Below are 56,811 nucleotides of genomic sequence, written 5' to 3' on the forward strand. Positions count from 1 at the left end.
CGCTTCCTTCGTACTCACCCTCTCGGGCTTTCCTCCGGGCGTTTTCCCTTCGGTGTCTCCGACTCTATCAGATCTTTCCGATCCGATGTCCTCGGCGCTTTCCAGGTTCCCGCTCTCGCGTTTCCCTTTCCGGCGTTTCTGACTCTATCAGATCTCTTTCGAGCTGATCCCCGGTCAGCGGGGTTCGTCCTCGCGGCCTTCGGGCCGTTCCGACGTCGTGAGACTTTAGCGGATTCCCTGCTCCCGAGCGAATCGGGGGCTGCGTTTCGCAAACGCGGATTCCGGCTCATTCCGTGAATGCACACGCCGACGACAGGCCGACAGAACGACTGCGGTCGTGTGGAGGGTGGTGCTCACGGAGTGGCTGTCCGGGGACCGACTGAGTCGGCTCTCACGCCGGACAACTCGGAGCACTTTACGGATGCCGTCGACGTGTGTCAACTCATGGTGCCGGGGGTGTTCCGCACACCCGTTTCCCGGGCGTAGGGTGTCGGGCATGACGACGCGTACGTGCACCCAGCTGTGGTGGCCCGCCTGACGGCGGCCGCCTTTCACACGTACGCAGACGACGGCCGCCGCCCCGGCGGCCGTTTCTCGTCTCTGCTCCTCCTGACGCGGTGGCCGGCCGGGCGGCGGCACAGGAAAGGAGCGAGATGACACGGGTCTTCAGCGGGGTCAAGCCGACCGGGCACCTGACGCTCGGGAACTATCTGGGTGCCCTGCGGCAGTGGGCCGAGGTCGACCAGCACCGGGCGGACGCGCTGTTCTGCGTGGTGGACCTGCACGCGCTGACCGTGCACCACGATCCGGCGCGGGTGCGCAGGCTCACCCGGCAGGCGGCCACGCTGCTGCTGGCCTCCGGCCTCGACCCCGCGCTGTGCACGGTGTTCGTGCAGAGCCATGTGGACGAGCACACCCGGCTGTCCTACCTGCTGGAGTGCGTGGCCACGGACGGCGAGATGCGGCGGATGATCCAGTACAAGGAGAAGGCGCCGCGCGAGCGGGCGCGGGGCGGCAGCGTGCGGCTGTCCTTGCTGACGTATCCGGTGCTGATGGCCGCCGACATCCTGGTCTACGGCACGGACGAGGTGCCGGTGGGCGACGACCAGACGCAGCACGTCGAGCTGGCGCGGGATCTGGCGGTGCGGTTCAACCACCGGTACGGGCACACGTTCACGGTGCCGAAGGCGACGGCGCCGAGGGTCGCGGCGCGGGTGATGAACCTGCAGGACCCGACGTCGAAGATGGGCAAGTCCGAGGACTCGGGACCGGGCATCGTCCATCTGCTCGACGAGCCCGACGTGATCCGGAAGAAGATCATGCGGGCGGTGACCGACAGCGAGGGGGACGTCGTCTACGACCGACAGACACGTCCGGGCGTGGCGAACCTGCTGGAGATCCTGGCCGCCTGTCAGGGCGGGGAGCCCGAGGCGCTGAGCGGTGCGTACGACTCGTACGGCGCGTTGAAGAAGGACACCACGGAGGCCGTGATCGAGATGCTCAGGCCGGTGCGGCAGCGGCACAGGGAGCTGTGCGCGGATCCGGGTCAGGTGGACGCCGTGCTGCGCCAGGGCGCGGAACGGGCCCGGCGGATCGCCCGGCCGAGGGTGGACGCGGCGTACCGCGCGATCGGGCTGCTGCCTGTGTGAAGAGACCGGCCCGGCCGACGCGCCGCTCCTGGCGCGGGGCGGCCGCCGGGCGGAGGGGTGTGGCGTCAGTTGCTGCCGGAGGCCAGCTCGCGGCTGCGGTCGCGGGCGGCCTCCAGGGCGGCGATGAGGGCGGCCCGGACGCCGTGGTTCTCCAGTTCGCGGATGGCGCTGATCGTGGTGCCGGCGGGCGAGGTGACGTTCTCGCGGAGTTTCACCGGGTGCTCACCGCTGTCGCGGAGCATGACGGCGGCGCCGATCGCGGACTGCACGATGAGATCGTGAGCCTTGTCGCGGGGCAGACCGAGGAGGATCCCGGCGTCGGTCATGGCCTCGACCAGGTAGAAGAAGTACGCCGGGCCGGAGCCGGACAGTGCGGTGCAGGCGTCCTGCTGGCTCTCGGGGACGCGGAGGGTCTTGCCGACGGCGCCGAAGATCTCCTCGGCGTGGGCGAGATGGTCGTCGGTGGCGTGGGTGCCGCCGGAGATGACGGACATGGCCTCGTCGACGAGGGCGGGGGTGTTCGTCATGACGCGGACGACCGGGGTGCCCGGGGCCAGGCGCTCCTCGAAGTAGGAGGTCGGGATGCCCGCCGCACCGCTGATGATGAGGCGGTCGGCGGGGACGTGCGGGGCGAGTTCGCCGAGCAGGGTGCCCATGTCCTGGGGTTTGACCGTGAGGATCAGGGTGTCGGCGGTCTTCGCCGCCTCCGCGTTGCTGACCGGGGTCACTCCATGGCGCGCGCGGAGCTCCTCGGCCCGCTCGGGACGGCGGGCGGTGACCAGGAGGTCGGAGGGCGCCCAGCCGGCCCGGATCATCCCGCTGAGCAGGGCTTCGCCGATCTTGCCGGTGCCGAGGACTGCGACTTTCTGGCTCATGGGTTCATCCTTGCACCGGGGGCGCTGCCGGCGGCCGGTTGTCCGGCAGGCGGACGCGTCGCGGTGTCGTACGCCCCGTCGGGCCCCTTCCGCGCCGCTGCCGCCTGCCGGTCGTGTCCTCGCCGGGGTTGTTCCGCCGTTGCGCCGGGGTTGTTCCGCCGTTGCGCTCAGGGCCTGGGGGCGACGAGCAGGAGGACGTCGTAGGTCTCCTCGACGACGCCGTCGGGGAACACCTTCAGCAGGTGGTCGCGCTCCTGGGCGAGGAAGGCGGCGCTGCGGTCCTCGGGGGCGGTCAGCAGCAGCGAGTGGCTGGCGAGGTTGGCGAGGTGGGTGTCCAGGGAGACCCGGCGGCTCCAGCGGACCGTGCGGCGGGTGAAGGCGAGGCGGCCGGACGGATCGGCCCGTTTTACGCGGGCCTCCCACTTCTGCTCGACGGGGGCGTCGACGCCGAAGAAGCGGGCGGTGCGGCGCCGGGACTCGGCGATCCACTCGATGTCGAAGGCGTCGGTGTTCCACCACAGGGCGATCGCCCCGCCGGGACGGACGACGCGCAGGGCCTCCGGCACCGAGCGGGCGGTGTCGGTCCAGTGCCAGGCCTGGGCGTAGGTGAGCAGGTCGGCGCCGGCGTCGGCGAGGGGCAGGGCGTTGCCGTTGCCGCGGACCAGGGGGATGTCCGGGTGGGTGCGGCGGAACTGGGCGGCCATGCCGGGGCCGGGTTCCACGGCCAGCACGCGGGCGCCGCGTTCGCGCAGGAGCGCGGTGGCGATGCCGGTGCCGGCACCGGCGTCCACGACACGGGCACCGGCCAGCGGACGGCCGGACAGCTCCTCGATGGTGTCGAAGAGGGCGGGCGGGTAGGAGGGGCGGTTGGCGGCGTACTGGGCGGCGGCGGCGTTGAAGGAGTGCGCTCGTGCACGCACGTTCTCCGACTCCTCGGCGGGCGGGAGGGGCGCGGTCATGCTGCCCATCATCACGCACGGCCGTGCGGGTGTGCCGGGCCGTCCGCGGCCGCATCGGCCGGCCCGTCGCCGGGTCAGCGGCGGCGCTTCTTCGTGGGGTTGCCGGAGCGGCGGGTGGTCCGGCGCTCGTGCTGCTCGGCGGCCCGCCGGTACTCCTCGCGGTGCAGGCTCTCGCCGGGGGCCTCGGTAAGGGAGCGGACGAAGTAGGCGAGGAGGGAGCCGACGAAGCCGATGGCGAGCAGGCCGCGCAGGGAGGCTTGGCGGTCGGGGTCGGGGCGCCGGGAGAAGCTCTCCCAGGTGTGCCGGAAGGCCAGCACGCTGCACACCGCGAACATGACGACGACCAGGCCGGTGACGAAGGGGCCCGAGTCCGCGATCTGGAGGCCCTGGTAGGCGAAGCCGAGCACGAAGCAGGCGGCCGCGGCGGCGAGGAGCGAGCCGACGGCCACGCCGATGCGGCGGGCCGCGTAGCCGTGGTCGTGGTGCACCCAGGTCGTGCCGAAGAAGCGCAGCGGCTCGGGCCGGGGTCCGGCGGAGCCCGCGCGGGTGTCCGGGGTGCCGTTGTCGTCGCTCACCCGACGATTATCGCTCCCCGGGGCGCGCGGGCTCCGGCGGGCTCAGCTGCAGCGGGGAGCGACGTAGCCGTCGCTGCCGGTGTACACGTACGCGTCGGAGACGTACTCGCCGTTGCCGATGCAGTCCCAGATGCTGGAGGTGCCGTAGTAGCCGGAGACCGTGGTGCCGGGGGCCTGGCAGGTGATCGGGACGTGGATCCCCTCGGGCAGGACCCGGACGATGGAGTAGCCGGTGCCGGGGCCGCTGCGGACGTTGAGCCGGACTCCGGGCGCCACCGGGTAGGTGCGTGCGGCGGCGTTCGCGGACTCTGTGGTGGCGGCCGGCTCCTGGCCGGCGTCGTTTCCGGTGGTGCCGGCGTGATCGGTGGTCATGGTGCGTGTTCCTCCCCGTTCCGGTGCGAGCAGCGGGGCTCGCACGTACGTGTGTGAGCGACGCCGCACGCTAGCAAGCCTCCTCGGGGCCCATCGAGTCGTCGATTAGGCTCCGTGCGTCGCGCGCGCGGACGAACAGCACGGGGGTGGTCCCATGACGCCACAGCGCAACGCCGGCCCGGGCGCGGAAGCGGAACTTCCGGAGTACGCCGGGCACTACCGCTTGGAAGCCTGTCTCGGCTCGGGTGGCATGGGCGTTGTGCACCTGGCCCGCAGCACGTCGGGGCTCAGGCTCGCGGTGAAGGTGGTGCATGCCGAGTTCGCGCGAGATCCCGAGTTCAGGGGCAGGTTCCGGCAGGAGGTGGCGGCCGCGCGGCGGGTCAGCGGGGCGTTCACCGCGCCGGTCGTGGACGCCGATCCGGATGCCGACCGGCCCTGGATGGCCACGCTGTTCATTCCCGGTCCGACCCTGTCGGAGCAGGTCAAGCGGAACGGTCCGCTGGCCCCGGCGCAGCTGCGCCGGCTGATGGCGGGACTCGCCGAGGCGCTGCGCGACATTCACCGGGTGGGTGTGGTCCACCGCGATCTGAAGCCGAGCAACGTGCTCCTCGCCGAGGACGGGCCCAAGGTCATCGACTTCGGCATCTCCCGGCCGAAGGACAGCGAACTGCGCACCGAGACCGGCAAGTTGATCGGTACGCCGCCGTTCATGGCGCCGGAGCAGTTCCGGCGGCCGCGGGAGGTCGGGCCGGCCGCCGACATCTTCGCGCTGGGCTCGGTGCTGGTGCACGCGGCGACCGGGCGGGGGCCGTTCGACTCCGACAGCCCGTATCTCGTCGCCTACCAGGTCGTGCACGACGAGCCGGATCTGACCGGGGTGCCTCAGGACCTGGCGCCGCTGGTGCAGCGGTGCCTGGCCAAGGAGCCCGAGGACCGGCCGACGCCGGACGAGCTGATGCGCGAACTGCGGTCGACGGCGGCCACGTACGACACGCAGGCCTTCATACCGGCACAGCGGACGCGGGATCTGCCCCTGCCCGCCTCCGGTGCCCGGGAGATCACCGGGCACGGGCACGGGCATGCGGACGGATCCGGCGCCCGGGAGGACGGCGGACCTGGGGCCCTGGACCGGTGGAGAACCGCGGACACGCCGGGGGCCTCGGAGCCGGTGGAGGCCCCGGACGAGCCGGACGTCGTGGAGCCGGTGGCGGCCCTGGACCCGGCAACGGTGGCCAGGAACCTGGCGCAGGCCCGGGCCGGGGACCGTGCGGCGGGCGTGACGCGGGACGGGGACGCGGACGAGGACGGGGACGGGGACGCGGACCGGGACCGGGGCGAACGCCGGGCGGAGAAGGAGGCGGCGGCGCGGCGGTCCGGGGCCGCACCGGGCGAGCGGGGGCAGGCGTTCGCGAGGCGGTTTCGGCTGCGCGCCGGGCTGGTGGCCGGGGCGGTCGGTGTGCTGGTGGCCGGTGGGTTCGGGGCGGTGCAGTGGGCGGGGCGTCCCGGGGCGTCGAGGGACGGTGCGCACACCGCTGCCGCCGCGTTCGACACGTGGGCGGTCGAGCCGGTGCCCGGCTCGGCGGCGGTGCCGCAGTGCTCCTACGGCGGTTCCTCCGGCCGCGCGGGCGGCAGCGCCCCGGGCGCGGGGCTGTTCTGTGCGCAGTCCGGCCAGGTCGTCGCGCTCGACCCGGCCGACGGTTCCGTGCGGTGGCGGCGTGCGGTGGCCGGGGCGGGCCACGAGGCCCCCGTGGTCTCGGGCGGCCTGGTGTACGTGCCCACCGCGGACGGCCGGCGTCTTCAGGCGCTGGACGCGGCCTCGGGGCGCCCCCAGCCGGGACTCGAACTGCCCGCGCAGGGCGGGTGGCACATCGTGGGCGGCACGCTGGTGGTCGCCGGGGCCGACGGCACGGTCACCGGCGTGGACGGCGCATCGGGCCGGACGCGGTGGAGCCGGCGGATCGCCGGGTACAGCCTGCCGGCTCTCGCCTCGTTCCCCGGGAACGGCCTGGCCTGGGTGAGCAGTTCCTCCGCCGACGGGGAGCACACCCGGATCACCGCCGTGGACCCGGAGACGGGAGCGGTCCGCCAGGACGCCACGCTGCCGGGATACCTCCGGCTCGTCGGTGTGCGGGACGGCGACGTCTTCCTGCTGGGCCTCGACCCGGTCTACGGCGACGCCACGTCGGTGATCCGCTACACCGGCGGCTCCCGGGCGGTGCACAGGGTGGCCCTGCCGGCGCGGCTGCAGAGCCCGCAGGCCGTGGTGCGCGGCGCGGTCGTCCACCTGCTGGGCGCGGGCGGGACCCTGCAGGCCGTCGACATGACCGCGGGCCGGCCGCTGTGGCAGCTGGAGACGGCCGTGAGCAAGGCGTCGGCGCCGGCGTGCGACGGCCGGTACGTGTACCTGGCCGCCGCGGACGGCCGGCTGCTGGCGGTGGACGCGCGGACGGGCCGGCTCGCCGGCCAGACCCGGCCGCGGCTCGGCGGCAGGCCGGGCACGCTGGCCGCGCCCGTGCCGGCCGACGGCCACGTCTTCGCGGGCGCGCCCGACGGCACCGTCTTCGCCGTGGACGCGCGGGACCCGTCGGTGTGGTGACATGCCGAAGGGCCGCCCCTCGGCAGCGGCCCTTCGGTGCTCTCGGCCGGGCGGTGGACCCGCCGGGGTCCGGCCCGGTTCAGCTCAGCTTCGTCACGTCCCGCACCGCGCCCTTGTCGGCGCTGGTGGCCATCGCCGCGTAGGCGCGCAGGGCCAGGGAGACCTCGCGATCGCGGTTCTTCGGGGCCCAGGTGCCGTTCAGCGCCTGCTCGCGGCGGGCCAGTTCCGCCTCGTCCACCAGCAGTTCGATGGAGCGGTTGGGGATGTCGATGCGGATGCGGTCGCCGTCCTCGACGAGCGCGATGGTGCCGCCGGAGGCCGCCTCCGGGGAGATGTGGCCGATGGACAGGCCGGACGTGCCGCCGGAGAAGCGGCCGTCGGTGATCAGGGCGCAGGCCTTGCCCAGGCCGCGGCCCTTGAGGTACGAGGTCGGGTACAGCATCTCCTGCATGCCGGGGCCGCCCTTGGGGCCCTCGTAGCGGATGACGACGACGTCGCCCTCCTTGACCTGCTGGGTCAGGATCTTCTCGACGGCCTCCTCCTGGGACTCGCAGACGACCGCGGGGCCCTCGAAGGTCCAGATGGACTCGTCGACACCGGCGGTCTTCACCACGCAGCCGTCCACGGCCAGGTTGCCCTTGAGCACCGCCAGGCCGCCGTCGGTGGAGTAGGCGTGCGCGACGCTGCGGATGCAGCCGTTCTCCGCGTCGGTGTCCAGGGCCTCCCAGCGCTCGGACTGGGAGAAGGCCTCGGCGGAGCGGACGCAGCCGGGGGCGGCGTGCCACAGTTCGACGGCCTCGGGGGACGGGGAGCCGCCGCGCACGTCCCAGGTCTTGAGCCAGTCGGCGAGGGACGGGCTGTGCACGGCGTGGACGTCCTCGTTGAGCAGCCCGGCCCGGTGCAGCTCGCCGAGCAGGGCGGGGATGCCGCCGGCGCGGTGCACGTCCTCCATGTAGTAGGTGCGGTCCTTGGCGACGTTCGGCGCGACCTTCGCCAGGCAGGGGACGCGGCGGGAGAGCCGGTCGATCTGCTCCAGACCGAAGGGCACGCCGGCCTCCTGGGCGGCGGCCAGCAGGTGCAGGATCGTGTTGGTGGAGCCGCCCATCGCGATGTCCAGGGCCATCGCATTCTCGAACGCCTGGAAGGTGGCGATGCTGCGGGGCAGGACGGAGTCGTCGTCCTGCTCGTAGTAGCGGCGGGTGAGGTCCATGACCGTGCGGGCCGCGGTCACGTACAGGGCGCGGCGGGCGGTGTGGGTGGCCAGGACGGAGCCGTTGCCGGGCAGGGCCAGGCCGATCGCCTCGGTCAGGCAGTTCATCGAGTTGGCGGTGAACATGCCGGAGCACGAGCCGCAGGTCGGGCAGGCGTTCTCCTCGATGCGGAGGATGTCCTCGTCGGAGACGGAGCTGTTGGCGGCCTCCGACATGGCGTCGATCAGGTCCAGGGTGCGGACCGTGCCGTCGACCAGGGTGGCGCGGCCGGCCTCCATGGGACCACCGGAGACGAAGATGGTCGGGATGTTCAGGCGCAGTGCGGCCATGAGCATGCCCGGGGTGATCTTGTCGCAGTTGGAGATGCAGATCAGCGCGTCGGCCCGGTGGGCCTGCACCATGTACTCGACGCTGTCCGCGATCAGGTCGCGGGAGGGCAGCGAGTAGAGCATGCCGCCGTGGCCCATGGCGATGCCGTCGTCGACGGCGATGGTGTTGAACTCGCGCGGGATGCCGCCCGCCTCGCGCACCGCGTCGCCGACGATCCGGCCCACCGGCTGCAGGTGGGTGTGGCCGGGGACGAACTCGGTGAAGCTGTTGGCGATCGCGACGATCGGCTTCCGGCCGATGTCCGCACCGGGTACACCGGAGGCACGCATGAGGGCGCGGGCGCCCGCCATGTTGCGGCCGTGGGTGACTGTGCGGGACCTCAGCTCGGGCATCGTCGCTCGCTCCTTCGGAGAGTTCTGACGCCTTGAGCGTACGCCGGTCATCCAGGAGGCGGGACGGCTTGTCCGCGATGCGGGACGGGTGTCCGGGGCCCCACGTGGGGGAAGGACGGCGGCCGGCCCGGGTCAGCCGCCGGGGATCTCGGCCGGGGCGGCCAGGTGGAGGCGGGCGAAGGCCAGGGCCTCGGCGAGGTCGGCCTCGCGCTCGGCGCCGGACATGGCGCGGCGGGTGTTCACCTCGACGACGATGTGGCCGTCGTAGCCGGAGGCGGCGAGCCGTTCGAGGACCTCCGCGCAGGGCTGGGCACCGCGGCCGGGCACCAGGTGCTCGTCCTTCGCCGAGCCCTTGCCGTCCGCGAGGTGGACGTGTCCGAGGCGGTCGCCCATGCGGTCGAGCATCCGCAGCGCGTCGGTGCGGGCGGTGGCGGCGTGGCTGAGGTCGATGGTGAAGTGCCGGTAGTCGTCGTTGGTGACGTCCCAGTCGGGGGCGTAGGCGAGCATCTCGCGGTCGCGGTAGCGCCACGGGTACATGTTCTCCACGGCGAAGCGCACGTCGGTCTCGTCGGCCATCCGGTGGATGCCGGCGACGAAGTCCCTGGCGTACTGGCGCTGCCAGCGGAAGGGCGGGTGGACGACGACCGTGCTCGCGCCGAGCTTCTCCGCGGCCGTGCGGGCGCGCTGCAGCTTGGTCCAGGGGTCGGTGGTCCACACCCGCTGGGTGATCAGCAGGCAGGGGGCGTGCACGGCGAGTACCGGTATGCCGTGGTAGTCGCTGAGCCTGCGCAGCGCGTCGATGTCCTGGCTGACCGGGTCGGTCCACACCATGACCTCGACCCCGTCGTAGCCGAGGCGCGCGGCGATCTCGAAGGCCGCCGCCGTCGACTCCGGATACACCGAGGCCGTGGACAGGGCGACCTTCGCTTCCGGGACTCGCACGACGGGTTGCACCACGAGGACAGGTTACGAGGTGCCACGGGCGGCTGTGGGGCGTGTCCCGCCAGGTGTGGTGTTCGTCATGACGGCGGGGCGCGCGGGAGTCCGGGGAGGGTGCGGGCGCGGGCGGCCGGGGCCGGGCGCCGGCGTGCGGGCTCGCGCGGGTGCCGCGCACGACCGGCGCGGGGCCGTCCGCGGGCGGCTCCGGGCGGTCCCGGCCGGATCGGCGGGCGTCTTACCCTGGACGCGTGCCAAAGACGAAAAAGGCGAATGTCAACATCACCGGCAATTCCGGCGCACCTGGCGGCTCCGCCGGGGCCGTGCCGGCCGTGACGCCGTCCCCGGGGCCGCAGCGGGCTTCGCAGGCCGAGGAGCCCGACGAGCAGGGCCTCGACTTTCCGCGCGCGTGGGTGGAGTTCGTGGACCCGGCGGACGAGGAGCAGGTCTTCCGCTGCGACCTGACCTGGCTGACCTCCCGCTGGAACTGCGTCTTCGGCAGCGGGTGCCAGGGCATCCAGGCCGGCCGTGCGACCGACGGCTGCTGCACGCTGGGCGCCCATTTCTCCGACGAGGACGACGAGCGGCGGGTCGCCGAGCACGTGACCAGGCTCACCCCGGACATCTGGGAGAACCACGCCGAGGGCACCGCGAACGGCTGGGTGACCGAGGACGAGGAGGGATCCCGGCAGACCCGCCCGTACAAGGGCTCGTGCATCTTCCAGAACCGGCCCGGCTTCCCCGGCGGCATGGGCTGCTCGCTGCACATCCTGGCGCTCAAGGAGGGCCGGGAGCCGCTGGAGACCAAGCCGGACGTGTGCTGGCAGCTGCCGATCCGGCGCACCTTCGAGTGGATCGACCGGCCCGACGACACCCGGGTGCTGCAGGTGTCGATCGGCGAGTACGACCGGCGCGGCTGGGGCCCGGGCGGCCACGACCTGCACTGGTGGTGCACCTCGGCGAAGTCGGCGCACGGCGCGGGCGAGCCGGTGTACGTCTCCTACCGGGCCGAACTGACCGAGCTGATGGGCAAGGCCGGCTACGACCGCCTGGTCGAGCTGTGCGAGGAGCGGCTGGCCGCACAGCCGCTGCTGGCACCGCACCCGGCGGACCCGGCCTGATACGGACCCGACTTCGAAGGTGACCGGGGCCTGCTCCCGGCGTGATCCGGACCTGACGGGAGTCCGGTCCGGCCTTGTCCCGGCGTGGTTAGGACCCGACCGGAATCCGGTCCGGCCTGCTCCCGGCGTGATCCGGACCCGACCGGAGTCCGTCCGGCCTGGTCCCGGCTCGGTCCGCGTCCGGTCCGGCCTGATCCTCACCCGACCGGGACCCGATCCGGACACCGGGCGCCGTTCCGCCGTCGCGCCGGGGCCCGGCACCACGGCCCGGCGTCCGGCACCGGTCAGGGACCGGCCGTGGCACCCGGGCCTGCGCCGTCGTCGCCCGGCGGCCCGGAGGTGCCGGAGCCGGACGGCGGTGTGGGGTCCGGCGGCGGCGTGGTGCCGTCACCGGGTGCGCCGCCGCCCGGCGGGTCGGCGCGGGTGTGCGTGGGCAGCGGGGACACCGAGGGGTGCGGGCGGGTGCCGGCGGGCGGGGTCACCCGGTGCGTCGGTGCGGAGGGGCCGGGTACCGGGCCGTGGCCGCTGATGGTGATCACGGCGCCCACCGGTCCGACGGTCACCTGGGCGCGCCAGCGGCCGGAGGGTTCGCGCAGCGGGTCCACATGGATGCGGACCGTCACCGAGGCGCCCGGCTGGAGGGTTCCCCACGAGCGGTTCGGGTACAGCCATGCGGCACCGGTGGTCACCGACCAGTGGACGGGGTCCGGCCCGGAGGCGGTCAGGGTGACGAGCGTGGCGTCGCCGCTGCCGGTGGCGGTGACGGTGAGCCGTCCGTCGCCCCGGCCTGCCTCCGCGGCCCCGCTGACCCGCACGGACACCTCGTCGTCGGCGCCCGGCCCGCTGTCCGCCACGGCATGCCCGGCGCCGCTGCCGGTGCCGCGGCCGGCCTTCCGGTGGCCCTCGGCGCCGTCCCCGGTCAGTACACCGGAGCCGGGCGACTCGCGGGCGGTCGCCGACGGGCCGCCCTGGTCCTGGCCGGCCGGGTCGGGGCGGTGGGCGGCCCACAGGGCGAGCGCGGGGGCGGTGACCACGGTGGCGAGAACGGCCGTGGTGAGGGCACGGGTGCGCAGCCGTGCGCGGCGCGCGGCCCGGTGTCCGGGGTTCATCGGGAAGCCGCGCCCGTCGAAGCGCGGGCCGCCCGTCCACGGCCGCGGGTGGCGGGCCAGAGCGGCGCGCAGGGCCGCGCGGGGCGCGCGGAGCACGGGCAGTTCGGCCGGGGTGACCGAGGCGCCGGGCCAGCGGCCGGGCACGGCGCGCTCCGCGCGGCGGCGGCAGCGCGGGCAGTCGTCGACGTGGCGGACGAGTTCGTGCCGCAGGGCGGGGGTGAGCACGAGGCGGCGGTCACCGGTGAGCGCGGTGGTGCCCGGGCAGCCGCCGGCCTCGGCGACGACGAGCGCGGCACGGGTGCGTTCCACCTCGCAGGCCGCGGAGGCGAGCAGCTCCCGGGCGGCCGCGGGATGCCGGCCGAGGACGGCGGCGACCTCCGAGGCGGTGAGCCCGTGGCGGACGGCGAGTTCGAGCGCCTCGCGCTGCTCGGGGCTGGTGCCCGCGGCCTCCGGCCAGGCGAGCCGGGCCAGTTCGCGCTGCCGCTCCTGCCGGACCTCCTCGGGCACGGGCGCGGGGCGGTCACCCGGGCGGGCGGCCCGGTCCCCGCCGTGCCGGCCCAGGGGGTGCGCGGCCCCGCGTGCGCGCCGGTGGCCGGCCAGGATGCGCAGGCAGGACCAGCGGGCCAGCGCGTACAGCCAGGCGCGCCGGCCTGTCGCGCCCGGTCCGGGGCGGCGCCGGCCGCGCCGCTCGGCGATGACCAGGGCGTCCGCCAGGGCGGTGACGGCCTCGTCGTGGTCGCACAGCACGGACAGGCAGTAGGTGAACAGGCCGTCGAGGTACGGCTCACAGGGCAGCGGCGGGCACGCGGCAGCACGGTCGCGCGCCTCGCGGTGCGCCCGGCGTGCACCGGTCGTGCGGGTCGAGGTCTCCGGACTGCTGGTCGTCATCCGTGTGACCGTAGGGGTGGGGGATCGCCGCTTCTCACCCGTTCGGGCAATTTAATCCGTACGGGTGAAACGATCCCTCAGAGGGAAGTGAGCGCCTTCTGCCGGGGAACGGACAGCATCCGAACAAGTGGATGACCACGTTCCGCAGCCGGCGGACCGGCACCCGGCCGGACGGACGGCGAGGCCCCGCGCGCACCGGCGGCCGACGGCGGCGGTGTCGGTGCCGGGGGCTACGGTTTCCCCCATGGCTGCCCGCACCAAGACCTCCAAGGACCGGCCGTCCTACCGCTGCACCGAGTGCGGCTGGCAGACGGCCAAGTGGCTCGGCCGCTGCCCCGAGTGCCAGGCCTGGGGCACGGTCGAGGAGTACGGTGCGCCCGCGGTCCGCACCACGGCGCCCGGCCGGGTCACCACCTCCGCGCTGCCCATCGGACAGGTCGACGGCCGCCAGGCCACCGCCCGCTCCACCGGCGTGCCCGAGCTGGACCGGGTGCTCGGCGGCGGGCTGGTCCCCGGCGCCGTGGTCCTCGTCGCGGGCGAGCCGGGCGTCGGCAAGTCCACGCTGCTGCTCGACGTCGCCGCGAAGGCCGCCGACGCCGAGCACCGCACGCTGTACGTCACCGGCGAGGAGTCCGCGAGCCAGGTCCGGCTGCGCGCCGACCGCATCGGCGCCATCGACGACCACCTCTATCTCGCCGCCGAGACCGACCTGTCCGCCGTCCTCGGTCATCTGGACGCGGTCAAGCCCGCGCTGCTGATCCTGGACTCGGTGCAGACGGTGGCCTCCCCGGAGATCGACGGCGCGCCCGGCGGCATGGCGCAGGTGCGGGAGGTGGCGGGTGCCCTCATCCGCGCCTCCAAGGAGCGCGGCATGTCCACGCTGCTGGTGGGCCACGTCACCAAGGACGGCGCGATCGCGGGCCCGCGCCTGCTGGAGCACCTGGTGGACGTGGTGCTCCACTTCGAGGGCGACCGGCATGCGCGGCTGCGCCTGGTCCGCGGCGTGAAGAACCGCTACGGCGCCACCGACGAGGTGGGCTGCTTCGAGCTGCACGACGAGGGCATCACGGGCCTGGCCGACCCCAGCGGGCTGTTCCTCACCCGCCGGGACGAGCCCGTGCCCGGCACCTGTCTGACGGTCACCCTGGAGGGCCGCCGTCCGCTGGTCGCCGAGGTCCAGGCGCTCACCGTGGACTCGCAGATCCCCTCCCCGCGCCGTACGACGTCCGGTCTGGAGACCTCACGGGTGTCGATGATGCTGGCGGTGCTGGAGCAGCGGGGCCGCATCAGCGCGCTGGGCAAGCGGGACATCTACTCGGCGACGGTCGGCGGGGTGAAGCTGTCCGAGCCGGCCGCCGATCTCGCGGTCGCTCTCGCGCTGGCGTCCGCGGCCAGTGACACCCCGCTGCCGAAGAATCTCGTCGCGATCGGCGAGGTGGGTCTGGCGGGCGAGGTCCGGCGGGTCACGGGAGTGCAGCGCCGCCTCGCGGAGGCCCACCGGCTGGGCTTCACGCACGCCCTGGTGCCGGGTGACCCGGGGAAGATTCCGCCCGGGATGAAGGTTCTGGAAGTGGCCGACATCGGGGAGGCGCTGCGGGTCCTGCCGCGTTCCCGGCGTCCACAGGCCCCGCGGGAGCAGGAGGAGCGCCGGTAGACTTTGCCCTGGTCTCGCCCGTCCGCATGACCGAGTGTGCGAAAAGGGAGCGCCAGGAGAGCACGGTCGGCCTCGCGACACCGGCTTGGAGCGCCCCGGAGGCGAACGAGCATCCAAAGCGGAGGAGTGCAGTGGCAGCCAACGACCGGGCAGCGACTCCCGGAAAGTACGGCGGGAGTTCCGGCGCCGACAGCCTGATGCGCGCCTCACTGAGCGCCGTGGCGCCCGGCACCCCGCTGCGGGACGGCCTGGAGCGGGTTCTGCGCGGCAACACCGGCGGGCTGATCGTGCTCGGCTCGGACAAGACCGTGGAAGCGATGTGCACGGGCGGCTTCGTCCTGGACGTGGAGTTCACGGCGACGCGGCTGCGGGAGCTGTGCAAGCTGGACGGCGGCATCGTGCTCTCCTCGGACCTGTCGAAGATCCTGCGGGCGGGCGTGCAGCTCGTCCCGGACCCGACGATCCCCACCGAGGAGACCGGCACCCGGCACCGCACGGCGGACCGCGTGAGCAAGCAGGTCGGCTTCCCGGTGGTCTCCGTCTCGCAGTCGATGCGTCTGATCGCCCTGTACGTCGACGGCCAGCGCCGGGTGCTGGAGGACTCGGCGGCGATCCTCTCCCGCGCCAACCAGGCCCTGGCCACCCTGGAGCGCTACAAGCTGCGCCTGGACGAGGTCGCGGGCACGCTGTCGGCGCTGGAGATCGAGGACCTGGTCACGGTCCGGGACGTCGCGGCGGTCGCGCAGCGCCTGGAGATGGTGCGCCGCATCGCCACCGAGATCGCCGAGTACGTCGTGGAGCTGGGCACCGACGGCCGGCTGCTGGCGCTGCAGCTGGACGAGCTGATCGCCGGCGTCGAGCCCGAGCGGGAGCTGGTCGTGCGGGACTACGTCCCCGAGCCCACGGCCAAGCGCTCCCGCACGGTCGAGGAGGCCCTCGCCGAGCTGGACAGGCTCACCCACGCCGAGCTGCTGGAGCTGACCACCGTCGCCCGTGCACTGGGCTACACCGGCTCCCCCGAGGCGCTGGACACGGCGGTGTCCCCGCGCGGCTTCCGGCTGCTGGCCAAGGTGCCGCGGCTGCCCGGCGCGATCATCGACCGTCTGGTCGAGCACTTCGGCGGGCTGCAGAAGCTGCTCGCCGCGGGCGTGGACGACCTGCAGACGGTGGACGGCGTGGGCGAGGCCCGGGCCCGCAGCGTCCGCGAGGGCCTGTCGCGGCTGGCGGAGTCGTCGATCCTGGAGCGGTACGTCTGACGGATCCCGGACGGTACGTCCGACGGATCCTGGCGCGGTACGTCCGGCGGATCCCGGCGCGGTACGTCCGACGGATCCCGGCGCGGTACGTCCGACGGATCCCGGCGCGGTACGTCCGACGGATCCCGGCGCGGTACGTCCGACGCCGTCGGTTCACCGGCACGCGGCCGCGCCGGTGGCCGCGTGCCCCGTCCGCCCGTGCCGGGCGGGCACCAGGGTCAGTCCTGGGACAGCACGAACGACGTGGGCAGCTTGTCGTAGCCCGGAACCTTCCACTCCACCAGGTAGGTGCCGGCGCCGGCCGAACCGTGCGGCGGCGTCGCGCACTGCGGTGCGCTCGGCTTGCGGTCCCAGCGCACCGTGTGGGTGATGCTGCTGCCGCCCGGCACTCGGTACCACTGGCTCGCGGCCGTCTTCGGGCAGTCCGCGGACGACCAGTACGGGGTGGTGCTCCCCGCCTTGCTGATCGTCAGCACCGCGGTCTTCGGCCCGAGGTCGATCTTGCAGTCGTGGGCGGAGGTGTTCTTCGCGACCAGCCGGATGGCCGGGGTCTCGGTGGGGGCGTAGGTGTTGTGCACGCTGTTGACGGCCAGCGTGACCGTACCGGCGGTGCAGTCGGGCAGCGTGGAACCGGCCGGCAGCGCCGCGCCGGCGGTGTCGCCGCCCTCGGCGCCGGTGCCCGCTCCCCCGGCGGAGGGCGAGGAACCGGCGGCGGTGCCGCTGTCGTCCGTGCCGGAAGAGGAGTCGTCGTCGCCCGAGGGGGATCCGGAAGCGCCGGACTCGTCACGGCCGCCGGGGTGTTCGCTGATCGCGGGCCCCGACTCGGACGGGCCCGGGGTGATGGTGGACGGAGTGGGATGCTTGCCGTCGGAGGGACCGGCGGTGTTCTTGTGGCCGCCGCCACCGCCGAGCGAGGTGACCACCCAGACGATCAGCAGGGCCACCAGAGCGATCACGGACAGCACGACGATCCTCCGTCGCCAGTAGATGGACGACGGAAGCGGCCCGACCGGATTGCGCAGAGATCCCACGCCCAAACTTTACGAGAGACCGGCGCCTTCACCCTCCCCACCCGCCGCTCGGAGCACAACTTTTCCGGATCATCATTCCGGCAACCCCCGCTTTCTGGGCGGGTGTTGTGAGCGGGGTGAGCGGGCGGACACGCTCGGCGACGACACCGCCCCGCGCCGGATCACACGGGCGCCGACTCCCGCATGGCAGGATCGGAAACGCCATGACTGCGCCCACACTGCCCCCGCACAGCGGCACCACCGCCCCCGACGCTCCCGGCACCCCGCTCGCCGAGACCCTGCACAGCCTGGTCATCAACTGGTTCGACGACAACGCCCGCGACCTGCCCTGGCGGCGCCCCGACGCGGGCGCCTGGGGCGTGATGGTCAGCGAGTTCATGCTCCAGCAGACCCCGGTCAGCCGCGTTCTGCCCGTCTACGAACAGTGGCTCAAGCGCTGGCCCCGCCCCGCCGACCTCGCCAAGGAGGCGCCCGGCGAGGCCGTACGCGCCTGGGGCCGGCTCGGCTACCCGCGCCGCGCCCTGCGCCTGCACGGCGCCGCGGTCGCCATAACGGAACGGCACGGCGGTGATGTGCCCACCGAGCACGCGCAGCTGCTCGCGCTGCCCGGCATCGGCGAGTACACCGCCGCCGCGGTCGCGTCGTTCGCCTACGGGCAGCGGCACGCCGTGCTGGACACCAACGTCCGCCGCGTCCTGGCCCGCGCGGTCACCGGTGTGCAGTACCCGCCGAACGCCACCACCGCCGCCGAACGCCGCCTGGCGCGGACCCTGCTGCCCGAGGACGCGCCGACCGCGGCCCGCTGGGCCGCCGCCTCCATGGAGCTGGGCGCACTGGTGTGCACGGCGAAGAACGAGGCCTGCCACCGCTGCCCGATCGCCGAGCACTGCGCCTGGCGGCTGGCGGGCAAGCCGGAGCACGACGGGCCGCCGCGCCGGGGACAGACGTACGCCGGCACCGACCGTCAGGTGCGCGGCAAGCTGCTCGCCGTGCTGCGGAAGGCGCACGCACCGGTGCCGCAGGCGGTGCTGGACCGGGTGTGGCACGAACCGGTGCAGCGCGCACGGGCGTTGGACGGGCTCGTCGCGGACGGCCTGGTGGAGCCGCTGCCCGGCGGGATGTACCGGCTGCCGCTGACCTGACATTCCTTCACCTGACGCAGTTTCGCATCACCGTCGGCGGTGGCCGCGGAAGGTGACACGCCTGTGTCACACCTGCCGGGCCGCCGCCGACCGGACATGCCCCCCCGGAACGGGACGACTTCGAGCGCCCTTCTGTCCGTTTTCTTCCTTCGTTACACAACCGACGGACAGCCGCGCGCCGACCGCAGGCCGGCTCGGACAACCCCGTGACAACCGCTCCGTACCGTCGATCACGTGCTTCGCCGAAGGCGGCACCGGGCGGCTGCCGACCACAGCCCGCCCGTACGTGAGGCAGGACCCGGCACGGCGGGCCGGGCCACGGGGACGGAGGCGGTCGATCATGGCGCAGGACGAGGTGCTCGAGTTCGAGGAGTACGTGCGCACCCGGCAGGACGCCCTGCTGCGCAGCGCACGCCGGCTGGTGCCGGACCCGGTCGACGCCCAGGATCTGCTGCAGACCGCGCTGGTGCGCACCTACGGCCGCTGGGAGGGCATCGCGGACAAGCGGCTCGCCGACGCCTATCTGCGCCGCGTCATGATCAACACGCGGACCGAGTGGTGGCGGGCCCGCAAGCTGGAGGAGGTGCCCACCGAGCAGCTGCCGGACGCCCGCGTGGAGGACGCCGCCGAGCAGCACGCCGACCGGGCTCTGCTGATGGACGTCCTGAAAGTTCTCGCTCCCAAGCAGCGCAGTGTCGTGGTGCTGCGACACTGGGAGCAGATGTCAACGGAAGAGACGGCCGCGGCCCTGGGCATGTCCACGGGCACGGTCAAGAGCACGCTGCACCGGGCGCTCGCCCGGCTCCGCGAGGAGCTTCAGGCCCGCGATCTGGACGCACGCGCGCTGGAGCGTGAGGAGCGGGAGCGTTGCGCGGCCTGAGCGGCAGGGCCGGATCCGGCCCGAAGACCCCGTCACGGGGACTCTTGACGGCGGTGATCACGGCGACGGCCGTGCTCGCCGCCGCAGGCCTGTTGCTGTCGGGCTGCGGCACCGGCGGCACCGGAGCCCGCGACGAGGGGCCGGCCGACGCCAGTTCGGTGGCGGTGCCGCCCGCCGCCTCCATCCCCAGTACCGGCGAGAGCCCGCAGCCGGCGGTGAACGCGGTCCAGCTGGTCAAGAACGATCCCAACGTGTCGGCCTCGGTCAAACAGGGCCTCAAGCCGTGCGCGGGCGACCAGTACCCGGTCGACGTCTCCTACGGCAAGCTGACCGGCGGTTCCGTCGACGACGTCGTGATCAACGTGCTGACCTGCGACGACGCGGTCGGGATGGGGTCGTATGTGTACCGTGAGCACGGTGGCCGGTACGAGAACGTCTTCCGTGCCGAGGAACCACCGGTCTACGCCGAGATCGACCGCGGCGATCTCGTGGTGACCAAGCAGGTGTACGAGAAGGGCGACCCCGTCTCGAACCCGTCCGGCGACGACGTGATCACCTACCGGTGGTCCGGCAACGCGTTCGTCAAGGTCTTCAGCACCCACAACGAGTACAGCAAGGCCGTCGGCGGGAGCCCCACCGTGGCCCCGGCACCGGTCGGCTGAGCCGACGGCCGCCGCCCCGCCGCGTCCCGCGCCCGCCGCTCCGCCCGCCGCCCCGGCGGGCGGCACCCCGCCGTCACACGCAGCACCGAAGCAGACGAGGACTGAGAACACCGGGATGGCAGAGCAGACCCATGTCCTGTTCGTCGAGGACGACGACGTCATCCGCGAGGCCACACAGCTCACCCTGGAGCGCGACGGCTTCGCGGTCACGGCCATGCCCGACGGGCTGTCGGGCCTGGAGGCGTTCCGGGCCAGACGGCCGGACATCGCGCTGCTGGACGTGATGGTGCCCGGCCTGGACGGCGTCAGCCTGTGCCGCCGGATCCGCGACGAGTCGACGGTGCCGGTGATCATGCTGTCGGCGCGCGCCGACTCCATCGACGTCGTCCTGGGGCTGGAGGCGGGCGCCGACGACTATGTGACCAAGCCGTTCGACAGCGCCGTCCTGGTCGCCCGCATCCGCGCGGTACTGCGCCGTTTCGGGCACGCCGCGGGTGCCCGGGGCGAGGCCGGCCCCGGGTCGGCGGCCGGCGGGGTGCTCACCTTCGGGGACCTCCAGGTGGACACCGACGGCATGGAGGTGCGCCGGGCCGGGCAGCCGGTGGCGCTCACCCCGACGGAGATGCGGCTGCTGCTGGAGTTCTCCGCCGCACCGGGCACCGTGCTGTCCCGGGACAAGCTCCTGGAGAGGGTGTGGGACTACGGCTGGGGCGGCGACACCCGCGTCGTCGACGTCCATGTGCAGCGGCTGCGGCAGAAGATCGGCCAGGAACGGATCGAGACGGTCCGCGGCTTCGGCTACAAACTGAAGGCCTGACGGGGCGCCGCGATGCGAGGCACCTCACGACCGCTGTCCGGGCGCCTGGAGCGCATGCGGATGCACACCGGGCTGCGGTGGAAGCTCAGCGCGGCCATCGCCCTGGTCGGCGCACTGGTCGCGGTCTCCCTGAGCCTGGTGGTGCACAACGCCGCCCGGGTGTCGATGCTGGACAACGCGCGTGACCTCGCCGACCAGCGGCTGCAGTTCGCGCAGGCGCTCTACGACCGCCCCGGCCGGCGACCGGCCAACGGCACCTACAAGATCGACGACCCGGCGCTGCCCGCCGCGCTGCGCGACAAGGTGGAGCAGGGCCGGCGGGCCACCTATGTCACGGACCGCCCGGAAGGCGTGCCGGACATCTGGGCCGCCATGCCGATCCGGGGCGGGCATGTGCTGTCCCTGCACACGCATGTCACCGACCGCAGCACCGACGTGCTGCGGGACCTCGACCAGGCGCTGGTCATCGGGTCCATCGCGGTGGTCCTGGGCGGCAGCGCGCTCGGCGTGCTCATCGGCGGCCAGCTCTCGCGCCGGCTGCGCAAGGCCGCCGCGGCCGCGAACCAGCTCGCCAAGGGCGAGGCGGACGTGCGGGTGCGGGACGCCATCGGCGGCGTCGTACGGGACGAGACCGACGACCTGGCGCGCGCGGTGGACGCGATGGCGGACGCGCTGCAGGAGCGCCTGGAGGCGGAGCGGCGGGTCACCGCGGACATCGCGCACGAGCTGCGCACCCCCGTGACCGGGCTGCTCACGGCCGCCGAACTGCTGCCGCCGGGCCGGCCCACGGAGCTGGTGCTGGACCGGGCCAAGGCGATGCGCACGCTGGTCGAGGACGTGCTGGAGGTCGCCCGGCTCGACGGCGCCTCGGAACGGGCCGAGCTGCAGGACATCATGCTGGGCGAGTTCGTCACCCGGCGGGTGGCCGCGAAGGACCCCGGCGTCGAGGTGCGGGTGGTGCACGAGTCGGAGGTCACCACCGATCCGCGGCGCCTGGAGCGCGTGCTGTTCAACCTGCTCACCAACGCCGCCCGGCACGGCAGGCCGCCCGTCGAGGTGACCGTGGAGGGCCGGGTCGTACGGGTGCGGGACCACGGCCCGGGCTTCCCCGAGGACCTGCTGGCCGAGGGCCCGAGACGGTTCCGTACCGGCAGCGCGGACCGGGCCGGCCGCGGCCACGGCCTGGGCCTGACCATCGCCGTCGGCCAGGCCCGGGTGCTCGGGGCCCGGCTGACCTTCCGCAATGTCCGGCCCCCGGGCGCGCCGGAGCACGTACCGGCCGAGGGCGCGGTCGCGGTCCTGTGGCTGCCCGAGCACGCGCCGACGAACACCGGCAGCTACCCGGTGCTGCCCAGCCAGGACGACGGCACCGCCGGGAAGCCCGCGAGGCGGGCGAGGTGGTGGCGCTGAGTCCGTGAGAGCCCGTGAGCGCAGGCGCTGAGTCCGGTGCGGGTCCGCGGGCTGCGGGCCGCGCGGCGGGGAGGCGACAAGGCCCGGCACCGAGGGTGCCGGGCCTTGTCCGGTGCGGGCGCCGGGTCCGTGGCCCGGAGCTTCGGACCGCGCGCCACACGGGCCGTGCCGGAGCGGACGTCTGCTCGCAGCGCCCGGACGGTCCGCCCGGATCGCTCAGACCGTCTCCTCGCGGACCGCCGCGTCGCTCTCCGGGCTCTGCGCCGCCGGGGCCGGACCCGTGCCGCGCAGCGGGACCTCCTTGACGAACAGCGCCGCCACGAGCACGATCACCGCCACCGCCGAGCCCAGCAGGAACGCCGCGTGGGTTCCGGCCGACACCGCGTGCTGGTAGGCCTCGCGGACCACGGCCGGCAGCTGCTGCAGGCTCTTGGCGTCCAACTGCGCCGACTGCTCGGTGATCTTCGAGCCCAGGGCGCCGGCCCGCTGGGCCATCACGTCCTGCACCCGGTGGTTGAACAGCGCGCCCATGACCGAGACGCCGAAGGAGGAGCCGAGCGTACGGGCGAGGGTGGTGGTCGAGGAGGCCACACCGATGTCCTTCAGCTCGACGCTGTTCTGCGCGACCAGCATGGTGATCTGCATCAGGCAGCCCATGCCCGCACCGAGGACCGCCATGTACAGCCCCGAGGTGAGGCGGGTGGTGCCGGTGTCCATCAGGGACAGCAGATACAGGCCGGCGACGATCAGGACGCCCCCGGCCAGGGGGAAGATCTTGTACCGGCCGCTGGTGGTGGTGACCCGGCCGGCGATCAGCGACACGACCATCGTCGCGCCCAGCATCGGCAGGAGCAGCAGACCGGAGTTGGTCGCGGAGGCCCCCTGCACCGCCTGCTGGTACAGCGGCAGGAACAGCACCGCGCCGAACATCACGAAGCCGGTGATGAAGCCGATCAGCGACATCAGGGAGAAGTTCCGGCTGCGGAAGATGTGCAGCGGCACGATCGGCTCGGCGGCCCTGGTCTCCCACAGGAGGAACCCGGCCAGCGCGACCACGCCGATCGCGATCAGCTCCATGATCCGCGCGGAGGTCCAGGCGTACTCGGTGCCGCCCCAGGTGGTGACGAGCACGATGGCGCAGATGCCGAGGGTCAGCAGCGCGGCGCCCAGGTAGTCGACCCGTGCCCGGGCGCGCTTCTTCGGCAGGTGCAGCACGATGCTGATCGCGGCGAGCGCCACCGCGCCGAGCGGCAGGTTGATGTAGAAGGCCCAGCGCCAGCCCCAGTGGTCGGTGATGGTGCCGCCGACGAGCGGGCCGCCGATCATGGCGAGCGCCATGACGCCCGCCATCATGCCCTGGTACCGGCCCCGCTCGCGCGGCGGGACGAGGTCGCCGATGATCGCCATGACGCCGACCATCAGGCCGCCCGCGCCCAGGCCCTGCACGGCCCGGAAGCCGATCAGCTCGCCCATGTTCTGCGCCATGCCGCTGAGCGCCGACCCGGCCAGGAAGATCACGATCGAGGTGAGGAAGGTGCCCTTGCGCCCGTACATGTCCCCGAGCTTGCCCCACAGCGGGGTGGCCGCGGCGGTGGCCAGGGTGTAGGCGGTCACCACCCAGGACAGGTGTTCCAGGCCGCCGAGTTCGCCGACGATCGTGGGCATCGCCGTGCCCACGATCATGTTGTCGAGCATCGCGAGCAACATCGCGATCATCAGGGCGAGCAGGACGACCCGCACGCTCCTGGGTTGCTTGCCGGCCGAGCCGGTCCGAGTCGTGTCTATGACTGCTTGCGCCATTCTCGTGCCTCCCCCTACGGAACAGATGAGTTGAGCCCCCGCGCTTACTTGCCGACCGGCAAGTTGCCGTCTAGAAGGTAGGCGCTAACTAGCCGGTCGTCAAGTAAGTTTGCTGACCGGTCGGCCGGTCAGGTTTAAGGTGAGGTCAAGGAGGACGAGGATGGGCGTCACGATGGACGGCACCAAGCAGCAGCGCCGCGGGAACACCCGCCAGCGCATCCAGGATGTGGCGCTCGCGCTCTTCGCCGAGCAGGGCTACGAGAAGACCTCACTGCGGGAGATCGCCGAGCGCCTGGGCGTCACGAAGGCGGCCCTGTACTACCACTTCAAGAGCAAGGAAGAGATCATCGTCAGTCTCTTCGAGGACCTGACCCGGCCGCTCGGCGAGCTGGTCGAGTGGGGACGGCAGCAGCCGCCCACCCTGGAGACCAAGCAGGAGATCATCCGCCGCTACAGCGCCGCCCTGGCCGCCGCCGCACCGCTGTTCCGCTTCATGCAGGAGAACCAGGCCACGGTGCGGGAGCTGCGCATCGGCGACACCTTCAAGCAGCGGATGATGGGCCTGCGCAGCATCATCGTCGACCCGGACGCGCGCCTGGCCGACCAGGTCCGCAGCGTCAGCGCCCTGTTCACGCTGAACGCCGGCATGTTCGTCCTGCAGGACATCGAGAGCGATCCCGACAAGCGGCGCGAGGCCGTTCTGGAGGTCGCGATCGACCTGATCACCCAGGCGCACCAGGGCACTCGCGACGGGGAGTGAAGGCTCCGGCTCTCCGCCGGCCGCCCCCTGCCGGAAGCACGACGCACCGCCGCCCGCTGCACGGGCGGCGGGCGGCGGGCGGCGGTGCGGGAAAGACACCGGCGGACGGCCTCCGGGCGGCGTCCCTCACGGGGCGGACGTCCCGGCCGGGCGGCTGTTCGCTCAGACCTTCACGCCGTGAGCGCGGAGGAAGGCGACCGGGTTGACGGCCGAGCCGTAGTTGGGGGTCGTACGGACCTCGAAGTGCAGGTGCGGGCCGGTGCTGTTGCCGGTGTTGCCGGACCGGGCGATGTGCTGGCCGGTGGTGACGACCTGGCCGACCTTCACGTCCACGCGGGACAGGTGGGCGTACTGGGTGTACAGCCCGTTGCCGTGCTTGATGACGATGGCGTTGCCGTAGGCGGGGCCGTCACCGGCGCCGTTCGGGCCGGCCTTGACGACGGTGCCGCCGTGGGCGGCGACGACGTTCGTGCCGATCGGCACGGCGAAGTCCTGACCGCTGTGCCTGTGCGCCCAGTGGCTGCCGCCCTGGTTGAAGGACGCGGACAGCGTGTAGTGCTGCACCGGGTCGACCCAGGTGGCGGCCGTCTTGGCGGCGGCGGCGGTGGGAGCCGCCGTGGTCTCGGCGGCGTTCGCTGCTCCCGCGCCCACCGCGGCCGAGACTCCGAGGCCGGCGGCGAGAAGGGCGGCACGGACACGAAGCTTGGTCGCCCGGGCGGAACGGGACGTGGCGCGCTGGAACATCGAAACCTCTGCGTGTGGGGGGCATGGGGACCACCCGGGCGCTGTACGCTCGCCGGGCGGCCGAACCTTGGTAACCCGGCCGGTCATCGCCCCTCAAACACCCCTCCTACGACCCAACGTCGTAACAGGGGTCAGTGACGCAGATCTCTTGACAGCGCGCTCATTCAGAACAAAGCACCTGTTCAACGCCGAATTTCCGACATTGTGCACGGTGAAATGTCGGGCTTATCGGGCTATGTCCGTCACTAAGGCGCTTAGTACCCGCCGGAACGCCTGTGCTGCATGTCACCGACGCAGCCCCTTCGGGTGGGGTGACGTGTGACCGGGCTCATGTGGCCCCCGTCTCAGCGCAGTCGGCCCCGGCGGCACCCCGGGCCTGCCGCACCCCTGGGTGTCAGAGCGCTCCGGTGCGAGGCAGGGGGCCGGCCGACGCGACAGGCATGCGCACATCAATCGGCGCCAGGACGGCCGGGGTGGCCCTGGGCCGTGCCCGGCAAGTCCCGTCCGGACCGGCTCCGCTGCGAGTGCTCACAGCCCCGCCCGTGGCGGTGCGGGCCCGTTCCATGCCCTCACGGCCACCGCGCATCGCCGGAGCGTCCCGGTGACGGCCCACAGGCGGTCTCAGACGGCCTCAAGCGGCCCCGGAACGCCCAGACCAGCCCAGGCGGCCTCGGGCGGCCTCAGGCGGGCCCGGACGGCCTCGCACAACGGCTCAGACCCACCCGCGCACGGCTCAGGTCGCCCACGCACGGTGCCGCCTCGCCGACAGGTGCCGGCCGCCGCCACGGCGTCCTGCCGCCCCACGGACGGGGCGCGAGGCGTGCGGACAGGCCGAAGGGGCCGGTGCTCGAAGCACCGGCCCCTTCGGGTGCGCGCTGGGCGCTCAGGCGTCCTTGCTCAGGTTCGGACCGGCTCCGCCGGCCGCCTGCTCGATCGGCGGGACGTCCGGCAGGGCCGACTTCTCCTCGCCGCGGAAGGTGAAGGTCCGCTCCTCGCCCTCGCCCTCCGTGTCGACGACCACGATGTGGCCCGGACGCAGCTCGCCGAAGAGGATCTTCTCCGAGAGCGTGTCCTCGATCTCGCGCTGGATGGTCCGGCGCAGCGGCCGGGCGCCCAGCACGGGGTCGTAGCCCTTCTTGGCCAGCAGCTCCTTGGCGGACTGGGACAGCTCGATGCCCATGTCCCGGTCCTTCAGGCGCTCGTCCACCTTGCTGATCATCAGGTCGACGATCCGCAGGATGTCCTCCTGCGTCAGCTGCGGGAAGACCACCACGTCGTCGACACGGTTGAGGAACTCGGGCCGGAAGTGCTGCTTCAGCTCGTCCTGGACCTTGTTCTTCATCCGCTCGTAGTTGGTCTTCGTGTCGCCCTGCGCCGCGAAGCCCAGGTTGAAGCCCTTGGAGATGTCCCGGGTGCCGAGGTTGGTGGTCATGATGATGACCGTGTTCTTGAAGTCCACGACCCGGCCCTGGGAGTCGGTCAGGCGACCGTCCTCCAGGATCTGCAGCAGCGAGTTGAAGATGTCCGGGTGGGCCTTCTCGACCTCGTCGAAGAGGACCACGGAGAACGGCTTGCGCCGCACCTTCTCCGTCAGCTGGCCGCCCTCCTCGTAGCCCACGTAACCGGGGGGCGAACCGAAGAGACGGGAGACCGTGTGCTTCTCGCTGAACTCCGACATGTCGAGGGAGATCAGCGCGTCCTCGTCACCGAACAGGAACTCCGCCAGCGCCTTGGACAGCTCGGTCTTACCCACACCGGACGGGCCGGCGAAGATGAACGAGCCACCCGGACGCTTGGGGTCCTTCAGACCCGCACGGGTACGGCGGATCGCCTTGGACAGCGCCTTGACGGCGTCGTCCTGGCCGATGACCCGCTTGTGCAGCTCCTCCTCCATGCGGAGCAGGCGGCTGGACTCCTCCTCGGTGAGCTTGAAGACCGGGATGCCGGTGGCCGTGGCGAGGACCTCGGCGATCAGCTCGCCGTCGACCTCGGCGACGACGTCCATGTCGCCGGACTTCCACTCCTTCTCCCGCTTGGCCTTGGCGGCCAGGAGCTGCTTCTCCTTGTCGCGCAGGGAGGCGGCCTTCTCGAAGTCCTGCGAGTCGATCGCGGACTCCTTGTCCCGGCGCACCGCGGCGATCTTCTCGTCGAACTCGCGCAGGTCCGGCGGCGCGGTCATCCGGCGGATCCGCATCCGGGAGCCGGCCTCGTCGATCAGGTCGATCGCCTTGTCCGGCAGGAAGCGGTCCGAGATGTACCGGTCGGCCAGGGTGGCGGCCTGGACCAGGGCCTCGTCGGTGATGGAGACGCGGTGGTGCGCCTCGTACCGGTCGCGCAGGCCCTTGAGGATCTCGATGGTGTGCGGCAGGGACGGCTCGGCGACCTGGATGGGCTGGAAGCGGCGCTCCAGGGCCGCGTCCTTCTCCAGGTGCTTGCGGTACTCGTCCAGGGTGGTGGCACCGATGGTCTGCAGCTCGCCGCGGGCCAGCATCGGCTTGAGGATGGAGGCCGCGTCGATGGCGCCCTCGGCGGCGCCCGCGCCGACCAGCGTGTGCAGCTCGTCGATGAACAGGATGATGTCGCCGCGCGTGCGGATCTCCTTGAGCACCTTCTTCAGGCGCTCCTCGAAGTCACCGCGGTAGCGGGAGCCGGCCACCAGGGCGCCGAGGTCCAGGGTGTAGAGGTGCTTGTCCTTGAGGGTCTCGGGCACCTCGCCCTTGACGATGGCCTGCGCGAGGCCCTCGACGACGGCGGTCTTGCCGACACCGGGTTCACCGATCAGGACCGGGTTGTTCTTGGTACGGCGGGACAGCACCTGCATGACCCGCTCGATCTCCTTCTCGCGCCCGATGACCGGGTCGAGCTTGGACTCGCGGGCCGCCTGGGTGAGGTTCCGGCCGAACTGGTCGAGGACCAGGGACGTCGAGGGGGTGCCCTCGGCAGGCCCGCCGGCGGTGGCGGTCTCCTTGCCCTGGTAACCGGAGAGCAGCTGGATCACCTGCTGCCGCACGCGGTTGAGATCAGCGCCCAGCTTGACCAGGACCTGGGCGGCCACGCCCTCGCCCTCGCGGATCAGGCCGAGCAGGATGTGCTCCGTGCCGATGTAGTTGTGGCCCAGCTGGAGTGCCTCGCGGAGCGAGAGCTCCAGGACCTTCTTGGCACGGGGAGTGAAGGGGATGTGACCGGACGGCGCCTGCTGGCCCTGGCCGATGATCTCCTCCACCTGCTGGCGGACCGCCTCGAGCGAAATCCCGAGGCTCTCAAGGGCCTTGGCGGCGACACCCTCACCCTCGTGGATCAGGCCCAGGAGGATGTGCTCGGTGCCGATGTAGTTGTGGTTGAGCATCCGGGCTTCTTCCTGAGCCAGGACGACAACCCGCCGCGCGCGGTCGGTGAACCTCTCGAACATCGTTAATCGCTCCTCAGAGCGGTCAGGCAGTAAGGGGAACTTCCCCTCCCTGTCCTTCCGCAGCTTAGTCCCGCAAGCGGGGACCGCTCATTCCAACTGCCGACACCGTCGATGGCCTCCTGACCCCGAACGCCGACATATGCTCCAACCCGATGGTGCGAGACGATGTTCCCGCAGGCCAGGCAGTTACCCCAGTCGCCAGTACGCCGATGGCGAACGTGGGGCTCCGCCGCCCGGGTGCGGCCTGCGCGTCAACCCCTCCCACTAGGGATGTCTTACCCGCCGGCACCGACACTCCATGCGGCGCGCACCGCATCCCTCCGCTATGGGCGAACAACCTTGCGCCCCTCGCAGTCTTCGGACGGCACCGTTTTCGGCACTCTGCGTATCGGAGACGGCACTCGCAGTAACCGCACTCCGTCCTCGTCCGTTGCACCGGTCATGGTCGGCAGCCTCTCCACGCTCCCTCTCCCGGTCCCCGCGCCGCGCCGGCCGAGCGGCCCGGAGCGGTGGATCCGGAACTGGTACGAGAACGAACTGGGCTGGGCGACGGTGCCCGGATGGCCGGTGCGCCTCGTCGTGGGCCGCCGCTTCGACGTCCTGGACGTCCCGGCCGAGGCCGGGCGGGCGGCGCTGCGCCACCTGCGGCCTGGCTCCCCGGTGGCCGCCCAGGACGGCCGGATGCGGCTGCTGGTGGCCGCGGGCAGCGCTCAGGAGCTGCCGGGGCTGCTGCGCTGGCTGGAGTGGGACGGGGTAGGCCTGGACCTGGTGGCGCTGGGCGAGGGCACGCTCATGGACGCGCCGCCGCCCGGTGCCGGGGCGGCCGCGGCACGGCCGCCCGCCCGGGACCGTTCCGTCTCTCAGGGGGCCGCCGTATGGGTGCGGCCCCCTGGGCCAGGATGCGAGGTCGAGGCCTCGCTGCCGACGCTGTCGGCCTTGGGGGGCACGGGTGGCTCCCCCGATCTCGCACGAGTCGTGGACACGGTGGCAGCTCAGTGCCACCGGCTCCGGCTGCGGCGCGTGTGCGGCCGCCGGCCGGATCGCTCGTAGCCTTGCGCCGTCCGCCTGCCGTCGGCCGGGCGGCGGCCGTCGGTCGTCACCGGACCTCGCGTCAGGCGTTGGCCTTCTCGTAGGCCTCGCGGATGCTGGCCGGCACCCGGCCGCGGTCGTTCACCTCGTAGCCGTTGGCCTTCGCCCAGGCGCGAATCTGCGCGGTGTCCTGGCTGCCGCTGGACGAGGAGCGGCCCCTGCCGCGGCCGCCGGAAGCGCGGCCGCCGGTACGGCGTCCGTTCTTGACGTACGGCTCGAGAAGGCCGCGGAGCTTCTCCGCGTTGGCGGTGGTGAGATCGATCTCGTACGTCTTGCCGTCCAGCGCGAACGTCACGGTCTCGTCCGCCTCGCCGCCGTCGAGGTCGTCGACAAGAAGGACCTGAACCTTCTGTGCCACCGGATTTCCTTTCATCGATAACGTGAGGGCCGGGGTCGGGCGGCTTCCGCCGTTTCGCGGCCCCCTGTTATATGCAGTACTGCAGTACGTCGGAAAGCAAACCGCTTTTGCCGGAAAAACACAAACCCTTGGCCGCACCCGGGCCCTCGCCACCCGCCCGGAAACATCGCGTTTCGGACATAGGGTTCCCTCTGGCGCCCGGTCGGTCACAGATGCAGAAGCATCCGGCTGTTGCCCAGGGTGTTCGGTTTCACTCGTTCGAGGCCCAGGAACTCCGCGACACCCTCGTCATAGGAACGCAGCAGCTCGGCGTAGACGTCGGTGTCGACGGGCGTCTCGCCGATCTCCACGAAGCCGTGCTTGCTGAAGAACTCCACTTCGAAGGTCAGGCAGAATACGCGGCGAACGCCCAGCCAGCGCGCGGTCTGCAGCAGCTTCTCCAGCAACCGGTGGCCGACGCCGGCGCCCTTCAGGCCCGGCTTCACGGCGAGGGTGCGCACTTCCGCCAGGTCTTCCCACATCACGTGCAGCGCGCCGCAGCCGACGACCTCGGCGTTGTCGTCGCGTTCGGCGACCCAGAACTCCTGGATGTCCTCGTAAAGCGTCACCGTCGGTTTGTCGAGCAGGATGCGCTCGCTGGCATAGGTGTCCAGCAGCCGGCGCACGGCCCGGACATCGCTGGTCCGGGCCCGTCGGACGGTGACGGCTTTTGCGGTGACTTCGGGATGCTCTGCGGACATGAGCGGACGCTATCGCCCACGGCCGCCCGGTGCCGAGCCGGGGTTCTGCTCGCCGGTTTCGGCAGCGCCGGCGGTTTCACCGGCCGGGGCTCCGCCGGGCCTATCGGGGACTTCACCGGCGTCTTCGCGCCCGTCCTCGCCCGGATTGACCGCGTGGCCTTCCCGGCCGCGTTCCCCGCGGCCTTCCCCGGCGTCTTGTGCGGTGCCTAGTGCGGCGGGTTCGGCCGGACCTGTGGAGGGTTCGCGGGCGGGTTCGGCGGCGGCGTCTCGGGCGGTGCGTGCGCCGGTGCCTTCGGTGCCGGATCCGTGTGTGCCTTCGACGATGCGCACGGCATCACGCAGGGCCTGCCGCTGTTCCTCGCTCATCATTCCGAAGAAGGCCACGAGAGCGGCGGCGGCGTTGTCGCTCTGCGACCAGGCGTCGTTCATCAGCGCGGCGGCATAGGCGGCGCGTGTGGAGACCGCTTCATAACGATAGGCGCGGCCCTCGGCCTCGCGGCGCACCCACCCCTTCTGGTGGAGGTTGTCCAAAACCGTCATCACCGTGGTGTAGGCGATGGACCGCTCCCGCTGGAGGTCTTCCAGGACTTCCCGGACGGTCACCGGGCGGTTCCACTTCCACACCCGCGTCATGACCGCGTCTTCGAGTTCTCCCAGAGGGCGAGGCACAACTCAGACAATAGTGGGAAATGCCGCTCTTGGCGTGCCGACGTGACCCGCGTCAACGGAGGGGCGTACGGGGCGGCCCGGACGCGCCGCATCCAGGACGCGCGGCGGCCCGGCCTCGTCCGCGGCCCGCGCGGGACGTGGCACGCGCGCGACGCGGTGGCCGGGCGGGGAGTGCTCAGGAGGCGTCGGTGGACGCGCCGCCCGAGGTGCTCTGCCCGCTGTGCGCACGCGTCATGGCGTCCACGGCGGCGTCCTCCTTCGCCTTGGCCGCGCCGCCCTGGGTCTTCACGATCACCCTGACCAGAGCGATGAAAAAGGCCGCCATCACGACGGGCGGAACGAGTGCGGAGACGTAGTCCATGCGACCAGAGTAGCCACGGAGGCGGGACAAACAGGGGCGGGGTGGCGCGTCGCACCGCCGTACGAGGGACGGCACCACGCGCCGCACGAGGGGGCGCCGCCGCGCGCCGCGCTACACCGCGAGCCGCTGCTGCCGGTGCGGGTCGCCCGCCGGCGGGGTGGGCCGGCGGCGCGGGAACACCTCGCCGGGGGTGGGGATCGGCCGGCGGCCCGGCTTGGGGGCCGGGCGGGGCTGGGCGGGGGCCGGACGCTCGGCGGGCTTGGGCGCGGGCTTCCCGGCGGGCTTCTCGGCGGGCTTCTCGGTCTCGTCGCCCTCCTGGGCGCCCCGGGCACCGGGCAGACCGCACCGCGGGCCTGTCAGGCCCCGCAGGCCCTCCTGGGGCGCCCTGACGGCGTACAGAGGACTGCGGGAGGCCGGCACGACGGGCACGGCGGCGGCCGCGACGTCAGCCGCGGTGCGGGGCGCGGGCGGAGCGGGCGCGGCGAGGGCGGACGCCGGCGGCTCCTTTGGGACGCCCAAGCGGCGCAGCAGGGCGGCGGCGGCCGGGTTGCCGCGCAGGGCCCGCAGTGCCGCGAGGTCGTCGGCCACCGGCTGGTACCCGTCGTCCAGGGCCTGCCGCAGCAGGGTGCAGTAGCCGACGGCCGTGCCAGGCAGGGCCGCGCGGTAGCGGGCGAGATCGGCCACCAGGAACGCGCGCAACCGGTCGCCTTCGCGCATGGCCTCGTCGAGCGCCTCGGCGAGGCGGAGGCAGTCCTGCACGTCCTTCGCGCTGGCGGGACGGTCATGAAGGGCAACGGCGAGGGCGCGGCGGAGCACGCGCAGCTCCTGTGCGCCGAACACCATGGCGCCGCGGGTTCCGTATGGCGTGGGCATGGCCCGACGATACGCGCTAATCGGACAAATTCGACACATGACGCGGCCTTGTGGCGCGCCGTGCCGCGCGGACGCAGGAACCGGCAGGGGTCTCCGGGTGCGGTGTGGCGGGGCCGCCGCCTCGGCCGGGGCGGCGGCCCCGCGCGGTCACAGCCGGGAGACGTTGCGCTCGTAGACCAGGCGCAGGCCGATCAGGGTCAGCCAGGGCTCGTGCTCGTCGATCACGGAGGACTCGCCGAGCACCATCGGCGCCAGGCCGCCGGTGGCGATGACCGTCACCTCGTCGGGGTCGTCGGACAGCTCGCGGGCCATCCGGTCGACCACCCCGTCGACCTGGCCGGCGAACCCGTAGACGACGCCGGCCTGCATCGCCTCGACGGTGTTCTTGCCGATCACGCTGCGCGGCCGGGCCACCTCGATCTTGCGCAGCTGGGCGGCCCGCATGCCGAGGGCCTCCACGGAGATCTCGATGCCGGGCGCGATGACCCCGCCGACGTACTCGCCGCGCGCGGAGATCGCGTCGAACGTCGTCGCGGTGCCGAAGTCGACGACGATCGCCGGGCCGCCGTACAGCTCGTTGGCGGCGACCGCGTTGATGATGCGGTCGGCGCCGACCTCCTTGGGGTTGTCGAACAGGATCGGCACACCCGTCTTGACGCCGGGCTCGACCAGCACGGCCGGCACGTCGCCGTAGTACCGCCGGGTGACCTCGCGCAGCTCGTGCAGCACGGAGGGCACGGTCGCGCAGATCGCGATGCCGTCGATGCCGTCGCCCAGCTCGTCGCCGAGCAGCGGGTGCATGCCCATCAGGCCCTGCATCAGCACGGCCAGCTCGTCCGCGGTGCGGCGCGCGTCGGTGGAGATGCGCCAGTGCTCGACGATGTCCTCACCGTCGAACAGGCCGAGGACGGTGTGCGTGTTGCCTACGTCGATCGTCAGCAGCATCGGCGGTTCCTACTCCCCCGGTTCGCGCAGGTCGAGCCCGATGTCCAGGATGGGCGAGGAGTGTGTGAGGGCGCCCACGGCCAGGAAGTCCACCCCGGTCTCCGCGTAGGCGCGTGCGGTGGCGAGCGTGAGCCCGCCGGAGGCCTCCAGCAGCGCCCGGCCGCCGGTGATCGCGACGGCCTCCTCGCACTCGCCGGGCGTGAAGTTGTCCAGCAGGATCAGGTCGGCGCCCGCGTCCACGACCTCGCGCAGCTGGTGCAGGGTGTCGACCTCGACCTCGATCGGCACGTCCGGGAAGGTTTTCCGCACGGCCTGGAAGGCCGCGGCGACACCGCCGGCGGCCACCACGTGGTTGTCCTTGACCAGGGCGGCGTCCGACAGGGACATGCGGTGGTTGACGCCGCCGCCGCAGCGCACGGCGTACTTCTCCAGACTCCTCAGGCCGGGCGTGGTCTTGCGGGTGTCGCGGACCTCGGCCTTGGTGCCCTCCAGGGCGTCCGCCCACGCGCGGGTGGCGGTGGCGATGCCGGACAGATGGCACAGCAGGTTCAGCGCGCTGCGCTCGGCGGTCAGCAGGTCGCGGGTGCGGGTGGTGACCGACAGCAGCTTCTGCCCGGCCTCGACCCGGTCGCCGTCCAGCACGTGCCGCTCGACCTCGAACGCGTCGGTGCACACGACCGACAGCACCGCCTCGGCGATGTGCAGACCGGCCACCACGCCGGCCGTGCGCGCGGTGAAGTCGCCGGTGGCCACGGCGTCCTCGGGGATGGTCGCCACGGTCGTCACGTCCACGCCGCCGGCCAGGTCCTCCTGGACGGTGAGGTGGGCGACGTCCTCGACTTCCACCGGGTCGAGGCCGGCGTCGGCCAGCAGCTGGGCGAGCGCGGGATCGAGCCCGCACTCCACGTACTCGTCGTCGCCCTCCGCGCCGCAGGCGCAGCCGTCGCCGCAGCCTCCGGTCGGGGCGAGGGGAAGATCGTCGGTGCTCACGGGTGTCACTGCTCCTGACGGGGGCGGGGCGCGGGGGCCTTAGGGCGGGTCGGGGGGAAGCCCGCGCTGTCCGTGGTGTGCACGGCCAGGCTGCGGTCCGGGTTCAGGCGTACCACGATGTGGCGGCGCCAGCGGGCGTCGTCCCGGTCGGCGTGGTCCTCGCGCCAGTGGCAGCCGCGGGTCTCGGTGCGCATCCGGGCTGCGGCGACCAGGACGCGGGCGACGCACAGCAGGTTGGTGGCCTCCCAGGTGTCCACCCCGGGCTCGGCGGTCTTGCCGTCCTCCTCCAGGGCGCCGAGGGCCTCGGCGTGCAGGCGCTCCAGCCGGTCGGCGGCGGTGGCGAGCGAGGCGTCGGAGCGGAGCACGCCCGCCCCCTCGGTCATGATCCGCTGGATCGCGAACCGGGTCTCGGGCGCGAGCAGCGGCTCGGCGGGCCGGCCGGTGTGCGGCAGCGGCCGCGGCACGCGCGGGGCGAGGGTGCCGTCGGCGCGTTCCCGGACGATGTCGGCGGCGATCCGCTCGGCGTAGACCAGGCCCTCCAGCAGGGAGTTGGAGGCGAGGCGGTTGGCGCCGTGCACGCCGGTGCAGGCGACCTCGCCGCAGGCGTACAGGCCGGGCACGGTGGTGCGCCCGCGGGAGTCGGTGCGGACGCCGCCGGAGGCGTAGTGGGCGGCCGGCGCGACCGGGACGGGCTCGGTGACCGGGTCGATGCCGTGGGCGCGGCAGGCGGCCAGGATGGTCGGGAAGCGCTGTTCCCACATCGCGGCGCCGAAGTGCCGGGCGTCGAGGTACATGTGCTCGGCGTCCTGCTCCAGCATGCGCCGCAGGATGCCCTTGGCGACCACGTCGCGGGGCGCCAGCTCGGCCAGTTCGTGCCGGCCGGCCATGAAGCGCACGCCGTCGGCGTCGACCAGGTGGGCGCCCTCGCCGCGCACCGCCTCGGACACCAGCGGCTGCTGGCCCTCGGCGTCCGCGCCCAGGAAGAGCACCGTCGGGTGGAACTGCACGAACTCCAGGTCGGCAACCTCCGCGCCCGCGCGCAGGGCGAGCGCCACCCCGTCGCCGGTGGACACGGACGGGTTGGTGGTCGCGGAAAAGACCTGGCCCATGCCGCCGGTGGCCAGCACCACGGCGGGCGCGTGCACGGCGCCCACCCCGTCGTGCCGGCCCTCGCCCATGACGTGCAGGGTGACGCCGGCGGCGTGCCCCTCGGCGTCGGTGAGCAGGTCCAGGACGAGCGCGTGCTCGATGGTGCGCACCCCGCGGGCGCGGACCGCCTCCACCAGCGCCCGGGAGATCTCCGCGCCGGTCGCGTCGCCGCCGGCGTGCGCGATGCGGCGGCGGTGGTGACCTCCCTCGCGGGTGAGGTGGATGCCGCCCGCGTCGTCGGTGTCGAACCGCGCGCCGGTGTCCATCAGCCGCCGCACCGCGGCGGGGCCCTCGGTGACGAGGATCCGTACGGCCTCCTCGTCGCACAGGCCGGCGCCGGCGACCAGGGTGTCGTCCAGGTGCTGTGCGGGGGTGTCGCCCTCGCCGAGGGCCGCGGCGATGCCGCCCTGCGCCCAGCGGGTGGAGCCGTCGTCGAGCCGCGCCTTGGTGACGACGACCGTGCTCAGCCCGGCGTCCTGGCAGCGCAGCGCGGCGGTCAGGCCGGCCACGCCGGAGCCGACGATCACCACGTCGGCGTCGACGGACCAGCCGGGGGCGGGGGCGTGCAGCCGTATCCCGGTGCCGGTCACGAGACGGCTCCGGAAGCCTCGCCCGCTGCCTGGTCGGAGAGCAAGGAGCCGGGCTGCCCGGCGGCGTCCGGGGTGCCGGGGGCTCCGAAGGTCAGCGGCAGGTTGTCGATCAGCCGGGTGGTGCCCACCCGTGCGGCCACGGCGAGGACCGCCTCGCCGGTGAAGTCGTCGTCGATCTCGGTGAAGTCGGCCGGGTCCACCAGGGCGAGGTAGTCCAGCTCCAGCGGCGGGTCGAGCCGGGCGGCCTCGTCCAGGACCAGCCGGGCCGCGGCACGGACGGCCTCGGCGACCCCGGGGGACGCCTTGGCCACCGCGGCGGCGTCGGCGGCCGCGCGGGACTCCCCCAGGGCGCTGAGGGCCTCGGCCCGTGCCTGCGAGGACGGCACCTCACGGGCCCGGGCGCACAGCGCCTCCTGGGCGGCGAGCCGGTCCCGGCCCGCGAACAGGGCGCGGGACAGGGCGAGCGCGGTGCGCCGCTCCTGCGGGGACAGGTAGCGGTTGCGGCTGGACAGGGCCAGGCCGTCGTCCTCGCGCACGGTGGGCACGGCGACGATCTGCACGCCGAAGTTCAGGTCGCGCACCATGCGGCGGATCAGCGCGAGCTGCTGGGCGTCCTTCTGGCCGTACAGGGCGACGTCGGGGCGGGTGAGGTGGAGCAGCTTGGCGACGACGGTGAGCATGCCGTCGAAGTGCCCGGGGCGGGAGGCGCCCTCCAGGCGCTGCCCCATGGGGCCCGCGCTGATGCGGACCTCGGGCTCGCCGCCCGGGTAGACCTCCTCGACCGAGGGCGCGAAGACGACGTCGGCGCCGGAGATGCCGGCGAGCTTGACGTCCGCGTCCAGGGTCCGCGGGTAGCGGTCGAGGTCCTCGCCCTTGCCGAACTGCAGCGGGTTGACGAAGACCGTGACGACGACCTCGCCCTCGGGGCCGGCGATCTCGCGTGCGGTGCGGATCAGGGTGGCGTGCCCCTCGTGCAGCGCGCCCATGGTCATCACGACGGCCCGGGGGCCGGTGCGCGCGCGGGCGTGCAGTTCGGCGGCGGTGTGCAGGACAGTGGTGGTCATCGGGCGTCTCCCTCGGCGCCGTCGGTCCCGTTGGCGAGTACCCCGAGGAGGTCCTCGGCGAGTTCCGGTTTCAGCAGCCCGTGGGCGAGCGCGCGGTCGGCGGTCGCGCGGGCCATCGCCACGTACCCGGCGACGCTGTGCGGGGCGTGCCGGCGCAGCTCCGCGATGTGCGCGGCGACCGTGCCCGCGTCCCCGCGCGCGACGGGACCCGTCAGGGCGGCGTCACCGGAGCGCAGCGCGTTGTCGAGGGCGGCACCGAGCAGCGGGCCGAGCATCCGGTCGGGGGCGGCGACGCCCGCCGAGCGCAGCAGCTCCATGGACTGGGCGACCAGGGTGACCAGGTGGTTGGCGCCGAGCGCGAGGGCCGCGTGGTACAGCGGGCGCATCTCCTCGGCGATCCACTCCGGTTCGCCGCCCATCTCGATGACGAGGGCCTCCGCGGCCAGCCGCAGCTCCTCGGGGGCGGTGACGCCGAAGGAACACCCGGCCAGGCGCTGGACGTCGACGGACGTGCCGGTGAAGGTCATCGCCGGGTGCAGGGCCAGCGGCAGCGCGCCCGCGCGCAGGGCGGGGTCGAGCACCTTCGTGCCGTACCGCCCGGAGGTGTGCACGAGCAGCCGGCCCGGGCACACCGCCCCGGTGTCGGCGAGCCCTTGGACCAGGCCGGGCAGGGTGTCGTCGGGGACGGTCAGCAGCACCAGTTCGGCGCGCCGCAGCACCTCCGCGGGCGGCACCACGGGCACGCCGGGCAGCAGCTGCGCGGCCCGCCTGCGGGAGGCGTCGGAGACCGCGGAGACCGCGACCGGGCGGTGCCCGGCGAGCTGCAGTGACGCGGCCAGGGCGGGGCCCACGCGTCCGGCGCCCACGACGCCGACGGTGAGCCGCGCGGGACGGTCCTGGGGATCTGGCTGTTGGCTTGTACTCACGCGACGGCGGCCTTCCCGTTCCAGTCCGCTTCGGGTACCGGACGATTTCTCGTCATGCTAACGCGAATCGCCGGGAAGCGATCCGGCCGTCCACGGGCTGTGCGTCGTGGCACAGCGCCGGACCGCCCCTCGCGCGGCAGGCCCGGCGCGCGCCGGGCCGTGAGGCGGCCCGGCGTGCTGTCCCGGTTCCCTGCGGCCGGCGGGGCCGGGCGGCGCGCTCACACCAGCCGCCGGCCCTCCTCCAGGTAGCGCAGGACGGCGGCGACCCTGCGGTCCACGCGGTCGGTGGGGGCGAGGTCGAGCTTGGCGAAGATGTTGCGGATGTGCTTGTGCACGGCGCCCTCGGTGACGACGAGGCGCTCGGCGATGGCCGCGTTGCCCAGGCCCTCCGCCATCAGTTCGAGCACGTCGCGCTCGCGCGGGCTGAGCCGGTCCAGGCGGGAGTCCTGCCGGGTACGGGTCAGCAGCTGGGCCACGACCTCCGGGTCGATCGCGGTGCCGCCGTCCGCCACGCGCCGCAGCGCGGTCAGGAACTCCTCGACCCGGCCGACGCGCTCCTTGAGCAGGTAGCCGAGTCCGTCGACCCCGTCGCCGAGCAGGTCGGTGGCGAAGCTCTGCTCGACGTACGCGGACAGCACGAGCACGGGAAGCCCGGGGCGCCGCCGCCTGGCCTCGACGGCCGCGCGGATGCCTTCGTCGGTGTGGGTCGGGGGCATCCGTACGTCGAGGATGGCGACGTCCGGCCGGTGTTCCTCGATGGCGGCGAGCACCCCGTCGGGGGTGTCCGCGGTGGCCGCCACTTCCATGCCTTCGGCCCGCAGCAGCAGGGCGAGACCCTCGCGCAGCAACGGGTCGTCCTCAGCGATCACGATCCGCATGGAAGTTCCACCTGAAGGGTTGTCGGGCCGCCCGGCGGGCTGGTCAGGGAGAGAGTACCGTCGTGCGCGGCGACCCTGCGGCGCATTCCGGTCAGTCCCGAGCCGCCGTTCTCGTCGGCGCCGCCGCGGCCGTCGTCCTGCACCCGCAGCCGCAGCCGGCCGCCCGCACTGCGCACGGTGACGGTGGCCAGGCTCGCCCCGCTGTGCTTGGCGATGTTGGTCAGTGCCTCCGCCACGACGAAGTACGCGGTCGCCTCGACCGAGGCCGCGCACCGCTGGGGTACGTCGACGTCGATCCGGCACGGCACCGCGCAGTTGGCGGCGAGCGCGGACAGGGCGCCCTCCAGACCGCGGTCGTCCAGGACCGGCGGCAGGATGCTGCGGGAGACCGACCGCAGCTCCGCGAGGGCCTGTTCGGCGGCGGACTGGGCGCGCTCCAGCAGTTCCTCGGCGCCGGCCGGGTCGCGGGCCAGCATGCGGCGGGCCGCGCCGAGCAGCACGGTGACGCTGACGATGCGGTTCTGTGTGCCGTCGTGCAACGCCCGCTCGATGCGGCGCAGTTCGACCGCGTGGGCGTCGAGCGCGGCCGCCCGGGTCGCGGTCAGCTCCGCCACCCGCCGCGACAGGTCGACCTCCGGCCCGGCGACCAGCAGCCGGCGTCCGGGCCGCGCCTGCACGCGGGCCATGCCGGGGGTGAGCCCGAGCGAGATGAGGACCCAGCTCACCCCGAGCAGCGACACGGACAGCGCGTCCGGCCAGGAGTGCGCGGTGCCCAGGCCGATCGACGTCGCGGTGGCGTCGTCGGGCGCGAGACGCCAGTACAGCGGGAAGGTGATGTCGCGGACGGCGGCCGCCGGCAGCAGGGCGCCGAGCAGGCCCAGCAGCAGGCCCAGGGTGGCGTGCCGGACCAGCCAGCGCAGTTCCCGCCGGGTGGTGAGGTCGGCGAGCGCGGTCCGCACGTCGGTGGGCGGCGGGTCGGGGGCGATGACCTCCTCGCCCCAGCGGCCGAGCCGGGCGCGCTCCCGGCCGGCCAGGGCGTGCAGCGCGCGCAGCACGGCCGGTGCCATCAGCAGGCCGATCCCGGCCAGGCTCGTCACGGCGGTCACGGCCGCCCACAGCAGCACCAGGAGCGCCGGCAGCCCGGTGGACAGCCCGGAGGTGAGCTGCGCGATCCCGGCGCCGGCGCGCTGCATGGTCCGTACGACGCCGTCCTTGAGCCCGGCGCTCTCGCCGGCCGGCGGGGCGTCCTGCCGGGTGGTCATCGGTCTCCTCCCGTGGGTTCGCATGTCGGGGCGCCGGCGCCGGGTGCCGGGCCCGCCGTGCAGGGGCGCGCCGTGCAGGCGCGGGGCGGCCGTCCGTCTGCGGCGCCCGTGCCGACCCTAGGCCGCGCTCCCGCCCCCGGTCAGGGCCGAAGGGGCAGAAGTACAGCCTGCTGTACCTGAGCCGGGCGGCCTGCGGGATCGGAACGGAGCCCCGCGCGATCTAGCGTCGAAGACGTCACAAGACACCGCTCGGTTCGACAACGGAGGCTCTGATGACCGCGACCGACCCGTACCGCATCGCCGACCCCGCCGTCTCCTGCGCCGGCACCCGCCCGAGCGCCGACGCCCCGGCCCGGACCGACGTGCTGCGCCTGGTGCTGTGGACCCTGGTCGTCGTCAGCGCGGCCGGCAACATGGCGGCCTCGATCCTGAACGCCGCCATGTGGACGCACCTGCTCAGCGGCGTCGTCACCCTCGTCTGCGGCGGGACGCTCGTGACGCGAAGCGTGCAAGGACGCCGGTGACCTGGGCGTACAGCTCGCCGAGATCCGCCTCCCCCGCCGAACGGCGGGGTTTTTTCGTGCTCGGCCGGAACGCGCCCGCCGCGCGGCTCCTCCCGCCGCACCCGACCACGTGGACCGAGACGGACTGACCTCCTCGGCACGGTCGCGCGGGCAGCGGCCCGCGGCGCTGCCCGAGCGAAGCACCGCCGCCACCGCCCGCACAACGTGCGCCCCCCTGCCCCAACGGTCCCGGACGGCCGGGGCAACGGCCCCCGGACAGCCGGGAGAACGACCCCGGACAGCCGGGAGAACGACCACAGCGCCGGCCGGTCGGCGTATCCGTCCGACCGGCCGGCGCGAGCAAGCAGACAGCGCGACGCCCGCGGGGAAGGGGGAGCGGCCGCGTTCCCCCCTCCCCGCGGGCGCGTTGCGGGGTCATCCCCTCGGGCGCGTCGCGGGGGTCACCGCGAAGGCGTCGTGCGGCTCGTGCCCAGGCGGCCCCGGGTGGCCACGAGGATGATCAGCGCCGCCGCGAAGGAGCTGACCAGGAAGGCGTGGGAGCCGTAGGCGGCGTCGGCGTTCGGGAACATGTCCGACCAGGCCGTGGAGATGAAGTTGTTGACGCTGGTGTGGGTCAGCATGACCAGCGGCATGCTCTCGCCGGTGCGGTTGAACACCCACGTCATGACGAAGCTGAAGGCGAGGGTGGTCGCCATGAACTCGGCCACCGGCGTGATGTCGTGCGCCGGGCCGCCCCAGTCGGTCAGGAACAGGGGCAGGTGCCAGGCGCCCCACAGGACGCCGACGACGACGGTGGCGAGCAGGGGACCGTAGCGGCGCTGCATCCGGGGCATCGCGAACTCGCGCCAGCCGGGCTCCTCGGCCAGACCCGTCGTGATCATCTGCAGCACCAGGCCGGGCAGGAAGGCGGCGAGGACGGCCGCGGACGGCATGGCGGGCGACTGGTCGGTCAGGGCGGTGGTGGCCAGGGTCAGCGCGGCGGGCACCGAGACGATGACCAGGAGGTACCAGAACCAGCCGACCCTGAACCGGGTCATGCGCCGGCGCCAGGTGCGCAACCCCTCACGGCCCTCGCAGGCCACGGTCACCGTGAGCGCCGAGGCGATGGGTCCGAGGTAGGCGCCCGGCAGCACACCGAGCAGCTGACTGCCCAGGTCACCGCCGGGGAACGTGAAGTCCCAGGCGCCGACGCCGTTGTGGGACAGGATGTACGGCGTCCAGGCCAGCCAGCTGAGCGCGAAGGCCAGCACGAAGAAGGAGACCAGCGGGGCCCGGCGGAGCAGGGCTCCCGGCCCGCGCCCCGGCTCCTTCTGCCCAGGGTGCGGGTGCGGGTTCTGCCCAGGGTGCGGGTGCGGGTTCTGCCCGGGGTGCGGGTGCGGGGCGAGCGGACGGGCGGCCTCGGCAACGGTGCTCTGCGGGTTCACCGGAACTCCTTCGGGACGTCTCAACTGACGTTCAACTGACGGAAAAAGCACACCAGTTGAGCCACTCGAAGTCGCTGCCGCGCACACCCCGATTCCAGGTACAGCAGGCTGTACGCCGGCCCTCCCGCCCTCGGGAATCTCCAGGTGGACCATGGCCCGCGCCGGGCCGGGAAGGCATGATCCACGTCATGAGCGACGGCACGGAACAGAGCGGCACGGCAGAACGAAACGGCACGAACAGGGCGGCGGAGCCGGACGGGCAGGCGCCCGGAGACACGCCGCCGAGCGACACGGAGCGGCGCATACGGCTGGGCAAGCGGCGCAAGGCCGCGCACCGCGAGGCGCGGCGGGTGCTGGCCCGCCTCGGGGTCCAGGCGACGCTGCGCGAACGCCTGGCGCTGCTGGAGCGGGCGCAGGACGTCTACGACCTGGACGAGCCCGCGGACGTCTACGGCAACGGCGTCGTCGCGGCCCTGGAGGAGAAGGTCGCCGGGCTGCTCGGCAAGGAGGCCGCCGCCTTCTTCCCGACGGGCACGATGGCCCAGCAGGTCGCGCTGCGCTGCTGGGCGGGCCGTACCGGGAACCCGGCCGTCGCGCTGCACGCCCTGGCCCACCCCGAGGTGCACGAACGCGACGCCTTCAGCGAGGTCAGCGGCCTGCGCCCGCTCCGCCTCACCACCGAGGAGCGTCCGCCGACCGCCGAGGAGGTGCGCGACTTCGAGGAACCCTTCGGCACGCTGATGCTCGAACTCCCCCTCCGGGACGCCGGTTTCGTGCTGCCCACGTGGGAGGAGCTGACCGCCGTCGTGGCGGCGGCGCGCGAGCGGGAGGCGGTGGTGCACTTCGACGGCGCCCGCCTGTGGGAGTCCACCGTCCACTTCGGCCGCTCCCTCGCCGAGATCGCGGACCTGGCCGACAGCGTGTACGTGTCGTTCTACAAGTCCCTGGAGGGCTACGGCGGCGCCGCGCTCGCCGGTCCGAGGACGCTGATCGAGGAGGCGACCGTCTGGCGGCACCGGTACGGCGGCCAGGTGTTCCAGCAGTTCCCGACGGCCCTGTCCGCGCTCGTCGGCCTGGAGCGGCAGCTGCCCCGGCTGCCGGAGTACGTGGCGCACGCGCGCGTGGTGGCCGCCGCGCTGCGGGAGGGGCTGGCCGAGGCCGGCGTGCCGTGGGTGCGTGTGCACCCCGAGGTGCCGCACACCCACGACTTCCAGGTGTGGCTGCCGTACGACGCCGACGAGGCGGCCGAGGCGGCGGTGCGCACGGCCGAGGAGACCGGGACCATGCTGTTCTCCGGCAGCTGGCACCGCACAGGCCCGGGGCTGTCCGCCACCGAGGTCATGGTGCGGGCCGCGGGCCTTGAGTGGACACCGGCGGACGTGAAGGAGGCGGCCGCGCAGTTCGTCGCACGGTTGAGCGGTGCCGCCTCCGGCGTCAGGTAGCTCCACTCCGGCGCCCCGGTCGTCCCGGCTGCGCCGGCAGGGCCGGGAGCGTCGCGTCGGTCGACGGACGCCGTCGGCCGACGGCCGGGCTGTCGGCGGCGGCGTTCTCCGGCCTGGGGCCGGCCTGCCGGGCCGTCAGTCGAACCGGATGTGCCGGACGCCCACCGCCGCCTGCCGCAGCCGGGTGCGCACCCGGCCCTCGCGGTTGGGGCGCAGCGTCAGTCCGGCCAGGACCGCTATCCGGTCGGCGGTCTTCGGCACCGTGAAGCCGTCCGTCCACAGATGCTCGGCGAACTCCGGCTCCCGCAGCCGCTGAAGGCAGTGGTCGAGCTGCCGCACCGCCCAGCTGTCCCCGCCGGTGCCGGTGCCCTTGCCGGTCACGGCGCGCACGGCGCGCCCGAGCCGGCGTTCCCTGAGCCTTTTGAGCACCGTCTCGCGCTCGGCGAGCAGGGTGAAGTGGCGTACGTCGTGGCCGAGGTCGCGCAGCCGGCCCACGGTCTCGGCGAAGCAGCCGGGGTCGGTGACGGTCATCGGGGCGATCACCACGCCCTCGTGCCGGGTGAGCACCAGGTCGAGCACCTCCACCACGCCCTGCCGCCAGGCGGCCAGGTCGCGGAAGTCGCCGCGCAGTGCGGGCGGCAGCATGCGGTGCAGGCCGAAGCCCGCGTGCTCGGGATCGCAGATCACGCTGCCGGGCAGCCGGCGGTGGATCTCGTGTGCGGTCTGTGTCTTGCCGCCCCCGAAGGGGCCGTTGATCCACAGGAGCATGCGCAGACCCTACCGACGGCTACTCGCCCGGCACAGGCCCTTCATCCGCGCCCGCCCACGCGCACCAGGCCCGTCTCGTAGGCCATCACCACCACCTGCACCCGGTCCCTGAGACCGAGCTTGGTCAGGATGCGGCCCACATGGGTCTTCACGGTCGCCTCGGACAGCACCAGCCGCGCGGCGATCTCACCGTTCGACAAACCCTGCGCGACCAGCACCATCACCTCCCGCTCGCGGTCGGTGAGCCGCTGCAGCTCCGTGTGCCGCGGTTCGCGGCCCGTGGACGGCAGCATGGGCGCGAACCGGTCCAGCAGCCGCCGGGTGGTGGACGGGGCGACGACGGCGTCCCCGCTGTGCACGGCACGGATCGCGGCGAGCAGGTCGCCCGGCGGCACGTCCTTGAGCATGAACCCGCTCGCGCCCGCCTTCAGGGCGGAGAAGGCGTACTCGTCGAGGTCGAAGGTGGTCAGGATCAGCACCTTCGGCGCGTCCGGCTCCGCGCAGATCCGCCGGGTGGCCTCCACCCCGTCCAGCTTCGGCATGCGGACGTCCATCAGGACGACGTCCACGTCCGTGGTCGCCAGCGCCCGCAGGGCCTCGACGCCGTCGCCCGCCTCCGCGACGACCTCCATGTCCGGCTGGGCGGCAAGCACCATCCGGAAGCCGGTGCGCAGCAGCGCCTGGTCGTCGACGAGCATCACGCGGATCGTCATCGAGGTCCTTTCCGTCGTGTCGTGCGCGGGTCACGGTCGGCGTGACAGGCGCGGGCAGGGGTCACACGGGGGTGTGCGGCGGCGTCTCAGTGCGCCGGTTTGAGCGGCAGCAGGGCGCTGATGCGGAAGCCTCCCCCCGGGCGCGGGCCCGCGTCCAGCGTGCCGCCGACCATGCCGACGCGTTCCCGCATGCCGATCAGCCCGTGGCCCTGACCGTCGAGGCCGCCCTCCTGGTACAGCTCCTGCGGGGCGCCCTTGCCGTCGTCCTCCACGAGCAGGCCGAGCCCGTCGTCGAAGTACACCAGCCGCACGCTGGCGCCCACGTCGGGACCGCCGTGCTTGCGGGTGTTGGTCAGGGCCTCCTGCACGATGCGGTACGCGGTCAGCTCCACGCCGCTGGGCAGCGGGCGCGGGGTGCCCTCGATCCGGAAGTCGACGGACAGCCCGGAGCCGCGGCACTGCTCGACCAAGTCCTTGATCTGCGCCACGTCGGGCTGCGGCACGTACTCGCCGCCCTCCTGGTGCTCGCCGGTGCGCAGCACGCCCAGCAGCCGGCGCATCTCGGCGAGGGCCTGCCGGCCGGTGGAGGAGATGGTCGCCAGGGCCTTCTTCGCCTGGTCGGGCGCGGTGTCCAGGACGTAGGCGGCGCCGTCGGCCTGCACCACCATCACCGACACGTTGTGCGCCACCACGTCGTGCAGCTCGCGCGCGATCCGGGCGCGTTCGGCGGCCACCGCCACCTTGGCCTGCGCCTCGCGCTCCTTCTCCAGCCGGGAGGCCCGCTCCTCCAGCTGCGCGAAGTAGGCGCGGCGGGTGCGCATCGAGTCGCCCAGCACCCAGGCCAAGGCGAACGGCACCGTCTGGAACAGGGCCATGGCGATCTGCCCGGCTGGGGTCACCTCCTGCTGGGGCCAGCGGATCTGCGCCACGGTGGCCGCGCACAGCCCGCCGCCCAGAGCCAGCCGCGAGGCCCAGCGGGCCCCGATCGCGGCGGCCGTGTAGATGATCACCAGCAGCGCGAAGTCGGCGACCACCGCCCCGATGTCGAAGACCAGCTGCGCCAGCCCGGTCGCCGCCGCCAGCAGCACCATCTTCTCCGGCATGCGCCGGCGCAGCGCGACGACCACGCACAGCACGAACGACACTCCGACCGCGCCCCACCCGTGCCGCCCCGGTATCCCCTCCAGGCTCCACGCCGTCATGCAGGACAGCCCGAGCAGCACGAGGGCCCAGAAGCCGTCGACCCACGTCGGGTGCCTGCGGATGAACTCGTAGAGGCGCTGCACGTCACCCAGCGTAGGCAAGCGTGCCGGACACCGGAGTCAGCCGGAGGGCCGATCCGGCTCCGCCGCTCCTACTCCGCAAGGTGGAGGCAGTCGCCGGTCGCGTGCCCCGGGTGGGGGGCGAGCGGACGATGCGGCTTCCGGGACGCCGCCTAGGCTGATCACCGTGGCGGTGAGCAGCAACGACGGCGAACGGCGCGGCTGGCGGGCGGCGGCCGAGGAGGCGCTGTACGGGCCGGAGGGTTTCTACCGGCGGCCGGAGGGGCCTGCCGCGCACTTCCGCACCTCGGTGCACGCCTCGCCGCTGTTCGCGGGCGCGGTGGCACGGCTGCTGTGCCGGGTGGACCGGCTGCTGGGCCGCCCGGCGGAGCTGGACTTCGTGGACATGGCGGCCGGGCGGGGCGAGCTGGCCGGAGGTGTGCTCGCCGCGCTGCCCGGCGAGGTGGCCGGCCGGGTGCGGGTGCACGCGGTCGAGATCGCCGGCCGCCCGGCGGGGCTCGATCCTCGCATCGCGTGGCGCGGCGAGCCCCCGGAGCGGATCTGCGGGCTGCTGTTCGCCAACGAGTGGCTGGACAACGTGCCGGTGGACGTGGCGGAGGTGGACCGGGACGGCGTGCCCCGGCGGGTGCTCGTCGGACGGGACGGCACCGAGCGGCTCGGCGAGCCGGTGGCGGGCGAGGACGCGGACTGGCTGGCGCGCTGGTGGCCGCTGCCCGCCGAGCCGGGGCTGCGGGCCGAGATCGGCCTGCCCCGGGACACCGCCTGGGCGCGGGCCGTCTCCCGGCTCGCCCGGGGGCTGGCGGTGGCGGTGGACTACGGGCATGTGTCCGGTGAGCGGCCCTGGTACGGCACGCTCACCGGGTTCCGGGACGGGCGCGAGACGGCGCCGGTGCCGGACGGCTCCTGCGACCTGACCGCGCACGTCGCCCTGGACGCGTGCGCCGCCGCGGCACCGGCCGGCCTGACCGGCGCACGCGTGCTCACCCAGCGCGAGGCCCTGCGCGCCCTCGGCGTCACCGGCGCCCGCCCGCCGCTCACCCTCGCCTCCGAACGCCCGGCGGACTACGTACGCGCCCTGGCGCGCGCCGGTCAGGCGGCAGAACTCACCGCGCCGGGCGGCCTGGGCGACTTCGGGTGGCTGCTGCAGCCGGTGCGGCTGCCGGACGGGGCCGAGGTGCTGCCGGACACCGCCGGCGGCGCGGGGCTATTTGTCGATGTCCCCGACGACGAAGAACATTGAGCCCAGGATCGCCACCATGTCCGCCACCAGCGTCCCCGGCAGCAGCTCGGTGAGCGCCTGGACGTTGTTGAACGACGCCGAGCGCAGCTTGAGCCGGTACGGGGTCTTCTCGCCCTTGCTCACCAGGTAGTAGCCGTTGATGCCGAGCGGGTTCTCGGTCCAGGCGTAGGTGTGCCCCTCGGGTGCCTTGAGCACCTTGGGCAGCCGCTGGTTGACCGGGCCGGGCGGCAGCTCGGCCAGCCGGTCCAGGCAGGCGTCGGCCAGGTCGAGCGCGGTGTGGGTCTGCTCCAGCAGGCACTCGAAGCGGGCCAGGCAGTCGCCCTCCTGCCGGGTGACCACCCGCAGCACGTCCCCCAGCTCCCCGTAGGCCAGGTACGGCTCGTCGCGCCGCAGGTCGAAGTCGACGCCCGAGGCGCGCGCGATGGGCCCGCTGACGCCGTAGGCGTGCACGGTCGCGGCGTCGAGCACTCCGACGCCCCGGGTGCGCCCGCGGAAGATCTCGTTGCCGAGGACCAGGTCGTCGAAGACGTCCATCCGGGAGCGCACGGCGGCCACCGCGGCCCGCGCCCGGCCGGGCCACCCGGCGGGCAGGTCCTCCTTCAGGCCGCCGACCCGGTTGAACATGTAGTGCATCCGGCCGCCGGAGACCTCCTCCATGACGTTCTGCAGGACCTCCCGCTCCCGGAACGCGTAGAAGACCGGCGTGATGCCGCCCAGCTCCAGCGGATAGGAGCCGAGGAACATCAGGTGGTTGAGCACCCGGTTCAGCTCGGCGAGCAGCGTGCGCAGCCACACCGCGCGCTCGGGCACCTCCATGCCGAGCATCCGCTCCACCGCCAGGACCACGCCGAGTTCGTTGGAGAACGCCGACAGCCAGTCGTGGCGGTTGGCCAGCACGATGATCTGCCGGTAGTCGCGGGCCTCGAACAGCTTCTCAGCGCCGCGGTGCATATAGCCGATCACCGGTTCCGCGCGGGCGATCCGCTCACCGTCCAGCACCAGCCGCAGCCGCAGCACCCCGTGCGTGGACGGGTGCTGCGGGCCGATGTTGAGCACCATGTCGGTGCTCTCCGCGGCGCCGCCGATCCCGACCGTGGTCTGGGTCGTAGGAGTCATGCACCCAGTTTCTCGTACGTACGCTTGGCCTGTGGAAACGGGGAGCCGCCAGGTGGGGCGGACGAGCGAGGACCAGCCGGTGTGGACGGCGCTGCCGCCGGGACTGCTGAGGATGCGCCGGCTGCTGCTGGTGCTGTGGGCGGCACTCGCCGCCGTGGCGGTGGGGGTGCCGCTGGGCGTGCTGCTGGCGCCCGCCTGGGCGGCGTGCGCGCTGCTGCCGGTCGCCGCGGCGGTGTGGGGCTGGGTGCTGCTGGGCCGCAACTGGCGTTCCTGGCGGTACGCCGAGCGCGCCGACGACCTGCTGATCAGCCGGGGTGTGCTGTGGCGGGAGGAGACCGTGGTGCCGTACGGGCGGATGCAGCTGGTGGAGGTCACCTCCGGGCCCGTGGAGCGGCGTTTCGGGCTGGCCACGGTCCAGCTGCACACGGCCGCCGCCGCGACCGACGCGACCATACCGGGCCTCGACCCGGCCGAGGCGGAACGGCTGCGCGACCGGCTCACCCGGCTCGGCCAGGCCCGATCGGCGGGGCTGTGACGGCGCCGGGCGACGGCACCGGGCGGGGCGGCGGCGAGCGGCGGCTGCACCCGGTCACACCGCTGCGCCGGGCGTGGGCGCCGCTGGCCGTGATCGTCGGGTGGGCCGTGCACGACCCCGACCAGGCGCACCGGCAGCTGTCCCGGCTGACCCCTGCCATGCTGGGCCTGGCTCTCGCCGTGCTCGTCCCGGCGGCCGCCGTGTACGGGGTCGTCTCGTGGTGGTACACCCGCTACGCGGTCACCGACGCCGAACTGCGCATCCGCACCGGCCTGCTCTTCCGCCGCACCGCGCACATCCGGCTGGAGCGCATCCAGGCCGTCGACGTCACCCGCCCGCTGCTCGGCCGGCTCGCGGGGGTGGCGAAGCTGAAACTGGACGTGATCGGGGCGCGGAAGAAGGACGAGCTGGCCTTCCTCGGTGAGATCGAGGCCCGTGCCCTGCGGGCCGAACTGCTCGCGCGGGCGGCCGGTGCCGCCCCCGGCGCGGCACACCGGGCGGGAGAGGCGCCGGCACGGCAGCTGGTGCGGGTGCCCTCGGGGGTGCTGGCGGCCTCGCTGCTGCTGCTCGTGCCGACCTGGGCCAAGCTGGCCGCGTCGCTGGTCGTGCCGGTGCTGCTGTGGCTGATCACCCACCAGCCGTGGCCGGTCCTGGCCACCGCGGTGCCGCTGGTCGGCGGCGCGGTGACGAGCAGCGTGCGGCGGTTCGCCGGCGCCTGCGACTGGACACTGAGCGAGTCCCCGGACGGCCTGCGCATCGACCGGGGCCTGCTCGACCGCACCCACGAGACGGTGCCGCCGGGGCGGGTGCAGACGGTGCGGCTGGTGCAGCCGCTGCTGTGGCGGCCGCTGGGCTGGGTGCGGGTGGAGCTGGACGTGGCCGGCTCGTCGAACTCGCTGCTGCTGCCGGTGGCGCCCCGGCACATCGCCGAGCCGGTCGTCGCCCGGGTGCTGCCCGGGGTGACGGTTCCGGCGGACACGGAGCTGCTGCGACCGCCGCGGCGCGCCCGGTGGTGCCTGCCGCTGTGGTGGCGGGCTCAGGGGATCGCGGTCACGGACACCGTGGTCGCCGCCCGGAGCGGCCTGCTGCACCGTCGGCTCGCCCTCGTCCCGCACGCCAAGGTGCAGAGCGTGCGGCTCACCCAGGGGCCCTGGCAGCGGGTGTGGCAGGTCGCCGCCCTGCGCCTGGACACCGGCGCGAACCGGACGGTGACGGCGCATCTGCGGGACGCCCAGGAGGCCGCCGGGCTGCTGCGGGCCCAGGCCGTGCGGTCCCGGACGGCGTGCCGCGCGGCGCGGCAGGACGGCCGGACGGCACGCAACGCCGGGCCCGGGACGGCGTGGGACGGGCTCGGACAGCGGTGAGGGGTGCGGCCCGGTGGACCGCACCCCTCGGTGCTGCACCCCTGCGGGGGTTGCGGGCGAGCCCTGCCGGACTCGCGCGGGACGTGTCTGCCGGCCCTCAGGAGGCCGCGGACCGCAGCCCCTGGACGTCGATCTGCTCGGTCTCGTCGTGCGCGGTCAGGTCGATGACCTGCCCCGCGGCCACCGGGCCCGCGCCGGCTGGCGCGGAGCCGGACTCCGACTCGGCCTGGTGCGCGGCGAGCGCCTCCTCGCCCACGACGTCGGCCAGGTCTTCGTTCTGGACGGCCTCCAGGGCGGCGACCGGTGCCTTCTTGCGCGTGCCCTTCGCCGTACCGCTCTTGGTGCCGAAGAAGTCGAAGCCTCCCTCGGTCACCGGGCGCGGGGCGGGCGCGGCCGGTACGACGGCCACCGCGGCCGGCACGGTGACGTGTCCGCCCGGCGGCCGCACCCGGCTGCCCGGCGTGGGCCGGGCGGCATCGGCCGCGCCGTCCCGGCCGGCGGATCCGGCCACGGCGTCCCGCGCACCGGAGGCAGCCCGGTCCGCGGGGGCGGTCTGGGCGGCGGCGAGCCGGGCCAGGGCGGCCCCGGCCCGCCGGAACAGTTCGGCGCCCTCGGGAGAGGACAGGGCCACATGGCCCGCGGCGGGGACGTCCGGCGTGCCCGCCGGTGCCGTGCCCTGCCGGTCGGCCGCGGCGGCCGGAAGGGCGCGGGCCTCGTGGCCGGCCTCCAGCTGCAGTTGGCGGCGGCCCTCCAGGGCGCTGGCGCGCTCGGTCTCGGCGGTGGCGTACCGGCGCAGCAGCGCCGCGTGCTCGTTGCGCAGGCCGGACAGCTCGGCCCGCTTGGCACGCAGCTTGTTCTCCAGGCGGGTCCGCAGCTCGCGCGACTCCTCCAGGTCCGCCTCCAGTTCGGCGAGGCGTTCCTCGAAGCGCCACTCGTCGCTCGTCCGCGCGCGGGTGAGATCGGCGACCTTCCGGCCGGCCTGGGCGTCCCAGCGGCGCATGACGACCGCCCCGGTGACCGCCGTGGCCGCGGCGGCCAGGGAGAGCAGGCGCAGCACCACCGGCGCGGTGGTCACCCACGGGCCCAGGGCGCAGACGAGGGAGACACCGGCGATCGCCGAAGGCGGCAGCAATCTGTGCAGGGGTGGGGAATGGCGGTGACGTCCACGTGGCATGGCCAGAAACCTACCGCGCGCCGGTGATTCGCGGTGGGCCGCCCCGCGAAATGGCGGCCATACCGAAATCTTCACGACGCATCAGCCGCCCGGGGCACCTGCCGGGCACCCGGGAAACGGAGTGCGGCTCCTTTCCGGGGCATCTCCCGGGGCTCCCGGACCCCCTTTCATGATCATTTTCAGCTCTCGGCCAGACGACCGCTCATCCACTCCAGAGCCGGAGGGATCTCCCGCTTCCAGGTGGTGAAGTTGTGACCGCCGCTGTCCAGGATGATCGAGGAGATACGGGTCTTGTTCGTGGCTTTGACCGCGTCGATGAACTCCAGGGTGGATTTGTAGTCCCGCTCGCCGTGCCGGCTGCTGGTGACGAGCAGTGAAGTCTCCGGTGCGGGAAGGTGGTGGATGCTCCACATCAGGTCCGCACGATTGCGCAGATTCGTGTTCCCGTGGAAGAGATCACCGGTCGTCGGATCGATCGGCGCCTTGTAGTACGCCGAGAGACCGACACCCACGGTGTACCGCCCGGGGTGGTGCATGGCGAGTTTCAGCGCACAGTAACCCCCGGTGGAATCACCGATGATGCCCCAGCTGCCCGCCCCCCTGCCGACCCGGTAGTGCGACAGGACGGCCTCCGGCAGATCCTCGGCGAAGAACGTCTCGGTCTGCGGGCCGCCCGGGACGTCCACGCACTCGGTGTCCCGCGGCGGCGCCAGGGTCGGCCGCAGCATCACCAGGACCATCGGCTGCATCCGCCCCTTCTTCGCCAGGTCGTGGGCCGTGCGGGGGTACTCCAGCTTGCTGATGAGCGCCTGCGCCGTGCCCGGATAGCCGGTGAGCACCACCGCCACCGGGAAGGTCCGCGTCCGGTACTGCGGCTGGAAGTACTCCGGCGGCAGGTAGACGTAGGCGGGCGTGACGATGCCGGTCCTGCGGCCCTCGATGCCGACCTTCTGTATCTGCCCGCTCAGCCGCGGCAGGGACGCACCGGCCGCCATGACCTTCTGGGTGCCGACCACCTGCAGCCGGCCGTCCGCCGCCCCGCCGGCCGCGTGCTCGACCACCACGCCCTCGTCGGTCTCCTGTCCGAACAGGTCCGCCCAGTTGGCGTAGAACCCGAAGGCCTGGTTGGCGGCGAGCCCGACGCAGACGAAGACCGACAACTGTGTGGCCAGCAGCATGACGACGCGTCCGGTGACGGCCCGCCAGCTGCGGCGGGCCAGCCGCGGCCACAGCCACACCGTGGCGGCGAACAGCACGACGGCGCAGAGCACCGCCAGCGCCAGCACTTTCCTGCTCGTGAGACCCATGGGCTCTTCCCTGTCCGCACTTCTCCTCGCAACGCCCCCGGCCGCAGTGGGCTCGCCCGGGCCCGAAGCCGGCCTCGACCCGGCTTTACGGTGACGAGTGAACCTGCTTGCCCCGGACTCCGTCCTAGAGGGCGCAATGTCGCCGGTTGCCCGGTAGGCACCGGACCCACGGTCTCTCGCGCAACGACGGGATGCGATGTCTGTCAGGATAGATGGGGAAATGTCGGTCCAGGTTCCGGTTCGGTCCAGCCGACTGCGGCGCATCCTGCGCGGGCCCCGCCCCGAGTCCGTCCCCACGCTCGTCGGCCGGGCCTGCGCGGTCGTCGGGCTGCTGGACATCGCCGCAGGGGTCTTCCCGCGCTTCCGGCACAGCCGGATGCACGCCATCGCCGAGGTGCTGCCCGGCTCCTTCGGCCCGTTCGCCGCGGCGCTCTCGCTCAGCGCGGGCGTGCTGTTGCTGCTGCTCGCGCACGGCCTGAAACGGCGCAAACGGCGTGCCTGGCGTGCCGCGGTCGCCCTGCTGCCCTTCGGCGCGGCGGCCGAGTTCCTCTACCGGCACTCGGTGGCCGGCGTCGTCATCGCGCTGGCGCTGCTCGCGCTGCTGCTGGCACACCGCAAGGAGTTCGCGGCCCTGCCGGATCCGCGCAGCCGGTGGCGGGCGCTGGCCAACTTCGTGCTGATGAGCGCCGGTTCGATCGCCCTGGGCCTGGTCATCGTCAGCGTCCACGCCCGCCGGATGGTCGGCGACCCGAGTTTCGCGGACCGGCTGACCCACGTCGTCTACGGGCTGGTCGGCGTCGAGGGTCCCGTCGACTACCAGGGCAACACCTCCTGGACGGTGGCCTTCTGCCTGGGCGCCCTGGGCTGGCTCACCGCGGTCACCACGGTCTACCTGTCCTTCCGGCCCGAGCATCCGGCCGCCCGGCTCACCGAGGAGGACGAGGCCAGGCTGCGCGCGCTGCTCGCCAAGCACGGCCGCCGCGACTCCCTCGGCCACTTCGCGCTGCGCCGCGACAAGGCGGTCGTCTTCTCCCCCAGCGGCAAGGCGGCGATCACCTACCGCGTCGTCTCCGGGGTGATGCTCGCCAGCGGCGACCCGATCGGGGACGTGGAGGCCTGGCCGGGCGCCATCGAACGCTTCATGGACGTGGCCAGGGCCCACTCCTGGACCCCGGCCGTGATGGGCTGCTCGGAGACCGGCGGCCAGGTGTGGACCCGGGAGACCGGTCTGGACGCCCTGGAGCTGGGCGACGAGGCGGTGGTGGACGTCGCGGATTTCTCGCTCGCCGGACGCGCGATGCGCAATGTGCGCCAGATGGTCAAGCGCATCGAGCGGGCCGGCTACGAGACACGGGTGCGGCGCGTGGCTGACCTGACCGACGCCGAGCTGGACCGCGTGCGGCGGGCCGCCGACGCCTGGCGCGGCACCGACACCGAGCGCGGCTTCTCCATGGCCCTGGGCCGCATCGGCGACCCCGCCGACGGCGACTGCCTGATCGCGACCGCCCACAAGCAGGACGCCGAGCCCGGCGAGTTCGGCGATCTGAAGGCGATCCTGCACTTCGTGCCGTGGGGCCCGGACGGCGCCTCGCTGGACCTGATGCGGCGCGACCGCACGGCCGACCCGGGGATGAACGAACTGCTGATCGTCGCGGCGCTGCGGTCCGCCGGGAAGTTCGGCATCACCCGCGTCTCGCTGAACTTCGCGATGTTCCGCTCGGCACTGGCGCGCGGCGAGAAGATCGGCGCGGGACCGGTGCTGCGCGCCTGGCGGCGGGTGCTCGTGTTCCTCTCCCGCTGGTTCCAGATCGAGTCGCTGTACAAGTTCAACGCCAAGTTCCGGCCGCGCTGGGAACCGCGGTTCGTCGTCTACCGCGCCCCCGCCGACCTGCCGCGCATCGGTTTCGCCGCGATGCAGGCGGAGGGCTTCGTCACCCTCGCCCTGCCGCTGCCGCGCGTCCTGCGCCGCCGCGCCGCCGCCCGCCCGTGCGCCCACGCACTGGGCGAGCGGAACGTCCGCGCGGCCTGAAGCCCGCCGCCGGCGCCCTCTCCCCCGGGGGGCCGGCGGCGCCCCGCCCCGCCCCGCCGCACCACCCCCGGGCGGCGGGGCGCCGGGCGGGCACCACGAGGAAGGCGGGCTCGTCGGGGCAGGCCCTAGGCTGAACATATGAGCAACCACAACGGCCGAGTGGCGGGCCTGCCGGCGTGGGACCGGTGCGCGGTCATGGGAGTCGTGAACGTGACCCCCGACTCCTTCTCCGACGGCGGCCGCTGGTTCGACACGGCCACCGCGGTCAAGCGCGGCCTGGACCTGATCGCCCAGGGCGCCGACCTGGTCGACGTCGGCGGCGAGTCCACCCGGCCCGGCGCGCCCCGCGTGGACGAGGCCGAGGAGCTGCGGCGGGTGATCCCCGTCGTGCGCGGTCTGGCCGCCGAGGGCGTCACGATCTCCGTGGACACCATGCGGGCCCGGGTCGCCGAACAGGCTCTCGCAGCCGGTGCCGCCCTCGTCAACGACGTCAGCGGCGGCCTCGCCGACCCCGCGATGATCCCGGTGGTCGCGGACGCGGGCGCCCCGTTCGTGGTCATGCACTGGCGGGGCTTCCTGCGGGGCCCGGCCGTCCGCGGCGTCTACGACGACGTCGTCACCGAGGTCGTCGACGAGCTGCGGGCCCGGGTGGAGGCCGTGGTGGAGGGCGGCGTCGGCGCCGACCGCATCGTGATCGACCCCGGACTGGGCTTCTCCAAGGAGGCCGAGCACGACCTGGCGCTGCTGGCCCGCCTCGACCGGCTGCGGGACCTCGGCCTGCCCCTGCTGGTCGCCGCGTCCCGCAAGCGCTTCCTCGGCCGGGTGCTGGCCGGGCCCGGCGGCACGCCGCCGCCCGCCCGGGAACGCGACGCGGCGACGGCCGCCGTCTCCGCGCTCGCCGCGCAGGCCGGCGCGTGGGCGGTGCGCGTGCACGAGGTGCGCGCCACGGCGGACGCGGTACGCGTCGTGCGCGCCATCGAGGAAGCGCGGGCGATCACGGACGCGCCGCACCGTGCGCAGGCAGCCGAGGACGACGTCCGGTGAGCGCCGCCCACACCGACGTCGCGGAGGTGGAGGCCGCGAACACCGCCTACTACGAGGCACTGGAGCGCGGCGACTTCGAGGAGCTGACCTCGCTCTGGCTCGCCCCCTCCGACGTGGGCGTCGACGAGGAGTACCACGACCCGGCCGACTCCGGTGTGATTTCCTGCGTCCACCCGGGCTGGCCGGTGCTCACCGGGCGCGGTGAGGTCCTGCGCTCCTACGCGCTGATCATGGCCAACACCGACTACATCCAGTTCTTCCTCACTGACGTGCACGTCTCGGTCACCGGCGACACCGCGCTGGTGACGTGCACCGAGAACATCCTCAGCGGCGGCCCCGCGCCCGAGGACGGCGAGGGACCCGGGCCGCTGGTCGG

At 73.5% G+C, this 56,811-nt stretch carries 50 protein-coding genes (1 of these 50 only partly in view); 20 read left to right on the forward strand and 30 right to left on the reverse strand.

Going from position 1 to position 56,811, the window contains the following annotated elements; genetic code table 11:
• The first annotated feature begins 653 nt into the window (after positions 1-653).
• Positions 654-1,649 (forward strand): tryptophan--tRNA ligase, encoded by a 996-nt coding sequence (trpS, locus tag IE286_RS12640; RefSeq protein ID WP_189796783.1) that lies wholly within the window; start codon positions 654-656, stop codon positions 1,647-1,649.
• Positions 1,650-1,714: 65 nt separating this feature from the next.
• On the opposite strand, the gene proC is transcribed toward trpS, so the two are convergent.
• From proC to IE286_RS12660, 4 genes are all read right to left on the reverse strand, one after another.
• Positions 1,715-2,524: a pyrroline-5-carboxylate reductase gene (proC, locus tag IE286_RS12645; protein WP_189796784.1), complete on the reverse strand. Its 810-nt coding sequence runs from the start codon at positions 2,522-2,524 to the stop codon at positions 1,715-1,717.
• Between the two features lie 167 nt (positions 2,525-2,691).
• The gene (locus tag IE286_RS12650) at positions 2,692-3,483 is read right to left on the reverse strand and encodes a class I SAM-dependent methyltransferase (RefSeq protein ID WP_189796785.1); all 792 of its coding nucleotides are present in this window, start codon (positions 3,481-3,483) and stop codon (positions 2,692-2,694) included.
• Between the two features lie 74 nt (positions 3,484-3,557).
• Complete coding sequence (locus IE286_RS12655) at positions 3,558-4,058, reverse strand: EamA/RhaT family transporter (RefSeq protein ID WP_189796786.1); 501 nt, start codon at positions 4,056-4,058, stop codon at positions 3,558-3,560.
• 42 nt (positions 4,059-4,100) lie between these two features.
• Entirely contained in the window at positions 4,101-4,430 is a 330-nt protein-coding gene (locus tag IE286_RS12660; RefSeq protein ID WP_189796787.1) for an SH3 domain-containing protein, read from the reverse strand.
• Between the two features lie 154 nt (positions 4,431-4,584).
• On the opposite strand from IE286_RS12660, the gene IE286_RS12665 reads away from it, so the two are divergent.
• Positions 4,585-7,026, forward strand: coding sequence for a serine/threonine-protein kinase (locus IE286_RS12665; protein WP_229862508.1), 2,442 nt, complete (start codon positions 4,585-4,587; stop codon positions 7,024-7,026).
• Positions 7,027-7,105: 79 nt separating this feature from the next.
• Here the strand turns inward: IE286_RS12665 and ilvD are convergent, their stop codons facing one another.
• Positions 7,106-8,959, reverse strand: a complete 1,854-nt coding sequence (gene ilvD, locus IE286_RS12670; protein WP_189796788.1) for a dihydroxy-acid dehydratase — start codon at positions 8,957-8,959, stop codon at positions 7,106-7,108.
• Positions 8,960-9,091: 132 nt separating this feature from the next.
• Entirely contained in the window at positions 9,092-9,916 is an 825-nt protein-coding gene (locus tag IE286_RS12675; RefSeq protein ID WP_189796789.1) for a sugar phosphate isomerase/epimerase family protein, read from the reverse strand.
• A 230-nt stretch (positions 9,917-10,146) separates the two neighbouring features.
• Here IE286_RS12675 and IE286_RS12680 point away from each other — a divergent pair, with 230 nt between their 5' ends.
• The gene (locus tag IE286_RS12680) at positions 10,147-11,016 is read left to right on the forward strand and encodes a DUF3109 family protein (RefSeq protein WP_372462547.1); all 870 of its coding nucleotides are present in this window, start codon (positions 10,147-10,149) and stop codon (positions 11,014-11,016) included.
• A gap of 284 nt (positions 11,017-11,300) precedes the next feature.
• Here the strand turns inward: IE286_RS12680 and IE286_RS12685 are convergent, their stop codons facing one another.
• Positions 11,301-13,013, reverse strand: a complete 1,713-nt coding sequence (locus IE286_RS12685) for a hypothetical protein (protein ID WP_189796790.1) — start codon at positions 13,011-13,013, stop codon at positions 11,301-11,303.
• A 244-nt stretch (positions 13,014-13,257) separates the two neighbouring features.
• On the opposite strand from IE286_RS12685, the gene radA reads away from it, so the two are divergent.
• Positions 13,258-14,667, forward strand: coding sequence for a DNA repair protein RadA (gene radA, locus IE286_RS12690; RefSeq protein WP_189796791.1), 1,410 nt, complete (start codon positions 13,258-13,260; stop codon positions 14,665-14,667).
• Between the two features lie 131 nt (positions 14,668-14,798).
• Entirely contained in the window at positions 14,799-15,923 is a 1,125-nt protein-coding gene (disA, locus tag IE286_RS12695) for a DNA integrity scanning diadenylate cyclase DisA (RefSeq protein WP_189796792.1), read from the forward strand.
• Positions 15,924-16,141: 218 nt separating this feature from the next.
• Here disA and IE286_RS12700 read toward each other — a convergent pair whose 3' ends face one another.
• Entirely contained in the window at positions 16,142-16,954 is an 813-nt protein-coding gene (locus IE286_RS12700) for a hypothetical protein (RefSeq protein ID WP_189796793.1), read from the reverse strand.
• A 203-nt stretch (positions 16,955-17,157) separates the two neighbouring features.
• Between IE286_RS12700 and IE286_RS12705 the strand changes: the two genes are divergently transcribed.
• The 5 genes from IE286_RS12705 (at position 17,158) to cseC (ending at position 21,865) form a co-directional block, all read left to right on the forward strand.
• Positions 17,158-18,096, forward strand: coding sequence for an iron-sulfur binding domain-containing protein (locus tag IE286_RS12705; RefSeq protein WP_189796794.1), 939 nt, complete (start codon positions 17,158-17,160; stop codon positions 18,094-18,096).
• Positions 18,097-18,436: 340 nt separating this feature from the next.
• Positions 18,437-18,976, forward strand: a complete 540-nt coding sequence (locus IE286_RS12710) for a SigE family RNA polymerase sigma factor (RefSeq protein ID WP_189796795.1) — start codon at positions 18,437-18,439, stop codon at positions 18,974-18,976.
• Complete coding sequence (locus IE286_RS12715; RefSeq protein ID WP_372462546.1) at positions 18,964-19,638, forward strand: hypothetical protein; 675 nt, start codon at positions 18,964-18,966, stop codon at positions 19,636-19,638. The genes IE286_RS12710 and IE286_RS12715 overlap by 13 nt, the downstream gene beginning before the upstream one ends.
• A 115-nt stretch (positions 19,639-19,753) precedes the next feature.
• A complete protein-coding gene (gene cseB, locus IE286_RS12720; RefSeq protein ID WP_189796797.1) occupies positions 19,754-20,455 on the forward strand; it encodes a two-component system response regulator CseB in 702 nt (233 codons plus the stop codon).
• Between the two features lie 12 nt (positions 20,456-20,467).
• Positions 20,468-21,865: a two-component system sensor histidine kinase CseC gene (gene cseC, locus IE286_RS12725; RefSeq protein WP_189796798.1), complete on the forward strand. Its 1,398-nt coding sequence runs from the start codon at positions 20,468-20,470 to the stop codon at positions 21,863-21,865.
• A 216-nt stretch (positions 21,866-22,081) separates the two neighbouring features.
• Here the strand turns inward: cseC and IE286_RS12730 are convergent, their stop codons facing one another.
• On the reverse strand, positions 22,082-23,665 hold the full coding sequence (locus IE286_RS12730) for an MDR family MFS transporter (protein ID WP_189796799.1): 1,584 nt from the start codon (positions 23,663-23,665) through the stop codon (positions 22,082-22,084).
• A 160-nt stretch (positions 23,666-23,825) separates the two neighbouring features.
• Between IE286_RS12730 and IE286_RS12735 the strand changes: the two genes are divergently transcribed.
• Complete coding sequence (locus tag IE286_RS12735; RefSeq protein ID WP_189796800.1) at positions 23,826-24,425, forward strand: TetR/AcrR family transcriptional regulator; 600 nt, start codon at positions 23,826-23,828, stop codon at positions 24,423-24,425.
• Positions 24,426-24,587: 162 nt separating this feature from the next.
• Here IE286_RS12735 and IE286_RS12740 read toward each other — a convergent pair whose 3' ends face one another.
• Complete coding sequence (locus IE286_RS12740) at positions 24,588-25,169, reverse strand: M23 family metallopeptidase (protein ID WP_189796801.1); 582 nt, start codon at positions 25,167-25,169, stop codon at positions 24,588-24,590.
• A gap of 883 nt (positions 25,170-26,052) precedes the next feature.
• The gene (locus tag IE286_RS12745) at positions 26,053-28,578 is read right to left on the reverse strand and encodes an ATP-dependent Clp protease ATP-binding subunit (RefSeq protein WP_189796802.1); all 2,526 of its coding nucleotides are present in this window, start codon (positions 28,576-28,578) and stop codon (positions 26,053-26,055) included.
• Between the two features lie 441 nt (positions 28,579-29,019).
• Here IE286_RS12745 and IE286_RS12750 point away from each other — a divergent pair, with 441 nt between their 5' ends.
• Positions 29,020-29,628: an SCO3374 family protein gene (locus IE286_RS12750; protein ID WP_189796803.1), complete on the forward strand. Its 609-nt coding sequence runs from the start codon at positions 29,020-29,022 to the stop codon at positions 29,626-29,628.
• A 61-nt stretch (positions 29,629-29,689) separates the two neighbouring features.
• Here IE286_RS12750 and IE286_RS12755 read toward each other — a convergent pair whose 3' ends face one another.
• The 12 genes from IE286_RS12755 to IE286_RS12810 all read right to left on the reverse strand — a co-directional run bounded on the left by IE286_RS12755 (position 29,690) and on the right by IE286_RS12810 (position 40,472).
• Positions 29,690-30,025, reverse strand: coding sequence for a histone-like nucleoid-structuring protein Lsr2 (locus IE286_RS12755; RefSeq protein WP_189796804.1), 336 nt, complete (start codon positions 30,023-30,025; stop codon positions 29,690-29,692).
• A 206-nt stretch (positions 30,026-30,231) separates the two neighbouring features.
• Positions 30,232-30,765 carry an amino-acid N-acetyltransferase gene (locus IE286_RS12760; protein ID WP_189796805.1) on the reverse strand — a complete coding sequence of 178 codons (534 nt, stop codon included), beginning with the start codon at positions 30,763-30,765 and terminating at the stop codon, positions 30,232-30,234.
• 9 nt (positions 30,766-30,774) lie between these two features.
• Positions 30,775-31,398, reverse strand: a complete 624-nt coding sequence (locus IE286_RS27175; RefSeq protein ID WP_229862575.1) for a BlaI/MecI/CopY family transcriptional regulator — start codon at positions 31,396-31,398, stop codon at positions 30,775-30,777.
• Between the two features lie 211 nt (positions 31,399-31,609).
• Entirely contained in the window at positions 31,610-31,795 is a 186-nt protein-coding gene (locus IE286_RS12770; protein WP_189796806.1) for a hypothetical protein, read from the reverse strand.
• A 111-nt stretch (positions 31,796-31,906) separates the two neighbouring features.
• Positions 31,907-32,638, reverse strand: a complete 732-nt coding sequence (locus tag IE286_RS12775; RefSeq protein ID WP_189796895.1) for a serine/threonine-protein kinase — start codon at positions 32,636-32,638, stop codon at positions 31,907-31,909.
• A 177-nt stretch (positions 32,639-32,815) separates the two neighbouring features.
• Complete coding sequence (locus IE286_RS12780; protein ID WP_125500076.1) at positions 32,816-33,613, reverse strand: type III pantothenate kinase; 798 nt, start codon at positions 33,611-33,613, stop codon at positions 32,816-32,818.
• A 9-nt stretch (positions 33,614-33,622) separates the two neighbouring features.
• Positions 33,623-34,603, reverse strand: coding sequence for a carboxylating nicotinate-nucleotide diphosphorylase (nadC, locus tag IE286_RS12785; protein ID WP_189796807.1), 981 nt, complete (start codon positions 34,601-34,603; stop codon positions 33,623-33,625).
• A gap of 5 nt (positions 34,604-34,608) precedes the next feature.
• Positions 34,609-36,342, reverse strand: coding sequence for an L-aspartate oxidase (locus IE286_RS12790; protein ID WP_189796808.1), 1,734 nt, complete (start codon positions 36,340-36,342; stop codon positions 34,609-34,611).
• Positions 36,339-37,406, reverse strand: a complete 1,068-nt coding sequence (gene panC, locus IE286_RS12795; RefSeq protein ID WP_189796809.1) for a pantoate--beta-alanine ligase — start codon at positions 37,404-37,406, stop codon at positions 36,339-36,341. Before panC ends, IE286_RS12790 begins: the two co-directional genes overlap by 4 nt.
• Complete coding sequence (locus IE286_RS12800; protein ID WP_189796810.1) at positions 37,403-38,332, reverse strand: Rossmann-like and DUF2520 domain-containing protein; 930 nt, start codon at positions 38,330-38,332, stop codon at positions 37,403-37,405. Before IE286_RS12800 ends, panC begins: the two co-directional genes overlap by 4 nt.
• A gap of 218 nt (positions 38,333-38,550) precedes the next feature.
• Positions 38,551-39,210, reverse strand: a complete 660-nt coding sequence (locus IE286_RS12805; protein WP_189796811.1) for a response regulator transcription factor — start codon at positions 39,208-39,210, stop codon at positions 38,551-38,553.
• Entirely contained in the window at positions 39,198-40,472 is a 1,275-nt protein-coding gene (locus IE286_RS12810; RefSeq protein WP_189796812.1) for a sensor histidine kinase, read from the reverse strand. Before IE286_RS12810 ends, IE286_RS12805 begins: the two co-directional genes overlap by 13 nt.
• A gap of 272 nt (positions 40,473-40,744) precedes the next feature.
• Here IE286_RS12810 and IE286_RS12815 point away from each other — a divergent pair, with 272 nt between their 5' ends.
• On the forward strand, positions 40,745-40,996 hold the full coding sequence (locus IE286_RS12815) for a hypothetical protein (RefSeq protein WP_189796904.1): 252 nt from the start codon (positions 40,745-40,747) through the stop codon (positions 40,994-40,996).
• Positions 40,997-41,436: 440 nt separating this feature from the next.
• Here the strand turns inward: IE286_RS12815 and IE286_RS12820 are convergent, their stop codons facing one another.
• Positions 41,437-42,420, reverse strand: a complete 984-nt coding sequence (locus tag IE286_RS12820; protein WP_308115065.1) for a CPBP family intramembrane glutamic endopeptidase — start codon at positions 42,418-42,420, stop codon at positions 41,437-41,439.
• A 188-nt stretch (positions 42,421-42,608) separates the two neighbouring features.
• Here IE286_RS12820 and IE286_RS12825 point away from each other — a divergent pair, with 188 nt between their 5' ends.
• On the forward strand, positions 42,609-43,862 hold the full coding sequence (locus tag IE286_RS12825) for a threonine aldolase family protein (protein ID WP_372462545.1): 1,254 nt from the start codon (positions 42,609-42,611) through the stop codon (positions 43,860-43,862).
• Positions 43,863-43,997: 135 nt separating this feature from the next.
• On the opposite strand, the gene IE286_RS12830 is transcribed toward IE286_RS12825, so the two are convergent.
• The 3 genes from IE286_RS12830 to IE286_RS12840 form a co-directional block, all read right to left on the reverse strand.
• On the reverse strand, positions 43,998-44,630 hold the full coding sequence (locus IE286_RS12830; protein ID WP_189796815.1) for an AAA family ATPase: 633 nt from the start codon (positions 44,628-44,630) through the stop codon (positions 43,998-44,000).
• 41 nt (positions 44,631-44,671) lie between these two features.
• Positions 44,672-45,343: a response regulator gene (locus tag IE286_RS12835; protein WP_189796816.1), complete on the reverse strand. Its 672-nt coding sequence runs from the start codon at positions 45,341-45,343 to the stop codon at positions 44,672-44,674.
• An 86-nt stretch (positions 45,344-45,429) separates the two neighbouring features.
• The gene (locus tag IE286_RS12840) at positions 45,430-46,629 is read right to left on the reverse strand and encodes a sensor histidine kinase (RefSeq protein ID WP_189796817.1); all 1,200 of its coding nucleotides are present in this window, start codon (positions 46,627-46,629) and stop codon (positions 45,430-45,432) included.
• A gap of 154 nt (positions 46,630-46,783) precedes the next feature.
• Between IE286_RS12840 and IE286_RS12845 the strand changes: the two genes are divergently transcribed.
• Complete coding sequence (locus IE286_RS12845; RefSeq protein WP_267969797.1) at positions 46,784-47,866, forward strand: SAM-dependent methyltransferase; 1,083 nt, start codon at positions 46,784-46,786, stop codon at positions 47,864-47,866.
• Here IE286_RS12845 and IE286_RS12850 read toward each other — a convergent pair.
• Positions 47,831-48,982, reverse strand: coding sequence for an NADH-quinone oxidoreductase subunit D (locus tag IE286_RS12850; protein ID WP_189796818.1), 1,152 nt, complete (start codon positions 48,980-48,982; stop codon positions 47,831-47,833). The genes IE286_RS12845 and IE286_RS12850 overlap by 36 nt on opposite strands.
• Positions 48,983-49,013: 31 nt before the next feature.
• Between IE286_RS12850 and IE286_RS12855 the strand changes: the two genes are divergently transcribed.
• Positions 49,014-49,517, forward strand: a complete 504-nt coding sequence (locus IE286_RS12855; RefSeq protein ID WP_229862522.1) for a PH domain-containing protein — start codon at positions 49,014-49,016, stop codon at positions 49,515-49,517.
• Positions 49,502-50,881, forward strand: a complete 1,380-nt coding sequence (locus IE286_RS12860; protein WP_189796897.1) for a PH domain-containing protein — start codon at positions 49,502-49,504, stop codon at positions 50,879-50,881. The genes IE286_RS12855 and IE286_RS12860 overlap by 16 nt, the downstream gene beginning before the upstream one ends.
• A 97-nt stretch (positions 50,882-50,978) precedes the next feature.
• On the opposite strand, the gene IE286_RS12865 is transcribed toward IE286_RS12860, so the two are convergent.
• Complete coding sequence (locus tag IE286_RS12865; protein ID WP_189796820.1) at positions 50,979-52,055, reverse strand: hypothetical protein; 1,077 nt, start codon at positions 52,053-52,055, stop codon at positions 50,979-50,981.
• Positions 52,056-52,234: 179 nt separating this feature from the next.
• Positions 52,235-53,362: an alpha/beta hydrolase gene (locus IE286_RS12870; RefSeq protein WP_189796821.1), complete on the reverse strand. Its 1,128-nt coding sequence runs from the start codon at positions 53,360-53,362 to the stop codon at positions 52,235-52,237.
• A 220-nt stretch (positions 53,363-53,582) separates the two neighbouring features.
• On the opposite strand from IE286_RS12870, the gene IE286_RS12875 reads away from it, so the two are divergent.
• From IE286_RS12875 to IE286_RS12885, 3 genes are all read left to right on the forward strand, one after another.
• Complete coding sequence (locus IE286_RS12875; RefSeq protein ID WP_189796822.1) at positions 53,583-55,391, forward strand: phosphatidylglycerol lysyltransferase domain-containing protein; 1,809 nt, start codon at positions 53,583-53,585, stop codon at positions 55,389-55,391.
• 138 nt (positions 55,392-55,529) lie between these two features.
• Positions 55,530-56,435, forward strand: coding sequence for a dihydropteroate synthase (gene folP, locus IE286_RS12880; protein WP_189796823.1), 906 nt, complete (start codon positions 55,530-55,532; stop codon positions 56,433-56,435).
• Positions 56,432-56,811, forward strand: the 5' portion of a protein-coding gene (locus IE286_RS12885) for a nuclear transport factor 2 family protein (RefSeq protein WP_189796824.1). The gene runs 133 nt beyond the window's last position; 380 of the gene's 513 nt are visible here — the first part of the coding sequence; it begins with the start codon at positions 56,432-56,434; its stop codon lies beyond the right edge, outside the window. The genes folP and IE286_RS12885 overlap by 4 nt, the downstream gene beginning before the upstream one ends.

This window comes from Streptomyces thermodiastaticus, from assembly GCF_014656135.1.
In the GTDB taxonomy this organism is placed as follows: domain Bacteria; phylum Actinomycetota; class Actinomycetes; order Streptomycetales; family Streptomycetaceae; genus Streptomyces; species Streptomyces thermodiastaticus.

Excerpts from the sequence above, each read along its gene's own strand:
- IE286_RS12825 (WP_372462545.1), top strand. The coding sequence starts at position 42,609 with ATGAGCGACGGCACGGAACAGAGCGGCACGGCAGAACGAAACGGCACG.
- IE286_RS12730 (WP_189796799.1), bottom strand. The coding sequence starts at position 23,665 with ATGGCGCAAGCAGTCATAGACACGACTCGGACCGGCTCGGCCGGCAAG.
- ilvD (WP_189796788.1), bottom strand. The coding sequence starts at position 8,959 with ATGCCCGAGCTGAGGTCCCGCACAGTCACCCACGGCCGCAACATGGCG.
- folP (WP_189796823.1), top strand. The coding sequence starts at position 55,530 with ATGAGCAACCACAACGGCCGAGTGGCGGGCCTGCCGGCGTGGGACCGG.
- IE286_RS12750 (WP_189796803.1), top strand. The coding sequence starts at position 29,020 with ATGGTCGGCAGCCTCTCCACGCTCCCTCTCCCGGTCCCCGCGCCGCGC.
- IE286_RS12660 (WP_189796787.1), bottom strand. The coding sequence starts at position 4,430 with ATGACCACCGATCACGCCGGCACCACCGGAAACGACGCCGGCCAGGAG.
- IE286_RS12705 (WP_189796794.1), top strand. The coding sequence starts at position 17,158 with ATGACTGCGCCCACACTGCCCCCGCACAGCGGCACCACCGCCCCCGAC.
- IE286_RS12740 (WP_189796801.1), bottom strand. The coding sequence starts at position 25,169 with ATGTTCCAGCGCGCCACGTCCCGTTCCGCCCGGGCGACCAAGCTTCGT.
- IE286_RS12805 (WP_189796811.1), bottom strand. The coding sequence starts at position 39,210 with ATGCGGATCGTGATCGCTGAGGACGACCCGTTGCTGCGCGAGGGTCTC.
- panC (WP_189796809.1), bottom strand. The coding sequence starts at position 37,406 with ATGACCACCACTGTCCTGCACACCGCCGCCGAACTGCACGCCCGCGCG.
- IE286_RS12735 (WP_189796800.1), top strand. The coding sequence starts at position 23,826 with ATGGGCGTCACGATGGACGGCACCAAGCAGCAGCGCCGCGGGAACACC.
- IE286_RS12850 (WP_189796818.1), bottom strand. The coding sequence starts at position 48,982 with ATGACTCCTACGACCCAGACCACGGTCGGGATCGGCGGCGCCGCGGAG.
- IE286_RS12760 (WP_189796805.1), bottom strand. The coding sequence starts at position 30,765 with ATGTCCGCAGAGCATCCCGAAGTCACCGCAAAAGCCGTCACCGTCCGA.
- IE286_RS12835 (WP_189796816.1), bottom strand. The coding sequence starts at position 45,343 with ATGACGATCCGCGTGATGCTCGTCGACGACCAGGCGCTGCTGCGCACC.
- IE286_RS12745 (WP_189796802.1), bottom strand. The coding sequence starts at position 28,578 with ATGTTCGAGAGGTTCACCGACCGCGCGCGGCGGGTTGTCGTCCTGGCT.
- IE286_RS12775 (WP_189796895.1), bottom strand. The coding sequence starts at position 32,638 with ATGGTGTTCGGCGCACAGGAGCTGCGCGTGCTCCGCCGCGCCCTCGCC.
- IE286_RS12780 (WP_125500076.1), bottom strand. The coding sequence starts at position 33,613 with ATGCTGCTGACGATCGACGTAGGCAACACGCACACCGTCCTCGGCCTG.
- trpS (WP_189796783.1), top strand. The coding sequence starts at position 654 with ATGACACGGGTCTTCAGCGGGGTCAAGCCGACCGGGCACCTGACGCTC.
- IE286_RS12870 (WP_189796821.1), bottom strand. The coding sequence starts at position 53,362 with ATGGGTCTCACGAGCAGGAAAGTGCTGGCGCTGGCGGTGCTCTGCGCC.
- IE286_RS12875 (WP_189796822.1), top strand. The coding sequence starts at position 53,583 with ATGTCGGTCCAGGTTCCGGTTCGGTCCAGCCGACTGCGGCGCATCCTG.
- IE286_RS12865 (WP_189796820.1), bottom strand. The coding sequence starts at position 52,055 with ATGCCACGTGGACGTCACCGCCATTCCCCACCCCTGCACAGATTGCTG.
- IE286_RS12665 (WP_229862508.1), top strand. The coding sequence starts at position 4,585 with ATGACGCCACAGCGCAACGCCGGCCCGGGCGCGGAAGCGGAACTTCCG.
- radA (WP_189796791.1), top strand. The coding sequence starts at position 13,258 with ATGGCTGCCCGCACCAAGACCTCCAAGGACCGGCCGTCCTACCGCTGC.
- IE286_RS12815 (WP_189796904.1), top strand. The coding sequence starts at position 40,745 with ATGACCGCGACCGACCCGTACCGCATCGCCGACCCCGCCGTCTCCTGC.
- IE286_RS12650 (WP_189796785.1), bottom strand. The coding sequence starts at position 3,483 with ATGACCGCGCCCCTCCCGCCCGCCGAGGAGTCGGAGAACGTGCGTGCA.
- cseC (WP_189796798.1), top strand. The coding sequence starts at position 20,468 with ATGCGAGGCACCTCACGACCGCTGTCCGGGCGCCTGGAGCGCATGCGG.
- IE286_RS12770 (WP_189796806.1), bottom strand. The coding sequence starts at position 31,795 with ATGGACTACGTCTCCGCACTCGTTCCGCCCGTCGTGATGGCGGCCTTT.
- proC (WP_189796784.1), bottom strand. The coding sequence starts at position 2,524 with ATGAGCCAGAAAGTCGCAGTCCTCGGCACCGGCAAGATCGGCGAAGCC.
- cseB (WP_189796797.1), top strand. The coding sequence starts at position 19,754 with ATGGCAGAGCAGACCCATGTCCTGTTCGTCGAGGACGACGACGTCATC.
- IE286_RS12685 (WP_189796790.1), bottom strand. The coding sequence starts at position 13,013 with ATGACGACCAGCAGTCCGGAGACCTCGACCCGCACGACCGGTGCACGC.
- IE286_RS27175 (WP_229862575.1), bottom strand. The coding sequence starts at position 31,398 with ATGACGCGGGTGTGGAAGTGGAACCGCCCGGTGACCGTCCGGGAAGTC.
- IE286_RS12830 (WP_189796815.1), bottom strand. The coding sequence starts at position 44,630 with ATGCTCCTGTGGATCAACGGCCCCTTCGGGGGCGGCAAGACACAGACC.
- IE286_RS12810 (WP_189796812.1), bottom strand. The coding sequence starts at position 40,472 with ATGACCACCCGGCAGGACGCCCCGCCGGCCGGCGAGAGCGCCGGGCTC.
- IE286_RS12710 (WP_189796795.1), top strand. The coding sequence starts at position 18,437 with ATGGCGCAGGACGAGGTGCTCGAGTTCGAGGAGTACGTGCGCACCCGG.